This window comes from Anaerolineales bacterium (assembly GCA_015075725.1).
In the GTDB taxonomy this organism is placed as follows: domain Bacteria; phylum Chloroflexota; class Anaerolineae; order Anaerolineales; family Villigracilaceae; genus Villigracilis.
In genome coordinates this window covers 4,320,278-4,377,948 of sequence record JABTTV010000001.1, presented here as the reverse complement: position 1 = coordinate 4,377,948, position 57,671 = coordinate 4,320,278, and the positions used below count along the sequence as shown (strand labels likewise).

The window sequence follows — 57,671 nt, the reverse complement described above, 5'->3', positions numbered from 1 at the left end:
GCAAAATAATCTGTAAGAGAGCGTTTGGAAATTGTAATTTCGAGTGGCACTTTGCGCCACGAGAAATCTTATTTGCGCAAATCCAAGATTTCTCCTCGCTATCGCTCGTCGAAATGACAAAAATAACGTGTTATAAGGCACAAAACAGGATTTATAAAACACTCTCTAAGGATACGCTGGCGAAATTTTTACTTCGCGGCGCTCTGCCTGTTGACAATACCCTGCTGCCAGGCATAGACCGCGGCTTGCGTTCGGTCGGCGAGATGCAGTTTGCTCAATATGTTACTGACATGCCCTTTGACCGTATTCTCGCTTATGACGAGTTTTTCAGCGATCTGGCTGTTCGTGAGTCCGTTTGCGATCAATTTCAACACATCGGTCTCACGGTCGGTCAACTCGGTAAAAAGCGGCTGCTCCTCGCCGTTTTCGCCGCGGATATTCTGGAGCACGCGCGAAGCCACAACCGGATGCAAGGTCACTTCACCCTGCACAGCTCTATGGAGGACTTCCACGAGTTTGTCCATTTTCATGTCTTTGAGAATATAGGAGATCGCGCCCGCCTTTAATGCGGGGAAGATATGCACATCCTCATGATAGGATGTCAAGACCACCACCTTGGTGCGCGGGCTGATCTGCCGGATGCGCCGGGTGGTCTCGATCCCGTCCATGCCGGGCATGATCAGGTCGAGAAGGACGATATCAGGGATCAATTCCGAGACCATGCTCAACGTTTCCTCACCGGAAGACGCTTCGCCGACCACTTGAAAATCGGATATCTTTTCCAGGTACGAACGAATCCCGCTTCGCACCACTTCGTGGTCGTCTGCGATCAATATACTCACACGATGATGTTTCATTTCAAAACTCCTGTCGGTGTGGCTTTTAGTGAAATCTGAATGAAGATTCGGGTTCCCTGCCCCGGCGCGCTTTGTACCTGGAATGTGCCGCGTATGCTGCTGATCCGCTCGCGCATGGACCGGAAGCCGAGCCCGGTTGCCTTCTTGTTGACGTCGAAACCGCACCCGTCGTCTGCCATGATGACCTGAAGCAGGTCGTTATTATAAACCAGTGAAAGATCCACCCGTTTCGCGCGGCTGTGACGCGAGACATTCGCAAGCGCTTCCTGGATGACGCGGTATACTGCCTGCTCCAACTCGAGCGGAAGTTCGCGTTCGTTCTGAATCGTCAGGTTGATCACGGCATCGTTTCTGTTTTCCCACTCGAAGACATATTCCCGCAAGACAGCAGGCAGGCCCTTTTCCTGCAGGGCGATCGGATAGATTTCCTGAATAAGGAAGTTCAATTCCTGGATCACCTCATAAACGAGGTTTTCCGCCTCGTTCAAGTGAGGAGAGGTGCCAAGTGGGGTGGCTTTTGCCATGACATTGATCGTACCCAACTGCGCAAGAGCGGCAAAGGCTTTCTGTTTGGCGCTATCATGTAGGTCACGGGCGAGGCGATTCCGTTCCTCCATGACGGCCAATTCGCGGGTCTGGTCGAATAGCTCCATGTTGGCGATTGCCATCGAAGCCCGGTTCACCAGCGCTGTGAACAGGCGGATGGAGTCTTTGGTCAGGGCGTTGGGGCGGGTGTAGGCCACATTGAAAATGGCAACGACCCGCTCGTCCACAATGATCGGGAAATGCGCAAAAGATTGGATCCCTTCCCGCTCGACAACCGCACGAATATCCTCCCGAAGGTTTGCGGGATCGATATCCGCGATGACCACTGCATCGCCCGTGTTCATTGCCTGTCCTATCATGCCTTCGTTCCGATCGAAGACCAACGCATCGAGAGATTCCGGTTGAAAACCCTGACTGACGCGCGGCACGACCTTGTGCCTGGCTTCATTCCATGTAAAGACCACGCTTCGGTCCGCCTGAAGCATGGAGACGGAAACGTTCACCAGAGTTTGAAAGATGTGGTTCAGCGTCACGCTGCGGATGATTTTTTCATCGGCAAGATAAAGCGCTTCGATCTCGCTGTTGCGTTTTTCAAGGTCGGCGGTGCGGAGTCTTACCAGGCGCTCCAATTCCCGGTTGCGGCTCTCCACCCGCTTCACCCGCCAGCGAAGTCCGCCCGCCACCATTGCTCCGAATGCCATGATTAACAATCCGCCGAACCACCACGTCTCCCAGAACGGCGGCACAACGACCACCTCGATGGGCTTTTCTATCTCGCTCCAGGTGCCGTCGCTGTTCGTTCCGCGCAGTCTCAGGGTGTATGTTCCGCCGGGAAGGTTTGTATACCGGCCGTTGCGTTGACCGCCGATCTCGATCCAGTTGGGGTCGAACCCTTCGAGCATGTAGGAGTATTTATTCTTACCCGGTTGTTCGAATGCGAAAGCGGCAAACTCGAATTCGAAGGAGTCGCGCGGCCATTGCAGGACGATGCGCTCCATGTATTCTGGCGTTTGCTCTCCGGCAAACGGTTCGCCGTCGACTGTGACGGCGGTGAGAGCGACGTTCGGCTGGTAGGGATTGTCCTTGATCTCACGCGGCTGGAAAACGTTCAACCCATTGATCCCGCCGAAATACATCTTTCCCTCGCTGTCCCTTGCAAACGCGTCCTGGTTGAACTCGTTGCTTTGCAAACCGTCGGACGCGGTGAAGTTGCGGAAGGTCAGTGAGCGCGAGTCGAATCTCGATAGCCCGAAATTGGTGCTGAGCCAGAGGTTTCCTGAATCGTCCTCCAGAATGCCGTAGATCACATTGTTGGGCAGCCCTTCGTTCTCTGTGAAATGCGTAAATGTCTCACTGGCGATGTCCAGACGGTTAAGCCCTCCGCCATGAGTGCCGATCCATAATGCGCCGCCTGCATCCTTGTAAAGACAAAGGATGGCGTTATTGCTCAGGGAGTTCCGATTGTTGGGATCGCTTCGGAAGTGAGTGACGATCCCCTCGTCCAGGTCGATGCGTTTTAATCCGTCGTCGAAGGTTCCCACCCAGAGATTTCGGTTCCCATCCTCGATGAGGTATGTAATGTTAAATGGGGCGGTGTTTTCGGATCCGCCCTCGCCGAGGATGAATTCCGTAAAGGTATGTGTATTGCGGTTGAAGAGCATCAAGCCCAGGTTCGTTCCCACCCAAAGTTGTTTGCTCGAGTCTTCAAAAATTGCGGAGACGGAGATGTTTGCGCTTTCAGACTCGCTGGTCGGTTCGGGCTGATAATGGGTAAATCTGCTTGTGACCGGGTCGAACTGGTCTAGCGCAACGCCTGTCCCGACCCAAAGGGTCCCGCTTGAATCCATGTAGAGTGCATTGATCGAATTATCGCTTAACGACGCGGGGATACCCGGGTTGCTGACGAAGTGGGTGAATTTTTCCGTGGCAGGCTCGAAGCGATTCAAGCCATTATCCAACGTGCCGATCCAGACCCTGTCCTTTTCTTCTGCGAGAATGGCAAGGATAAAGTTGCTGTTAAGGCTGTTATCGTCGTTGGGATTGTGTCGAAAATATGCAAACCGGTCCTGTTGGCGGTTGTATTTGTTCAATCCGCCGCCAAAGGTCCCGATCCATAACACTCCGCTCCTATCCTCGTAGATCGATAAAACCTGATTATTGCTCAGGCTGTTCGAAATCCCGGGCTGGCTTTGGTGATGAATGAATTTGCTGCCATTCTGGTCGAAACGGTCGAGTCCCTTGTTTGTGCCGATCCATAAACCACCTGTTTGGTCAATGTGCAGGGAGTAGACGATATTCCCTGCCAGACTGAATTCCTTGTACCGCGAGTTCTCGAAACGCCTGAACGCGTTTCGAGATGGATTGAATTGATTCAAACCGTTCGCTGTGCCGATCCAAATGCTGCCATCGCGCCCCTCGGTTATGCTCAGAATCCTGTTACTGCTGATGGTCTGGGAATCGTTCCTGTTGTGACTATATACTTTGAAGGTGCCGTTTTGCGGGTCATACACGTTCAAGCCGCTTGTGCCGGTGCCGATCCAGAGCAAGCCCTTCGAGTCTTTGTAGAGCACACGGATGTTGTTGCTGCTCAGACTGCGGTCATCTGGCGGAGTGTCTTCGGAGACATGGAAATGGGTTAACTCCCCGGTTTCGAATTCCAGAAAATCTAGGCCGTTATCCGTGCCGATCCACAAACCGGTCTCATCGAGACACAGGCTATGAATGGAATCACTGGCGATGGTTCCGTCATCGGAGTCTTCATGGAGATAGTACTCGAACTTCCCGCTGACGGGATCGTAGCGATTTAATCCGCCCTGGCGCGTTCCGATCCATAAATATCCCCGTTGATCCTCCACCAGGGCAGAGATGGAACGGTCGTTCAGGCTGGCTGGATTGTTCGTATCAGGTTTGAAAACGGTAAACGAATAACCGTCGTAGCGGTTCAATCCGTCATCGGTGCCGATCCATAGGAACCCCTTGCGGTCTTGCATGATCACATTGACCACACTTTGAGAGAGTCCCTCCTCGAGGCTGATCTGATCGAAGCGGATATTCTTCCCGTAAGGAATGAACGTATCCTCTGGATCAGGATCAGGAACCGGGTCCGGAATAGAGGCGGTGGCTTCAGCCTCCTGCGTTGGCGCAGGGATGACCGTCCCGCAGGCCTGCAACACAAGCAGAAGGGGAATAACAAACCAGAGAATCCGGAACTTTTTCATATCACCATTATTATAAGCAATTTATTTGCGGCCAATCGTTGTCGGCTCCCACTCCGGGAGGTCTGATGCCCCCTTCCCCGGGGTGGTTTTTCGCTGATGATTTGGTTGGATTTGATTCCCCGCGAGGTTGAAACAGACCCATCCGAATTCAGGGGCGAATACGATTGCATAGATGCATGACATTTCCATCATCGTTCTGTAAGATGGATGCATGCGGAAGGTTTTCCTCCAAGAAGAAAAAACCGCAGTCGAGAAGGAGGCGGAACGCGGGTCGATGACCGGCTTCCGCCTCCTGTCCAACCGAAGCAAGGAGGTGCGTGCTGACCTATCGAAACATTCCGAACGACCGTTTTCAAAATCCAATAAGGAGTATAAGAGAATGAAAGTAAAAAACGCTTTTAAAGCCCTCAGCCTGCTCGTCATCCTCGGCTTGTTGCTGGCTGCCTGTGCACCCGCAACGGAGATGCCGCAGGAACCTGCCACTACAGGCGAACCCGCAGCAACCGATGCACCCGCGGCGGAACCCACGGAAGAAGTTCCTACCACCGAACGCCAGGGTGGCTGGCTGGATGAGATCGTATTTTCGGTCGTTTCATCTGATTCGGCCGTCTCACAATTGCAGGCTGGCGCGATCGATTTTTATTCCTTTAACTTGTCGTCGAATTCCCTTCAAGAGATCAAGGATGCCGGATTGAATTACACCCAGTCCTACGGCGGGAATTACGGCATGAGTCTCAATCCGGCCGTCTTCGACGATGCCACCCGCCTGAATCCCTTCTCGAACAGCAAGATCCGCGAAGCGATGAACTGGTTGATCGACCGCAATTACGTCAACCAGGAAATTTATGGAGGCGGCTCACTTCCCAAACTCCTGCCGATCACTACGCAGTTGGTGGAATACACCAACCTGGTGGAGACGGCTCGCGCCCTCGAGACAAAGTATGCGTATGATCTCGAAAAAGCCCGCACGCAGATCGCGGCAGAAATGGAAGCCATGGGCGCTGCCCTCGGCGATGATGGCAAGTGGCAGTTCAACGGAGAGCCCGTAACCTTGATCTTCCTCATCCGTTCCGACGGCGACGGTACACGTCAACCGATGGGTGATTATGTGTCGAACCAATTGGAGGAAGTCGGTTTTACGGTAGACCGCCAGTACAAGACATCCTCTGAGGCTTTCCCGATCTGGCTTGGCTCTGTCGCTTCAGAGGGTCAATGGAATTTGTACACCGCCGGTTATCTTCCTTCCGGTTTGACCCGCGATGAGCGCGGCAACATCCAGCAGTATTACCTGCCCACCAGCGTGCAAGCGAGCGAGCCTTTTATCTCCAATGTGGCTGACCCGGAACTCCAGGATCTCGGCGACGACCTTGCCCAGGGTAATTTCAACACCAAGGAAGAACGGGATGAGATGATGGCGCGCGCGCTCGAACTCGCGCTGGAAGATTCCCTGTTCGTATGGGTGGTGGATCAGCTCGTATATGCTCCGTACAACACGAATGTCTCGGTAACCTATGATCTGGGCGCGGGATACGAAGCGGCATTCCTCGGCAACTACAACCTTCGATTTGTGGATCAAGAGGGCGGCACGATGAATGTTGGCACGAATGACCTCTTCACCCAACCCTGGAACACAATCGCCGGTAGCAACTGGGTCTGGGACTCCAATATCATGCGCGCCACCAGCATGGGCACAACGAGCGGCGGGAGTTATTCCTCCGGCGCAATGGGCGACCCGTATACGGGGCTTGCCTGGCCTCATCGCTTCGAGAGTGCGTCATTGGAATATCAAACCGGTTTACCCATTACCGACAACAATCTTGGCTGGATGGACGTTCAGGAAGTGGATGAGATCCCGGTTCCTGAAGACGCCTGGGTGGATTGGGATGCGACTTCCCAGACCTTTATAACCGCCGGTGAAAAATTCCCGGATGGCGTCACTGCCAAGACCAAAAGCACGGTCGTTTACCCGGCTGACCTGTATGAGACGGTCAAATGGCACGACGGAAGTCCGATCTCTGTTGCCGATTTTGTGATGACATTTGCCATCTTCCTCGACCGCGGCAAGCCTGAGAGCGCTGTTTACGATGAATCTGCGGCTCTCTCCGTGGATGCTTACCTTCCTTCCTTCAAAGGATGGCGCATTACCTCAACGGATCCGCTGACCATCGAATACTATTCGGACGCCTACGCCGCAGACGCGGAGTTGAATGTTGCGCCGCTCTGGCCCAGTTCTCCAACCGGACTCTCCGGCGAAAACAACTGGCAGACCTTGGCTGTTTCCAATCTTGCAGAAGCCGCTGGCGAATTGACCTACTCATCCGATAAAGCCGACGCGTTGAAGGTCGAGCAGATGAGTTGGGTGGGCGGTCCGAGCCTGGAGGTTATGAAGAAGTATCTCGACCAGGCGCAGTCGGAAGGATTCGTTCCCTATGAAGCGACCCTAAGCCAGTTTTTGACCCCGGAAGAAGTCGCTTTGCGGTATGAGAACATGTCGAAGTGGTACGACGATCACGGTCATTTCTGGGTCGGAACAGGTCCGTATTATCTCGACCAGGTCTTTACCACCGAGAAATCGCTTGTGCTCAAGAACAACACGGAGTTCCCGGACTTTGCCGACCGCTGGTCTTCGTTCAAAGATCCAAAGCGCGCAACAGTCGTCCTTGACGGACCAGGTCAGGTGACAGCCGGGCAGGAAGCGTCATTTGATGTGACCATCAACTTCAAGGACGATGCCTATGCCAACCAGGATATCAAACAGGTCAAGTACATCCTGTACGGCAGTGCGGGTGACGTGCTTGCTGTCGGCGACGCGGAAGCTGTGGGTGAGGGGCTGTTCCAGGTCGCGCTGGATGCGGATGCCACATCCAAACTCGAGACGGGCTCTGCCAAGCTCGAAGTGGCGGTCGTCCCGATCCCGGTTGCGATTCCCGCTTTCACTTCCTTCGAGTTCGTGGTCGTGAAATAAGTTCCTTTGCAATTCAATCAGGGCGGGGCGCGAGTCCCGCCCTGAAACTCAAGCGAGGTTGTATGTCGGCTGTTTCACCGATTCCAATTGAAAAGTCCACAAGCTGGGGAGGCGCCGCCCTGAAAACATTCACGCGCATGGCGCGATATGTTGTCGTTCGCCTGATGACCCTGTTCATTACCGTCGTGATCGGCGTGTATTTGACGATCTTGATCGCCAACATGGGCGGTTATGTGGATAACATCATCAAGGGTCAGATTCGAGATGCGGTCACGCAATCGGTTGCGAACAACCCCGCCTATCGGAACATGGACCCTGACGCGCGCAGGAAATTGATCGATGACCAGGTGGCGCTTGAAGAAAAACGGCGCGGATTGGATACGCCCATTGCGATACGCAACGCCCGTCATCTTGTCAACGCATTAAAACTCGATCTTGGGCGGGCGATCAACATCACAAGCGACAGCGGCTCGAAACAGGTGCGCCTCATTCTGCTCGAGCGCCTGCCTGCCACGCTTCTATTGATGGGCACATCGCAATTATTTTTATTCTTTTCGAGCATATTCTTCGCTCTCAACCTTTCCCGCAACTACGGAAGTTTTTGGGACAAACTTGTCATTGCTTTCTCGCCCACATCGGCTGTTCCCCCCTGGTTTTATGGAATCTTTTTGATACTGATCTTTGCGGCAGGTTTTAAGGTTCTCCCATTTGGCGGAATGGTCGATTCTCCACCCCCTGCCAACACCTTCGATTACGCTATGAGCGTCTTGAAACATCTTCTTCTGCCGGGCGGGGCGCTCGTCATCAGTTCATTCTTCTTGAGCGTGTACAACTATCGCACCTTCTTCCTCATCTATTCCAGCGAAGATTATGTGGACATGGCGCGCGCCAAGGGTTTGCAGGCAAGGGATATAGAGCGTCGTTATATCCTGCGGCCTACCCTGCCGAATATCATCACCAATTTTTCCCTTCTCATCATCAGTTTGTGGACGGGTGCATTGTTTACAGAAACCGTCTTCTTGTGGCCCGGTCTCGGACGAACCCTGTTCCAGGCGATAGGCTTGTACGACACACCCATTATCGTGGGTTCGACGATCATCTATGCTTACATGCTCGCCCTCACGGTTTTTCTGCTCGATTTTGTTTACGCGGCGGTCGATCCGCGCGTGAGGATCGGTAATTGATGATGAACATGATCGGTTCCTCTTTCAGGAAATTGCTTCAATACCCTTCCGCCATGGCTGGCATCTTCGTGATCGCCCTTTTAGTGGTCGTCTCGATCTACACGGTGATCGCCATTCCGTACGCTGAAGCGATCCGCTTGTGGCGTGGAGGCGAGGAGGTCTGGTATCGCAATCCGAAATTCGCGCCTCCAACCTGGTTCAACCTGTTTTCCAGCCGGAAATTTTCCGAATCATTTGCCGTGAGCACTGTGGACGGTGGTATTGAAAAAACTGCGACGCCGGGCGGCGACGACATCACAACTTACACAATGACGCACACGTTCGATTTCGCGTATGACGTTTATCCGCAGGAAATGCTCTTGTACGTTGATTCGGCATACGCCAAAAAGCAGCCATTTCTCTCCATTGAGTGGATCACACCGGATGGAAGGACGATGCGTATTTCGAATTTCGCTGTGGGAGAGAAATTCACATATCGCTTCTCCCAGGATGAGAAACTGGCTCTCAAACTTCGGGCAGAGGAGACCATCCCTGCCTTGTTCTCCGACCCGGAAACCGGCAAAGTCATGAAAGGGCAGTATCAACTGGTCATCACTGGAACAACATTCGAACCCGACTCGAACCTCGATGTGGAGTTTGTCGTGCATGGACAGGTGTTTGGTCTGGCTGGTACAGATCATGCCCGCCGCGATCTGACACTTCCACTTCTTTGGGGCGCGCCCGTCGCTCTGGCATTTGGACTTATGGCTGCGATCGGAACTTCTGTCCTAACCATGACCATAGCCGCCATCGGCACCTGGTATGGAACGTGGATCGACCAGTTGATCCAGCGCATCACTGAGGTGAATCTTGTGCTTCCCTTTTTCGCCCTGATGATCATGATCGGCACTTTCTATTCCCGAAGCATCTGGGTCATCCTGGGCGCGACGATTATTTTGAGCATCTTTACCGGAGCCATCCTTGCCTACCGTGCCGTGTTCTTGCAGGTCAAGGAGTCCATGTACATCGAGGCGGCGAAGGCGTATGGCGCAGGGAATGGAAGGATCATTTTCACATATCTCATCCCGCGCATGATTCCCCTGCTAATTCCCAGTCTCGTCCAGGCAGTGCCCGCTTTTGTGTTTCTCGAAGCTTCGCTTGCAGTCATAGGTCTCGGCGACCCTGTCCTGCCGACCTGGGGCAAGATCATCCAGGATGCGCAGGCGAACGGGGCATTGTACAAGGGGTATTACTACTGGGTGTTGGAGCCCGCAGTTTTACTCGTCATTACCGGCCTTGCCTTTGCATTTCTCGGCTTTGTGCTCGACCGCATTTTCAACCCGCGACTACGGGATGCCTGATCCCTGGATGATTCGAATGAATGGTGCGTCACAACTTCTTGAAGTAAAAAATCTCAAACTACACTTCCGTACCCAGACCGGGATCGTGCAGGCGGTGGACGGCGTGGACCTGGAACTTGACTTTCACCGCGCAGTGGTCATCCTTGGCGAATCGGGCTGCGGAAAGACCTCGCTTTCCAAAGCGATGCTGCGACTTCTCCCGCGCAATGTCGCGTCCTACGATGGAAAACTCTTTTTGAAGGGAAAGGACATCATGGCCTTCACCGATGAAGAGTACCGACAGAGCGTGCGATGGGTGGGAATGTCGCTTGTGCCGCAAGCCGCGATGAATTCCCTCAATCCTGTTTTGACTGTCGGGGATCAGGTCTCGGAACCCGCTATGCTTCATCTCGGGGTGGGGAAGGCTGAGGCGTTGGGCATCGTAAAGAAGATGTTCCAGCACGTCGGTGTGCCCGCCGACTTCATCAATCGTTACCCGTTCGAACTCAGCGGCGGGATGCGTCAGCGCGTGGCATTGGCAATGGCGCTGGTCACTTCGCCGAATCTCATCATCCTCGATGAGCCGACCTCGGCTTTGGACCTGCTCACCCAGGCGAACATCATGAACGTGCTCAAGCGCATCAAGCATGAACTTGGCACGTCGTTCATCCTTATTACGCATGACATTGCCACTTCAAGCGAACTTGCCGATGAGGTCGCAATCATGTACGCCGGTCAGGTTGTGGAAACGGGAGAGGCAAGGGAATTTTTTCCAGCGCCGCTTCACCCGTATTCCCAGATGCTCATGGCAAGCGTTCCGCGTCTGCGCAGTGAATCTGACCCGATGTTCATCACCGGGCAGCCGCCGAGTCTCATCAACCCGCCGAAGGGATGCCGCTTTGCGGCGCGCTGTCCGTTCCGTTTCGAGAAGTGCGATGAAGAGCCGCCTATCATTCAAATGGGAAAGCGTAAAGTTAAATGCTGGCTTCGTCAATGAAAACCCCGATGGGATTGCTGGCGGGTTTCGGTTGCGCTCCCGGGCAGCGACGATTCCCTGATACACAGACGGATTCGGAGCAAGGATCATGATTACTGAGCTACAAGAGGCAAAACGAATGGCGATGAAAATTCAAGACCCCGTGGAAACCCTGCTTTCGATCCAAGACTTGCATGTGTGGTATGAATTGCGCCGCTTTGGGTTCAGTGTGGTGGGGCACGTCAAGGCCGTGGATAACGTCAGCTTTGACTTGGCGGAAGGGGAAACAGTGGCAGTTGTCGGTGAGTCGGGCTGCGGAAAATCGTCACTGATGAAGACCATACTCGGCTTGAACATTCCCACGAGCGGCCGGGTCATTTTCGACGGCGATGATCTCACCGAGTTGAAAGGGGATGGATTGAGAGATTATCGGTTCAAGATCGGGTATGTTCAGCAGGATCCGTACGGCGCCCTGCCCCCGTTCATGAACGTGCAAAAGATATTGGAGGAACCTTTGATCATCAGCGGGATGACGGATAAGACGGAACGTCTCTCTCGAATCCGAAAAGTGATGACAGAGGTGAAACTGCATCCGATCGAGGATTTCCTGCACAAGTTCCCGCACATGTTGAGCGGCGGGCAGCAGCAACGCATCGTGATCGCGCGTGCCATGCTGCGTGAACCGAAGTTGATCGTCGCTGACGAGCCGGTCTCCATGCTCGACGCCTCGGTCCGCGTGGAAATCCTCAAGCTCATGCGCGCCCTGCAAGAGTCCCATGGTCTTTCTGTGATCTACATCACGCACGATCTCTCGACCGTGAAATATTTTTCCCAACGGATCTTCGTAATGTATGCGGGCAACCTGATCGAAAAGGCTGACACGCGTCGTCTGCTTCAAAATCCGCTTCATCCGTATACGCATGCCTTGCTCGCAGCCACTTCCGACCCTGATGCCGCGAACGCTGAATCGTTCAAAGAGGTCCCGCCCGGTGAGCCGCCGAGTTTGGTCAACCCGCCGAAAGGCTGCCGCTTTCATCCAAGGTGCTCCCGGGCGATGGTCGGTTTGTGCGACGAAAAGGAGCCGATTGACTTTGAACCAGAACCCGGGCATCTCGTTGCATGTTGGTTGTATCAGCCATGAAGACGAATTCCCGCTTCCAGCTTGGATTGGGCGTGATCCTGTTATTCTCGGGCGTGATCCTCCCCTTTATGATGGTCATAAAAATGCTCGAGCCGACCTTTCCATTGATCTTCATTTCGTCGGCTTCTTCCACGCTTGGACTTGCGCTCGGCACGGTCGGGCTTGCGCAATGGACGAAAAAAAGACCCTGAGGGATTCAAATCCATCAGGGTCCTCTTACATTTCACTTGGTTGTCATTGCCTCATCCAAGGTGCGGAAGCGATGGATGAAGTATATCGCCAGACCAAAGAGAAGGATTGCATTGGCTTGGTGAAGCAATGCGATCACGATATTAACATAGGAAAGTATGGTCAACACGCCCAATGTGATCTGCAAAGCCACCACGCCGATCAGCCAAAGGAGTCCTTTTTGAATATCGGCGGGGAAATTTTGTTTCTTCACCAGATAGTAGGCGTATGGCACGAGAAGCAATCCCAGCCACGCAAACCAGCGATGGATGAAGACGATGGTCTGTGGCGTCTCGAGAAGATCTATCCATGAATTGAAAAGGTTGGGAGGGATCCATTTCCCGAACATAAGAGGCCAGGTGTCTGAAACGTGACCTGCTTTGAGACCTGCCGTCATACCGCCGTAGGCGATCTGAATCAGTAATACTACCGTTGAGAATAGCGCAAACTTGGAGGCGAACGACCATTTCGCTTTCTTTGAGGGATCGAGGAACCCGTATTTATGACCAAGTGCCGTCCATAAGGCGAGGCTGAACAAAGCCAGCGCGAAGAGCAGGTGGGTGGTCAAACGAAAATGGCTGACAGAGGGCCGGTCGACCAGCCCGCTGGCGACCATGTACCAGCCCATGAATGCCTGCCCAATGAAAAGCAGGCCCATCACGAAGTAAACGCCGAATTCCTTGAACGGGATGGTCTTCTTAAAGAGGAAGTAAAAGACAGGGATCGCATAGAACAGACCTGCAAGACGGGCAACGATGCGATGGATCCATTCCATGTAGAAGATGAATTGATATTCTCCCAGTGTCATGCCTTTGTTGATCTTGATGTATTCGGGCGTCGATTGATATTTGGCGAACTCCTGCTCCCAGGCCTGCTGACCGATGGGCGGGATCACCCCGCTGATGGGGTTCCATTCCACGATGGATAACCCGGACCGGGTGAGGCGGACGAGCCCCCCGAAAACAACAAGGAACGCCACGACAATAGTGAAGATGAACAACCATTTCATCACAGCGGGATTTTGGGTTTTTGGCATATGAGTTCTCCGAAATTAAGTTGTTGGGATTATACATCTTCGGTATTACCGCCTGCCGGAACATTTGTCACAATTGTTATGACAGGATGTCACGAGAATAAAAAAACCGCATAGCCGATGTTGCCTTGCGGGTTCATCGACCCTGCGGTATGCGTTCGCTGACGACGCATCCACATTGTTTTTTATGCGTCGGTCTTATCCGTTTCTTAACTGGTTCAGAAGCGCGCGGTAATCTTCCACGTTCGGTGGATTCATCAACACGATCTGGCTGATCACATCCATGGCACCCGGCTTGTCTCCCTTTTCGATCAGGACATCGCCCAATTGGTCGAGGATGGGAACCGCTTCATTCGTGCGTCCCATGCGATGCAGTAATGCCGCCAATGTGCGTTTATACACACTCTGGTCGTCATGTTCGCGGACAAGTTCCTCCATGAAGGAAAGCGCAAGGTCCTTCTTGTTCTGGTTTTCAAGATGGGTTATGTATCCCTCGAGCTCGCTCAAAGCGCGCTCTTGCTGACCCATGCGGGTGTTCAACTCGATCAATTGCCTGCGGACCGCATCATCATCGGGGGTCAATGTACGGATCTGCTCGAAAACACGCAAAGCCTGCTTCCAGTCCAGTCTCTGCATATCGATGTCCGCCATGCGTTGAAGGATGTGGATATTCCAATCACGGCTGGCGCTGCCCTGCTGAACGAGGCGTAATGCGTTCGTATATGTCTTGCGCGCCATATCGAGTTCAGCGAGGCGGTAGTAAATGGCGGCGAGTTCAAGATGTTCCTGAATGGCATCGTCCACCTGGCCGCGCGCCACAAGTTGTTCGATCAGTCTGCTGCGCGCACCCATATCCATTGGCGAGATCTGGATGATGCGGCGGAACAGTTTTGTGGCTTGCAGGACCTCGCCGCGAACGCTGTAGGCATGCGCCACCACGCTGAACTTGTTGATCGCATCGGTTGTTTGTCCCTGCTGGACAAGCAGGTCGCCCATGAGGATATGAAGAGGCAGGTAGGTGGGAGCGCTCTGGAGCGCATCATAAGCTTCGCCCATGGCGGAACGCAGACTGCCCATGCGCGCCAGCTGGTTGATCCGGTTCATCGATTCAAGCACCGAACTGGATTGCGCCTGGAGGATCATATCCGCCAGCGGTGCCGGGAGGCTGCCATCCGGTTTGGGCATTTGTTCGCGGACCTTATACAGCTGTTCGCGCCAGTCGTCCCGTAGCAGAAGGTCCTTGACATTTGTGCAGACTTTGCGGAGCGTGGCTTCGTCTGTCTGACTTTGGTAGGACTCGATCAGCGGTTCGTATTGCTGGCGGATGTCGTCGGCCTGTTCCGGGGGAGCGGTCATGGCATCGGCAAATTTCAAGGCTTCGAGGTATTCGGTCGCTGCCTCGCGGAATGCGCCTTTTCTTGAAATAATATCCCCGATCAACAGCCGGGATGCAAGGCCATAATCCTCGTGTTTGACGGAGTTTTGAAGGACGCGCTGGGCGCTTTCGAACCGCTCCACTTTGAAGCGTAAATAACCGAGATTGAAGTACAGCGCGGAACTGCTGAACCCGGCGTTGAGCGCGGCTTCCATTTCCTCCGCCGCAAGCGAGTCGTTGCCCTTCGATTGAGCATCAATGGCTTGACCAAGATGAAGGACCACTTTGATCTGTTCAGACTGAGCCGAGAGGGAGCCGGTCCCGCGCATGATGGCGGAGATCCCCTTGCGATCCTGGGCGGCGGGACTGCTTTCATCGGAGAAATCGAAGAGTAACTCTGCCAGTTGGGTCAAAGCCTTTTGGCGCGCCTCCATGACCGGGTCCAGGCCGGAGGCGGCTTTGCTGCGGGGAACTGTCTCCAATTGCTTGACCTGAGCCATGCGGATCGGTCCCGTCCCGCCTTTGGCGCGAATCGGTTTGGGCAATAATTGTCCGGTTCTGAGCAGGGTTTGCGCCTGTTTGACTTCGGCGCTGTTCGGCACGAGGGATTGCGCCTTGTTCACCATTTCCTGCGTTTTTTCCGCGTTGCCCGCGCGCTGGAGGACGCTGGCAATGGCAAGATACTCCATCGCCGCCTGCTGGTTGTGACCGAGTTTCTCATGTACCTGCGCCAGGCGCGAATGCGCGATGGCGTGTTCGGGGTTGATGCTTGTCACATGCACCCAGTTTTGCAGCGCTTTTTCCGGATCGCGTTGTTTTAGAAATAGATCGCCCGCACGGATGGCGGCTTCCATGGCGGTCTTCAGATCGCCGACGCGTTCTGAAAGTTGCGCCACTTTTTCCATCGGCACAGGATCGTCGGGTGAAACCTTTACTGCGCGCAAATAGATCTGCAGCGCCTCATCCACCTGGTTGAGTTGATGCAATGCCTGCCCGAGGCTGTTCAACGCCTTGGGATTGTCGGGAAATTCTTCGAGGGCGCGTCGATACGCCGCCGCGGCTTTAGGCCACTCCTGATCCCACGCAGCGGAGTGTCCCTCGTTCATGGATTTCTGAAAAATATCGTCTCGTCCGGGCATGGGGATATTTTACTTCACCGGGTTGAATGTCTCATTACGGTTATGCAATTATAACCTTGACTTTATATCAGCCGAACAACATTAATCGAGAACGGTCATCTCGCCCCAATTCAAGCCGGCGCGCGCCTCGGTCTCCAATGGGATGCTCATTGGGTAGGCGTTCGCCATCGTCTCGCGGACGACATCGGCTGTTTCGGAGATCTCGTTTTTCGGGACTTCCAACACCAATTCATCATGCACCTGAAGGAGCATTTTCGCGCTCAAGCCGGATTGCTTCAATGCGGGCGGGATCTTTATCATTGCGATCTTCATGATATCCGCCGCTGTGCCTTGAATCGGCGCATTGATCGCCTCCCTTTCCTCGCGGTTCTTAATCTGGACGTTTGTCCTGGTCTGCAAGACCGGGAAGTATCGCCTGCGGCCAAGCAGGGTTTCCACGTAGCCGATCTCCGTAGCTTGCCGCCGGATTCCATCCAGATATTTTTTAATGCCGGGGAATTTCCTGAAATAGGCTTTGACGAACTCCTCCGCCTCGGCGAGGGTCAGGTCCGTGGAGCGGGTCAATCCGAACGCAGACATACCGTAGATCAAGCCGAAATTGATCGCCTTGGCATGGCGCCGCATATCCTTGCCGACGTTCTCCAGCGGAATGTCATAGACCGCCGCCGCTGTTGTGGCGTGAATGTCTTCTCCTGCGCGGAAGGCTGCGAGCATGGCTTCATCCTGCGCCATATGCGCAACGATCCGCAGTTCGATCTGCGAATAATCCACGGAGAGAAGCAGGTTGCCTTTATCGGCTATAAACCCGTTGCGCACCCGCCTTCCTGTTTCAGTGCGGATGGGGATGTTCTGCAGATTTGGGTTGTTGGACGAGAGCCGCCCGGTCACCGCGCCGATCTGGCTGTACGAGGTATGGACTCGCCCTGTGTTCGGGTTGATCGCTGCGGGCAGTGCGTCCACATAAGTTGATTTGAGTTTCGAGAGTTCGCGGTGTTCGAGGATGAAATCCATCACCTGGTGCTGGCCGCGCATGGAGTCGAGTACATCGGCTGAGGTGGAAAAGAAGCCTGTGGAGGTCTTGCGTCCCTTATCGGGCGGTTCGAGGCGCAAATGGTTGAAAAGCACATCCGACAATTGCTGCGGTGAATTGATGTTGAAGGTTTTTCCGGCGTGAGCGTAGATTTCCTTTTCGATCTCTCCGAGGCGATTTGCCAGTTCATTCGACATCTGCCCGAAGAACTTTGTGTCGATCAAAGCGCCGGTCATTTCCATTTTGGCAAGGACGGGCGTGAGCGGCATGTCGATCTCGTCGAGGATCTTTTGCCCGTTCACACGCTTGAGCTCTTTTTCTTCGATGGGCATGAGACGCAAGGTGGTCTCTGCATCGGCGGCGGCGTAATTGGCAACAGGCTCGACCGCGATCTCCGCCATGCTGACCTGTTTCTTTCCCTTGCCGATCAATTCTTCGATGTGGGTCATTTGGTTGCCCAGCCTGAACTCGGAGAGATTCTTCAAGCCCAGATTGCGCGATGATGGATCGACGATGAATTCCGCAAGCATGGTGTCGAAAGTCAACGGTGTAACGGTCAACCCGTGACGTGCCAGTACGATGTAATCGTATTTGGCGTTGTGTGCAAGTTTGCCTGTATTTTGCCTGGTCATCGCAGGCGTGAGGGCGTCGATGACCTTATCGAGCGGAAGGTTATTTCCCGCCGTGTGACCGACGGGAATGTAATATCCCTGGCCTTCCCTGACTGCGAGAGAAATGCCGACCAGGTCCGCTTTCATTTCATCGGTATCGGTTGTCTCCGTATCGAATGAAATGACCTTGGCGTTATTCAGTTCCTGAGCAAGTTTTTTCAGCTTGTCTGTGGTGTCGACGATGATGACTTCGATGTTCGACGGCCTGATCTCGACCGCGATCGGCGCGGCTTCCTCCGCGAACATGGACATCTGCCCGGCTTTGGTCTTGCCCGTTTTCGCTGATGGGGCGGAGTCGGCAGAAGGCGCTGTGCCGCTGATGACCGGGACCTTGCTCAACAGCGATTTGAATTCCATCTCCTTGAAAAAATCCTCCAGTTTCGTCCCGTCGAAAGGCTGGACCTTGGCATGTTCGAAATCGAACTTGATCCTCAAGTCCGTTTTGATCTGCGCCAGGTCGCGGCTCATGTAGGCAGTGTCCTTGCTTGATTCGAATTTTCCCTGCCAGCGTTTTTCAACTTGAGCGAGATTCGCATAGATGGCATCGAGCGTGCCAAACTTCTCGAGCAGGGTGACCGCCGTCTTTTCGCCCACACCTTTCACGCCGGGGATGTTATCGGAGGTATCGCCGACGATGGCTTTGTAATCCACGACCTGATTCGGGCGAACGCCGAGTTTCTTGACCACATCCGCATCGGTGACGTAGGTTTGGTCGTCGCCCGCGAGATAGACAGACGTCCTTTCATTGACCAGTTGCAATAAATCCCGGTCGCCGGTGATGATCTTGACGCCCAAACCTTTCTCCGCAGCGATTCTTGCGACGCTGCCTAATACATCGTCAGCTTCGAAGCCGTCCATCTCGAGGCGCGGGATATTGAACAGATCCACCATCTCACGGATGCGTGTGATCTGCGAGCGCAGGTCATCGGGCATCTTCTCCCGCGTGGCTTTGTATTCAGGGTAGATCTCATCACGGAAAGTTTTTCCCACATCGAATGCAACAGCAAGATACTCCGGTCTTTCCTGCTCCAGCACTCGCACCAGCTCGCGCGCAAAGCCGTAAATTCCGGCTGTCGGCTCGCCCTTGGAGGTCAGCCAGCGTGAGACATTCCCGCCGCCAGCGGTTAAGGCGAAATACATTCGATAGGCAAGAGCGTGACCGTCGATAAGGTAAAGGGTGGGAGGCATGTCAGTTTCCAATTAATCAATGATCGGTGAAAAAATGGATTGAGAGATAAAACAAAACGCAGAGCAATTATACTCTGCGTTTCCTAATTTAGAACTTATGTTTTAGAAAATTACCGCGCAGGCGGCATATCGTCGAGTCCCTGACGCTGGCGGGTGGTGCGGATGTAATCGCGGACGAGCTGCGGCGGGTGGGGTTGCGATCCGCCCATGATGAGATAACCGGGCGCCCAGAAATCGCCGGAGGGATTTTCCTTTTTGACGCGCGGGAACTGGCTGAAAATTTTCTCCGAGGTCTGCTGGCGCATGATGCGCATCAGGTGACCGGGGGAAGTGTTCGGCTGCACGTTCACGACCCATTGCAAATATTCGGGGCGCACGGCAAGATATTCCAGCCGCCAGCCGAAGGCGATGCAGATATTCGGAAGCCATTCACTCAGGTTATCCGAGAGGTCGCCGGTAAGGTAATGTGACGAGAAGCGCGGAATGAGCAAACAGGCATATGTCAGGTGATACAACCCGGCAGTGATCGGTTCGGCGGTCAGTTTTCGCGCCGCTTCGGTCGTCGGGCTTTCGCGGGTCAGATCCGTTTCGCCGGGCAGCGACCGCGCGATGGGGGTCGCAGGCCTCGGTTTGGATCGGGACGGCGCGGTGACTTCCACATCATCGAATGCGGTCTGAGCCTTGTTCACCGGCTCGGCCTGTTTCTGTATTTTCGCGCTCGATTTTCGCGTGACGGCGGGTGAAGGTTCGCGGCTGAAAACTGCCGCATCGGAAAGCGGATCGGAGACGCGGGTCTCGTTGGGATCGAAGTTTTCATTTCTGCGCGGCAGGTTGAATTCCCGGGTTGTTATCGGCTCGGGATTCGGAGCCGGGACATCCGCAAGGATATTCGAAATGGGCGGTATTTCGATCTCTTCTTCACCCAAATAATCGTCGCCTCCGCCTTGAGGGCTCCGTGCCTCGGATGGGTCGGTTCCGAAATCGCTTAGCAGTTTGCCCGCCTGTTTGCGGATCGTGCTGAAGGGAGTCTCGGCATCGAAGACCAGAGCCAGTATCGAGTCTGAGGTGAGGCGGGTGGCGTAGAGCATGTGCTCCGCTTTGGTGCTTTCGAGTCGGATGAAGCGCAGGAGGTCCGATCCCTTTTGTCCGTCCCAGTTGCGGGTGACGGTCTGCGCCACTTCCTTTGCGGCGTTTTGCGAAAGACCGCCCGCGTACGCCCATAGGTCGCTCCGCTGGGTTATCAACGCGGCTTGCGCCGAGGATTCCAATGTGAGGCGGGTGAGGTGCTGGGCGGCTTTGTTCTGGTCGCTGAGCCAAGGCAGATATTGCATCGTGGTCGAGGACATCGAAGCCGATGGGGAGGGGGAAGGCTGGGGCTGGCTGAGCGCGTTCATAAAGTCGGAGATCTGAAAAGGTTTGCGGACCATGATCCATGGGCGCAACGAATCGAGAGCCGGGGGCGAGCCGGATTCTTCACAGAGCAGGATCAGGTTGATGCTTCCGCTTACGGTCCGCAGAGCGATCCCGATCTCCTGCACCCAGTCTTCGCCGAGCGCGAGATCGAGCATGGCAATGGGCGCGCCGATCTGATTCGCCTTTACGATGGCGGAAGCTTTATTATTGACGACATGCACCCTGTAGAAGTTCGTATCCTCCAACGAACGGCGGATCGATTCGCCGAGGCTGGCAGACGGGGTGACGATCATTAAATCAGCTGGCATCGATTAAAGTGTAACACTTCTACCACCCGCGGGCAAGGACGCCCCCGGGCGGTTTCCTGACATTTTGGAAATGCCGCCCGGGACGTTTTATCCGTATTCCCCCGTCAGATCCTTGATCCCGAGCAGCGCCGCCAGCACTTCCGGCGGGATGTCGGCTTCGGGCAGTTCGGTCTTGTATAACTGCCCGTTTTCAGCGCGTTCCCGCAGGCTCTTCCATAACAGGATTCGCTCCTCTCCCTCCACGACCAGATCGTTCAGCGTTTTGGCGTTGAGCAAATATTCGCCGGTCGAGTAGAGAAAGGTCAGCCGCTTCCATTTATCTGTCTTGATGGGCTCTTTAAGTTTTTCAAGCGCCCCCAACTGGATCTTGAAATATTCTTCCTTCGCCCTTGGATGATCCGACTCATCCTTGAGCAACTCGCCTCTCGTGGTTAACTCGTGTCCCTTAGCCTGGGCAATATATTCGATCTGCCCGCCTCTTTCCCCGAAGGAACCTGGTTGGTAGAACGCGAGATAATCCACGCTGACGACTTTGGGCGCGCTGCGCAATGGAATGCGATACCAGCCAAGCAGGCGGGCGATTTCCAGATCGCGCGGAGTGGGGAGCAGGCAGACGAGGACGAGGGAGGAAGGGGAGAGGGACATGGATTAGGATAGACCTCCTAGGTTTTACAAACTTCGGAGGTCTTGTTTTTATATTAACCCAACATCCTTGTTGAACGCGACGATCAACTCATCGATCTCATCCGCCTGTTTTTGGACGTTCGTCCAGTAATCGGGCTGATACCACTGGGCTTGAATCTCGTCGTAGGTCTTTCCCTGCTGTTCGACCCAGGTGTAATACTTGAGGTTATGCACGCGGCGGCGGTCGTTGTAGCGAAGCTCGAGCATGTTATCCGTGGACTGCCCGTGCAGGTAGCGGGCGAAGTCGGCGGCGGCATCCTTCTCGCTGTATTCGCCGAACTCCTGGTGCATCTCGTGCAGGCGGGAGCGGTACAGTTCCATCGAGTCGGTCAGGACGGTGATCATGATATCGTTCTCGTCCATCTCGTAGTATTTGGCGGCTTTCATGCAGGAGAGCACGTTCGAGATGCCGGAGAAGCCCAAAAGGTCGAGATTGGAGATGAGAGATTCAGGGACTCCTTTGCCGACGAGATAGGCGCGTCCGTTCTCCTCGTTGAAGAGGCGTGAAATATTCACGACAGCGTTATCGTCGATCGCGACAACCACGTCTGTGTTCTTGGTGTTATGGATCCAGGGGACGTGCTTGTCGCCGATGCCTTCGATGCGATGCGCGCCGAATCCATTTTCCAGGAGGGTCGGGCATTGCAGGGCTTCGCTGGCGACGATCTTGCTGTCTGGATAAAGATGTTTCATGTAATCGCCGCTGGCAATCGTCCCTGCCGAGCCTGTGGCGGACGCCATGCCGCGATAGCGATCCTTCGGTCCCATCACTTTTTTAAGCACTTCCTCCATGGCGTGACCGGTGACTTCGTAATGCCAGAGGTAGTTGCCGAATTCGTCGAACTGGTTGAAGATCATCAGATCCTGACCGGACTTGCGCAGTTCCCAGCATTTGTCGAAAATTTCCTTGACGTTCGATTCGGAACCGGGGGTTTTGATGGTCTCGCCTGCAACCTTTGAAAGCCATTCGAAGCGTTCCTTCGACATGCCTTCGGGCAGGATCGCGATCGATTCGCAGGCAAGCAATGCGGAATCATATGCGCCGCCGCGGCAGTAATTGCCGGTGGAGGGCCAGACGGCTTTTTGCGTGGTCGGGTCGAATTGACCGGTGACCAGGCGCGGCACCAGGCAAGAGAACGCGGCGCCGACCTTATGCGCGCCGGTGGGGAACCATTTGCCGACGATGACGATGATGCGGGCTTTGACCCCCGTCAGCGAAGAGGGAAGTTCGAGAAAGTTGACTCCGCCATAGGTCCCGCCGGAAGCGGTGGGTTGGTTGTGCCAGTTGATGCGGAAGAGATTCCTCGGGTGGATGTCCCAGAGTCCGATTCCCTTCAATTCATCCTTGATCTTTGCGGGGATCTTCGAAGGGTCTTTCATCTGGGCGTAGGTGGGAATGATGATATTGCGCTCTTTTGCGCGTTGAACGGCGCGGGCGCGGCGGTCTTTGTGGATTGTGAGGTCGATGGTTGTCATGGGAGAGCCTCCTGAAATTTGTCAGACAACTTGATTATAGTACACATCGGGAGAAATGGGTTATTGTTTTTGTGAGCAGCGGGGGTATAGTTTGGAGAAAACCGAAAGCGGAGAATTTGGAAATGAACAACAAAACCACAACGGCTGTTTCAGGATGTTTGATCTGGTTCCTGTTGATCACGATCATCGGCAGCTGCATCATGCCGGTGGCGTTCGCAGTGGGAGGGGTCACCTCGTCCACCGATTTTGTGATCGTCAATGTGGGCGCCTTCCTTTGCCCCGAAGGGACCGCTCCCCGAAGTTATTCGTATCAAACCACCACGACCGATGAATACGGCAATACCCGCCCCTCCACGGCATATGAACTGCACTGCGAAGACTCGAACGGGGAGGTGGTGGAAAAGGATCCCATCGCCTATGCGTTTATCTGGATCGGGATCTGCGCCGTGATCGGTTTGATCATCTCTGCGGTCTTGACTTTCATCCTTGCCGTCCCCGGCGGGATGCTGGTGACGAAGGTGTTGAATTCGCTTCGCGGGAGAGCCCCCTCCGTCACTCCGTGACACCTCCCCCAAATACGACAATAAAAACTCTCCCTAATTCGGTGATATATAAATGTCGTATTTGGGGGACCTTCGGCGGGTGGGGGTTACTTTCCTTCCGCTGCCTTCCTCACATCTTTTAAAACACCCTCTTTATCGCACTTGACCAATTCATCGAACAACCGCAACACGGATTTCACAATCCCCGCATGTGGCGCAATCTTCCGCGCTTTTCGGAATGTCTCAATCGCTTGTTGACGATATATTGTTGGCGGTTGATTGTTGACGGTTGTCAGTCCTTCACCGTCTGCCGTCAACCGTCCACCGACAACTGCCAACCCACATAACGCCAACCCCTTCGCATCCAGCGCGGAGTAATACTCCGCCGTCTTGGACAGGATCTCATCCGCCTGCCCTATCGCGCGGACGAAGGCTCCCCGTGCCGTGACCTCATCTCCCTGCCGCAAGACGATGATTCCGTGCAGGGCGCTGGCATTGTGATTGTTTTTTGGCACATCATATCCCAGCGCGGCTTCGATGGTGGCGTACAGATGTGTGCTATTGCTATTCAGGAAATTGTCCATTAGTAAACATCTGCATTAATTTCTCAGTTTGTTGTTCATCAAATACATTCATCCCCAATTCGGCAAAAGTTTCTTTGGCTTCGCTCATTAAATGCAAGGCTTCTTCTTTTCCGAGCATAACACCATCAAGGGGCGAACAAAGAAACTTTATTGTCGCGAGCAAGGATTTTGCTCCTATATTCATTGCTATTTCTTGTGCTTGTTGATAAAAATCTTTTGCATCATTATCACGATTTTGAACATACGCAAGCATTCCTAAAAACAAAAAACTTTGTGCTTTGCCTCGCATGTATTCTATTTGCTCGAATATAGCAAGTGATTGTTGGAATAATTGTAATGTTCTTGTGTCATCTATTCCCTCTGCTAAATAAACCAGCCCGATACTCAACAAGCCCGTTGCTTCTGCTTTTTTATCCCCGATTTCACGGGCGATGACCAAAGATTGTTCGTAAAAGTCAATCGCTTTACGCGCATCTTCTAAAGCCAAATACGCACTCCCCAGCCTGTTGAGATCTACGCCTTCGCCCTGTTTATCTTGAATTTCTCTGTCTATTTCAAGTGCCTGTTCAATATACTTAATCGCTTCGCGGGAATTTCCAATACTTATCGAAGCATTTCCAAGACTTGTCAAGTTATACCCTTTTAGGTACTTGTCAGAAATGTTTCCTTTCACCATTTCGTGAAGACTTATCATCAAGCGATAATGCCCCCAAAGTAGCAGACAATCAAAATCGAAATCTTTTAGCACACTTGCCGCTGTATCATAATCACCAGCGGCGCAGCGCAGGTCAAATTCCGCCAGTTGCGCGGAAAGGTCTTCCAGTTTTTTCCATTCCGCGCGGGGCTTGCGGGCTTGGGCAAAGTAGTCGGCGGCGCGGGTGGTCAAATCGTGTTGGGTAAAAGCATTGAACCGCGAAGTGCGCGAAGAAAGCAAAGATTCAAAAATAAGTTCAAAATCTTCCTTCGCGGGCTTTGCGGTCTTAGCGGTTGATTTCTTTGTTTTTTCCTTTGTGACCTTCGTGTCCTTCGTGGTTAAATCTTCCACAGGAATCAACCCAAACGCAAACTCCCTATCAACAGGATGTAAATAAAACCGTCCGCTTTCCTTGCGAGCGAAGTGCATATTCGCCAGCCGCTGCAAAATCGGCGCGCTGTCCATGGCGGGGATGTGCGGCGCGAGCAGGTAGTCCACGGCGGCGGGAGTCACGGGACGGTTATAGACCGCCAACGCCTGCATCACCTTTTGCGCGTTCGTGTCCAAACGGTTGAAGGCTTCGCCCACCAGCGCATCCACTACGTTCTCGGGCAGCGGCATGGCGAGCAGTTCATCGAGCATCGTATAACGGTCGGAGGAAAGGATTTGAAATAACGCTTCCAAGGCTTTTGGAAACCCGCGCGTGTGGTCGTGGGCACGCATAAGCAGATCTTTGTCCGCATTCTTCAAGCCAAGAATGCCGTCCTTGTCCATTTTCCTCAGCATTTCGACTGCATCTTCCGGTTCCAATCCCTTTTCCAAATGATGGACACGCTGGCGCCCGGGTTGGATCGAATTCAAGGCTTCCGGAGGCATGCGTGTTGTGATGATGGCTTTGACTTCTGTATGCGGTCCGTTCAACAAGGCGCGTAGAGCTTCGTCCAATTCACCATCCCGAATAGGGAGATTCTTTAACTCTTCATTGACAAGCGGCTCGAAATTATCAAGCAATAGTATGACAGGCTTGCCCTGGAAATGATCGAGCAGGGCGAGCATCTTGCTTTCCGTGCTGCCCTGAGGATTTTTGTAAATTGAATCAAGTTTATTGAAATCATCTGCGGGGAGTAGCTTGCACAGATCGTAAAAAATGTTTGCAAAACTGACTTTGTGACTGCCTACCTCGCTCAAATATACAATCCCGTCCACCTGCATTTCGCCAAGATCGTCGGGAAGCACGCCCCTTTCCAAATCCTTCAATAAACGGCAAATCGTGGCGGTCTTTCCGATCCCTGCGCGACCGATGATGGTCATCAAACGCTTGGACGCGTCTTTGAGGAAATTCGCGACCAGTTCTGTTTCAAAGTAACGATCTTGAAAATATGGAGGCGCAACACCCGGAGGGGGATTGATGAATTTTGTGGAAGTTGCTTTAGCCGCTGGTTTTTCGGGCTGGCGTTCACGCTCAAGACCCGTGTCAATATTCTTTTGTGTTTGCGCCTGCGCGGCTTCGGGATTATCGACGATCTTCTGTTGCGTTTCGATTTGCTTTTTCAAATCGTCGATATCCGCTTGAATACGCGCTTTGTCCGCTTCGCTGGCGCGTCTCAAATCGCGGTTGGCGTCGGCAAGGCGGTCTTTCAAGGATTGGAGTATTCCCTCCGGCGTGTCCAACCATGCGATCAAATTCCGTAGTTGCGACAACGCGATTTCAAAGTCACCGGTAAAGTCGATGAATTTTCGGCGGCTCAACCGGAAGGGAATGTCAACATTTTCATAAGCAATCAGGGGAATGACCGTCTTTTTATATCGAAGCGCCCAATCGATTTCATCCGCGCAAATGGAGTTTGCGGTCACGCTGTCCGGCGACGCAATGAAGAGCATGCATTTACAGGATTTTATTGCTTCACTGACTTGTTCGTCCCAGTTTCCCACCTGAATTGAACGGTTATCGATCCAAATGTCAATGTGAGGCGGCTCGCCTTTCAACTTGTCTGCCAGTTTAATGGCAAGTTGAATGGCGTCCGCTTCTGTTTTGGCGTTTGTGTAACTGATAAAACAATGGCTCATGGGTTGACTCCCTGCGGGGTGGAGAGCCGTCCACGAATAACTCGCGAATAAACGAATGGCTATTCGTGGACGGTCGTTTTACAAGAAGAAATAGATCGCCAGCAAAATCACGATGATCGAGCCATAAAGCGTGAATATCGTCATCGAAGTGAAGACGTCCCACAAGGAATATTTCCCGCCTTGATATTGTCCGATGGGCATGGTGAAAGGAGCGACGGGCTTCGGTTCCTTGGAGTTTCCGATCACGTCGTCGTACACGCCGCGGAACTTGCGTTCCTGCTGCAGGAAGTAGGCATCGAGGAACCAAAAGATGACGGTGGGGAAGATCGCCAACAGTACGAAGTTCTTATTCTGCGTGTTGGCGAACGAGCCGAGCAGGGCGGTGGCGACCACCAACATCCAGCTTTTCATCTGGAAGGAATTCGATCCCATGCGGTCGATCACTTTCTGGATGAATTCCAAATGTTTGATCTCGTGGTCAGTGATTTTCTTTGCCATGACAGTTCCCTTTCTCTACCAGCGGATTTCCTTTTATTATACGTCAGCAACATTCAGTTTTGGTGTATCTCGTAAGAACTACTTTGAATTCACCTTCTGACCTGAAACCTGAAACCTGAAACCTGAAACCTGAAACCTGAAACCTACCACTTCTCCCAATGCACTACATCTTCGAACGAAATCCGTCCGCCCTTTTTCGGCGGCGCGGATAATTTCCCTTCATCGAGCGGATACCCGAACGACAGCGCGATCCGCAAATGCCATTCAGCAGGAAAGCCTAAAATGCCCCGCGCTTTTTCGGGCTCGTAGATCGAAGCCGGGACCGAGCCGACTCCCAACTCCCATGCCGCGAGCTGCATGAACGCCGCCGCCTGCCCGGCATCGAACATGATCTGAAACTTACCTCCGGGGTCGGGAGTCAAAATTGCAACCCCCAATGCTGCGCCTGCGAGATGCCCCGCCCATTCGCCGCAGGTCGATAATTCCTTCAAGATCGATTTATTTCGAATCGCAATGAACCGCCAGGCCTGATTATTCTTCGACGACTGCGACCTGCGCCCCGCGTTCAAGATCGCATGCGCCACATCATCAGGCAAAGGCTTATCCTGGAACTTTCGCACTGCCCGCTTCAATCGAATCGCATCAGCCACATTCATTTTCGCCTCACTTTCTGATCACTGTTCACTGATAACTGGCCACTGTCAACCCGCCAAAGTATACATTCCCCCGCCCATTCGTGCATGCTTTCACCTGTAAGAACCTCCTTAATCCTCTCATCTTTATCTAAAATAAACAACTTATAGTAATTCATGGCAAGTGACCAACTCTCACCCTCTTTCCTTTACAACATCAGGAACATTGTATGAGCGAATCGCCTGATTCCAAATTCGAGCGATTTAAGGGATGGATAACGCACGTCGCTTCGCGCTTGCGCCGGGGCATGCCTTTCGCCTCTGGAGTTTTTGCCGCCCTGTTGGCTTTTCTTCTCTATCATCTTGTCGTCGTCGCGCCGGATCAACTCAGCGCAGAGGATGTCGAAGAATCCGTTGCGATCGCGATGGCGTCCGCGACGCCTCCGCCTGCATATTCCGCGCAGGTCTATCAGATCATCCAGCCGTCGCTGGTGTTGATCGAGATCGAAGAAGCGCATCAGGATTCAGAATCAGATTTCGGCTTGGGGAGCGGCGTGGTCGTTGATTCGTTCGGCGATATCCTCACCAGCCTGCACGTCATCGAAGGCGCGACCCGCATCAACGTTACCTTTGCAGACGGGACCAAGTCCGAGGCGCAGGTCGTCGCTGAAATGCCCGAGCTCGATCTTGCCGTCATCCAGGCATTGGATACTCCGTTGACTGTGGTTCCTGCCGTGTTGGGGAACCCTGGGGCGATGCGGGTGGGGGATGAAGCCTTTGTCGTTGGGAATCCCTTTGGCTTGTACAGCTCGATGACATCGGGGGTCATTTCCGGTTTTAATCGCACGTTTCGCGTGCCGGATAGCAATCTTGAGATCCCCGGTATGATCCAGTTCGACGCAGCGGCAAACCCCGGCAATTCGGGCGGACCGCTGTTGAACCGGCAGGGTCACGTGATCGGCATCGTTACCGGGCTGATCAACCCCACGGAAGAAAACTTTTTTGTCGGCATCGGTTTCGCAGTACCCATCAACACCGCCCTCGGCGGGATGGGCTCGCCGCCGTACTGATTTGTCATGTCATTGCGAGAGCTGCTGGTCGAGTAGCGCGAAGCGCGTATCGAGACCCAGCCCGGGGCAATCTCACTGATTAAATAAAGATTGCTTCACTCGCTTGGTCTCGATACACTGCCTTCGGCAGCACTCGACCGGCGCTCGTTCGCAATGACGTTAATACACAAGGAGACTCTCGCATGGAACAAACAAACCGTGAAAATAAACTTCCCATGGAACGTGTATTGTATGAAGTGAAGAAGATCATCGTCGGGCAGGACCATTTGCTCGAACGGCTGATCGTGGCATTGCTTGCGCGCGGACACATCCTCGTGGAAGGCGTGCCCGGCTTGGCGAAAACGATGGCGATCAAAACGCTCGCGGATTCCATCGGCGGCGATTTCAAACGCATCCAATTCACGCCCGACCTTGTCCCCGCGGACCTGGTCGGCACGCGCATCTACAACCAGAAGACGGGCGAATTCAATACATCGCTTGGTCCTGTGTTCACGAATTTATTGCTTGCAGACGAGATCAACCGCGCGCCTGCCAAGGTGCAAAGCGCCCTGCTCGAGGTGATGCAGGAACGTCAGGTGACCATCGGACGTGAGACTTTCAAAGTGCCGAGTCCGTTTTTGGTGCTGGCGACCCAAAATCCCATCGAAACCGAAGGGACGTACGCCCTGCCCGAAGCGCAAGTGGACCGCTTCATGCTCAAAGTGTTGATCGGCTATCCAACCACGACCGAGGAATTCGTCATCGTCGAGCGCATGACCGGCGCTTTGCAGGGCGTGCAAAAAGTATTGAATACCGATGAGTTGCTGGAATTGCAAAAGAAAGCCGACCAGGTCTATGTCGACCCGTCGCTCATCGAATATGCCGTGAAAGTCGTGACCGCAACGCGCAGTCCGAAAATCGTGAGTCTGCCCGACATGGAACGATATATAACATTTGGAGCCAGCCCGCGCGCATCCATCAATCTCATCCTTACCGCAAAAGCGCTTGCCTTTGTGCGCGGACGGAATTACGTCCTGCCGCAGGATGTGGTGGACATGGCTCTCGATGTCATCCGTCACAGGTTGGTACTTTCGTACGAAGCGCTGTCAGATGAAGTGACGAGCGACGAAATCCTTTCCCAGATCCTCGACCGTGTTCCGATCCCCGTGGTGCCATTGAATGAACACTTCAACGTCCGCGCGAACTCCTGAGCGCATCCTGCACCGGCTCGACTGGCAGGTCATCCGCCGCCTCGACGGATATTTGCAGGGCGATTATCGCAGTCTGTTCCGCGGGTACGGCGTGGACTTTGCCGACTTGCGCGAGTACCAGCCGCAGGACGACATCCGCTACATCGACTGGAACGTCAGCGCGCGCATGGATGTGCCCTACGTCCGCGAATACATGGAAGACCGCGAGATCATCGCCTGGTTTTTGCTCGACCTGAGCCCCTCCGTTGATTTCGGCGCGCTCGATAACCAGAAGCGCAACGTCTTGATCGATTTCGTGGCTGTATTGTCGCGCCTGCTCACGCGGCACGGGAATCGCGTCGGGGCGATCATGTTCGGGAACGGCATCCAGCATCGGCTCCCGGCAAGAAGCGGGCGTTTGCACGTCCTGCGCCTCATCAACGATCTGCTCAAACAGCCGCATCTCAAGCGCGCGCCCATGACCGACCTGTCGGTTCTGATAAACGGCGGATTGCACGCCATCAAGAAACGTTCGCTCATCTTCGTCGTATCGGATTTCATCAGCGAGCCGGGCTGGGAACGTTCGCTGAGCCTGCTCAGCCGCCGCCATGAAGTGATCGCGATTCGGTTGTGGGATCCGCGCGAGACTCATCTGCCCGATGTCGGTCACGTGATTTTGGAGGACGCCGAAACCGGGGAGCAGATCTATGTCGACACGCAGGATAAGAAATTTCGCATGCGGTTCATGGAGGCGGCCCGCAAACGGGAGGCGGAGTTGGATGCCTCATTCAAACGCGCTGGCGTGGACGTGCTTCCGCTTTCGACCGAAGCGGATTTGATCCATGCGATCGCAAGTTTTGTGATGCTGCGGCGGCAGCGACGGAGATAACGAAGCCGTGTCTTTCATTTGGATCTCCATGCTCTGGTCGTTGATTCTGATTCCGCTGCTGGTCTTGCTGTACCTGCGGATGCAAAGGCGGCGGGCGCAGATCGCGCTTCGTTATGGAAGCCTGGGCTTGGTCCAACAGGCATCGGGCCGCGGCGTGGGTGTGAGGCGGCACATCCCCGCCATTTTGTTTTTGCTCGGTCTGACGGTTTTATTCATCGCCCTTGCGCGCCCGCAGATGGTGGTCGGTCTTCCAAAAGTTGAGGGGATCGTCGTTCTTGCCTTCGATATTTCCGGCAGCATGGCGGCGGAGGATTTCAAGCCAAACCGCCTCGAAGCGGCAAAAGCGGTTGCCATTGATTTCGTCTCGCGTCAGCCTTCCACGGTGCGGGTCGGTGTGGTGGCGTTCAGTGAGAGCGGATTATCGGTTCTCATCCCATCCGCAGACCAGAAGGCCATCGTCGAAGCGATAGAACGGTTAAGACCCCAGCGCGGCACATCGCTTGCAAACGGGATCGTTGCTTCTTTGAACACGATCGCGAATCTGACGGGTCAGGAACCCATAACGGGTTTCGAAGGCGCGGACGTTCCTGCTCCTCTCAACGCCAGCCCTGAAATGGTCGTGGATCAATCTGCGGCGATCGTGCTGCTCACCGACGGCGAGAATAACATGAACCCGAATCCGCTCCAAGCGGCATTGCTTGCCGCGGAACGGGGTGTGCGCATTCACACGATCGCAGTGGGAAGTCCTGAAGGCACCATGTTGACCGTCAACGGATTTACGGTCTTTACCCAGGTGGACGAAGAAGCCTTGAAGCAGATTTCCGAGATCACACAAGGAGCGTATTACAACGCACAGAACGAGGAAGATCTGCGCGAAGTGTATGAAAGCATCGAGCCGAAACTTAATGTCGAGCAGGAGGAAACGGAAGTCACGGCTGTGTTCGCGGGCGTGAGCGTTTTTGTTTTGCTGGTCGGCGGTCTGTTGTCGTTGTTGTGGTTTAGCCGTGTGCCGTGACGCCCTCATCCCCGGCCCTTCCCCCGCAGGAAAAGGGTTGGGGTGAGGGTTTGGCACTGGAGGTCCTGATGGAACTGCTCTGGTCACCAGTCTTATATCTTTTCGCGCTGATACCCATTTCGGTTCTCGCCTACGTCGTGATCCTGAGGCGGCGTAAACCGTTTTCAGTGCGGTATTCGAGCCTGTCGTTGATTCGCGCCGCTGCCCCCAGGCAATCCCAATGGAAGCGGCATCTGCCATTTGTCTTGTTCCTGCTGGCAATGTCAAGCCTGATCATGTCAATGGCGAGACCGGTCTCTGTTGTTACGCTTCCCGCATCGAACGCCACCATCATCCTCTCCATCGATGTTTCGCGAAGTATGTGTTCCACAGACATTTACCCGAACCGGCTGGAATCCGCGAAGGCTGCGGCATTGGAGTTCATCAAATCGCAGGATTCGGATACCCAGATCGGCATCGTTGTCTTTGCGGGTTTTGCCGTCATTGCCCAACCGCCCACAACCGACCGGAATTTGCTCGAAGCCACCATTCAAAACATCACCACAGCCCGGCGCACGGCGATCGGTGAAGGCATTCTCATGTCGCTTGAAGCGATCTCGGAATTCGATGATGACGTCCCTAGCCCCTATTCCGGCATGGAGATCATTCCATTACCCGAAGGTCAATACGTGCGAGCCATCGTCGTTTTGCTGACCGACGGCGTGGCGACCACCGGCATCGATCCGCTTCAAGCCGCGCAAATGGCTGCGGATCGCGGTGTGCGCGTCTATACCATCGGCTTCGGCACTGTCAATAACACTGCGCCGATGAATTGCAACCCCTTCGCTTCCTACTCCGACCCGTTCGATCCCTTCTTCGGCGGGGGAGGCGGTCAATTCCGCAGGGAGATCGATGAAGAGACTCTCAGACGCATCGCCTCCATGACGGGAGGTTCTTACCACCTCGCTGAAAGTTCTGCTGAATTGCAGCAGGTCTTCGACAGCCTGCCCACCCAGCTGTTTACCATTACCGAAACAACGGAGATAAGCGTCATCTTTGCGGCGATTGCGGCGATCCTAATCGTTCTCGCCGTATTGCTCTCGATGATCTGGAACCCCTTGCTGTAATTCTTATCAAGACCTGTCAGGCTTTTAACTGAAATCTGATGCGGGTATAATTCCAACGATGAATGAACATCTTGAGTTCAAACCTTTCGGTGTTACCGCATTTGCGCTTGCCGCAATCGGATGGGGCGGTTTGTATCTCGTTATTACGATGACCCTGCCTTTCGTATGGTCCCGTTGGGGGTTCTTCGCTCTTCTGCTCATGGCGCTTACGGGCACTGCGCTTCCTGTTGTTTATTATCTCCATCAGCGTTTTCCAACCGAACCGCCCGCTGAATCCAATGTCATCATCCGTCAGGCGACCTGGGTCGGGGTTTATGGTGCGACGCTTGCCTGGCTTCAACTCGGCCGGCTCGTCACACTTTACATCATCCTCGGCCTTGCAGGCGGATTGATCGCCGCCGAATATTTCATCCGCATCCGCGAGAAAGCCAGCCGCCGCCCGCCCGTGATCCACGATGACGACTCTTCGTAACCTGCCCTCCATCGAATCGTTGTTGCAAACCGAAATAACCGCGCATTTGATAACGCGATTCGGCCGTCCTTTGACTTTGGATGCGCTTCGCCAGACATTGGACGACATCCGCGCGCGCTTCAAACTGGACCCGGAAACCGCTCTGCCATCGAACGAATGGATTCTCACCCAAGCCGAATCGACCCTTGCCGGGTGGACGGCACAGACTCTTTTACCGGTCATCAACGCCACAGGCGTTATCCTCCATACCAATCTTGGTCGCGCGCCAATGAGCGAAGCGACCATCCGCGCGATGGATGCGGTCTCGCGCGGATATTCCAACCTGGAATTCGATCTGGAAACCGGCAAGCGCGGATCGCGTTTAACCCATGCCGAATCATTGTTGCGCAAACTCACCGGCGCCGAGTCTGCGCTGGTGGTCAATAATTGCGCCTCCGCTGTTTTATTGACCCTTTCCGCTCTGGCGAACAAAAAGCGCGTTGTCATCGCCCGCTCACAGCTCGTCGAAATCGGCGGCGGCTTTCGAGTGCCCGATGTGATGAAACAATCCGGCGCGAAACTCGTGGAAGTGGGGGCGACCAACAAGGTCCGGTTATCTGATTATCAAACCGAGTTGGAAGAGCCTGCCGCGCTCGTCCTGCGGGCACATCGTTCCAATTTCAGGATCGTCGGCTTTACAGACGAACCGGAGTTCGAAAAGATCGTCGAAGTTGCGCATAAAGCGGGGGTTCCCGTCGCTGACGATTTGGGTTCCGGGGCGTTATACGATACGGCGAAATATGGTTTTTCCCACGAACCGACCGTGCAAGAGTCTCTTCAAGCAGGCGCGGACCTGGTCATGTTTTCCGGTGATAAATTGCTGGGCGGCCCGCAATCGGGAATCATTCTTGGCAATAAGGATCTGCTCGAAAGGATCAAAAAACATCCGCTGGCGCGCGCTGTCCGGGCGGATAAATCCTGCCTTGCCGGTTTGTCTGCGACGTTGACGCATTATCTCAAGGACGAGGCGGAGCGGGAAATCCCCATCCTGAAGATGATGTCTTTGACGTTGAAACAGGTTCGAGGTCGGGCTGAGGCGTGGCGGGATGAGTTGGGTCAGGGTAATGTAATTGAAGGTCAATCCACAGTAGGCGGTGGTTCGCTACCGGATGAATCCATCCCGACCAATTTGCTTGAGTTGCAGGTCAATTCAGCTGATAAATTTTTACTTGCACTGAGAAAGAATAATCCGCCCATTGTTGCCCGCACGGAAAACGATAAAGTGCTTCTCGACCCCCGAACTGTTCTGCCGGAGCAGGAAGGCGCATTGTTGGTCGGGCTGAAGAATTTATTAAGAGCATGACGCGGGTTTCCTGATTTATCTGATACAACGATGCTCATCCAAATTCCCATTCGCGATCCGAAGAATCCACCGCCGCTAACATTTCCGAAACAATGCATCAATTGCGGCAGAACCGGTGAGGAAATGTTCGGATTGACTTTAAGTATGGGAGTTCAAAAAAGAAATCAGCCTGTGGAGATGAGTTTGAAGATTCCGATGTGCAAAACGTGTGCGGATAAGGAACGAAGCATCGCAAAGGTAACTTTGATCCCGTTTTTGATCGGCGGTTTTGTGATCGGCGTGTTCATTTTTGTGCCGGTGACGCTGATCGCTCCCGAAGGGACCACTCCGCAGACATTGAACTTACCCTTCGTGTTGGGCGGTTCTGCCGGATTGATCGCTGGCATGATTGGCGGGAGCGTGGTGGAGATGGTAGTCAAATCGTTGGCGGTGCCTTTTTATGGAAGGTTGGTCACCCGCCGCCCGCTGACGGCACTGGCGTTTTTCAGCAATTCCGACCAATTGATCGGCATCGCCGCTAAATATTTACGCGGGAAGAATCTTGTACAATTGGAGATCGAGAACGAAGAACTGGCGCGAGAATTTGTGCAAATCAACTCATTGGAGATGACATGAAATCAGATCTTGATACATTGATGCAGGCTAGAAACTTTGATGCCATGATCGTGCTTGGGAACGCCGAGCACAATCCGCCCATGTATTACCTGACCGGCGGAGGGCATATCAACAAGGCCGTCCTGATTAAGAAACAGGGCGAGGATCCCGTGTTTTTTTGCAACGCAATGGAGCGCGAAGAAGCCGAGAAGAGTGGATTAAATGTCATCCCTGTCCGCACAGGCGCGATGGAAGAACTCGCAAAACGCCCGAGGGAACTTCTGACCGAATACGGTTTAACCTCCGGACGTGTGGGGATGTTTGGTCATACCGATCTGGCAATGGCGCTTCATATCATCGAAAAAATCAAGGCGGCGGTGCCGGAGCTGGAATTGGTTGGCGAGAATCAGGATGATTCGATCTTCATGTATGCGATGGAATCGAAGGATGCGAAGGAAGTCGACCGAATTCGCAAGGTTGGCGACTTGACAGTGGAGGTGGTGGGCAGGGTGCGCGATTATCTTGTTAATTGCGCGGTGCGGGATGACGAAACATTGTTGAAGGAGGACGGTTCTCCGCTCTCTGTGGGAGATGTTCATTCCTTGATCCGCTTGTGGGTATCCGAGTTGGGTGGTGAATTGCCATCCGGCTTTATTTTCGCCATCGGACACGATGCCGGTGTGCCTCATTCTGCAGGCAATCCGGCCGATTTGATGCGCCTCGGTCAAACCATCGTGTTCGATATTTATCCGGCTGAGGCGGGAGGGGGCTACTACTATGACTTCACCCGCACATGGAGCCTTGGTTATGCCACGCCTGAGTCTCAAAAATTATTCGATGAAGTGCAGGAAGTCTACGAGAAGGTCGTCGAGAATATCGACTTGAACGCCGCATTCAAGGAGTATCAAAAACTCACCTGTGATGAATTTGGGAAGAACGGCCATAAGCACCAGATGAACACCGAAGGCGTTTTGACCGAGGGCTACGTCCATTCGCTTGGGCATGGCATCGGACTGAACATCCATGAACGGCCGTGGAGCAGGCACAATATGTCTGATGATAACCGCCTCAAACCGGGAACGGTTTTTACCATCGAACCCGGCCTGTATTATCCCGAGAAGGGGATGGGTGTGCGCATCGAGGACTCGTATTGGATGCGGCCCGATGGGTCGGTGGAGAAATTGGCTGAGTTTCCCTACGATTTCGTCCTGCCGATGAAGAAGTGGAATAAGAAATAAAAACCATGGCGATGGACGATAGACCGTCGAATATTGTCCACCGGCCATCTTCCGCAAATGATCCACCTCCTATCCCTCGCTCCGCGTCCATATCTTGAAAGCGACGCGGGCGACTTCCCCTTTATGGTTCCGGTGATTCGTTCGCTTTCGGAGATTCGTTTTAAATCGCCGGTTACCTTCTTTGTGGGAGAGAACGGCTCGGGCAAATCCACAGTATTGGAGGCGCTGGCATGCGCGATTGAATCTATCACGGTCGGGAGTGTGAGTGTAAAAACGGATAAGTCTCTTGCGCCCATCCGCAGGCTGGCGAATTACTTCAAACTGGCATGGACGAAGCGCACTCGAAAAGGCTTCTTCATGCGCGCTGAGGATTTTTTCGGCTATGCCCGATCCATGCGTGAGACGCGCGAAGAATTGGAAGAAGAATATAACAACGTGGAGCACGAGTACAAAGGCCGCTCCAAATATGCGGCAGATCTGGCGCGCTTGCCGTATGCAGGTCAACTGGTGGCGATGAAAAATCGTTATGGTAAGGATTTAGATAACTTTTCACACGGTGAAGCCTTCCTCGCCTTGTTTCAAGCACGTTTCGTTCCCGGTGGTTTGTACCTGCTGGATGAACCAGAGGCGGCGCTTTCGCCGTCACGGCAACTCAGTTTCCTGTCGGCGCTCAAACAGATGATCGAGGAGGAGGAGGCGCAGTTCATCATTGCCACGCATTCGCCGATCATCCTCGCCTTCCCTGGCGCGCAGATCCTTCTATTCCATGAAGGCGTGATCCGCGAAGTGAAATATGATCAACTGGAACATGTCAATTTGACGCGGGATTTCCTTGCGAATCCCGATGTGTTTTTAAGGTATTTGTAGGGATTTCATTGCGCAGCGCACATAAACCACTGAGAAAAAAGTAAGAATCTTTTGGTTGTTTGCGATATTTGTGGTAAAAAGAAAACAACGATGACCGAGTTCAAACCTGCCCGTATCCTTGCCATCGAAACCTCTTGTGATGAAACCGCCTGCGCCGTCATCGAGAACGGACGCGCATTACTCTCATCGGTTGTCGCTTCACAGATGGACATCCACGCGCGTTATGGCGGCGTATTCCCCGAGGTCGCGTCGCGCCAGCATGTCTTGAGCATCGTGCCTGTCGTGAACGACGCCCTGGCAAAGGCGCATCTCACACTTAACGATATAGATGCGGTCTCTGTCACGCAGGGACCCGGTCTCGCCGGTTCGCTTGTCGTCGGTGTCAACACTGCGAAGGGAATCTCACTTGCGCTCGATAAACCGCTTGTTGGTGTGAATCATCTCGAAGGGCATATCTACTCGGCGTGGGTCTACAAAGCAGACGATGAAATTCCGCCGGAACCGAAATTTCCGCTCATGGCATTGCTTGTTTCAGGCGGTCACACCGAACTTAATCTCATGACCGATCATTTGACTTATCAACGCCTCGGTTCGACACTGGATGACGCGGCGGGCGAAGCTTTCGATAAGGTCGCCCGTTTGTTGGATTTACCCTACCCGGGCGGACCATCCCTCCAGAAAGCGGCGGAGGAGGGCGACCCAAACCGCTTCAAGTTCCCCCGTGCCTGGCTCGATGGGACCTGGAACTTTTCCTTCAGCGGAGTGAAGACCTCAGTGTTGTATGAAGTGAAAGGCTTGAAGAGAGCCGGAAACGAATTGCCCGTTAACGATCTTGCGGCTTCGTTCCAAAAGGCCGTTGTGGATGTGCTGTTTAAAAAGACGATGGATGCGGCGCGTGAATTTGGCGCGAAGGAAATCCTTGTTGCGGGCGGAGTCTCCGCAAACCGTGCCCTGCGTGAAGCATTCAAAAGCCAGAGTGAGTTTCCCGTCCATATCCCGCCACTTTCGCTTTGCACCGACAACGCCGCAATGATCGGCGCGGCGGGCTATTTCAGATATTCGTTGGGGCATGTTTCGGAAATGGATATTGATGTTTATCCCACCTGGCCGCTGTCGACAATTGCTGCATCTTGACAGATGAATTGTTCCGCATATAATCGCCTTAATATTCAACCGGCAATGAAGAGGACGAGTAAGCTTTGTACGACGAATACAGAGAGAAGGCAGAAAGCGGTGAAAGCCTGTCCGAAACGACAAAGCTGAATGGATCTCCGAGCCGCGGGATGGAACGGGTAACCACCCAAGTATGTCCCGCCGGGATACTCCCGTTATAGAGCTAGGGCATAACCGGTTTGCTGGCGTGCCCGAATGAGTGAGGCTGGTTTTTTCCTGTTGCTTCATGACAGGTAATTTGTTTAATCTTCGCTTACCAGCCTAAGTTGGGTGGCACCACGGATTAACGTCCGTCCCATATATGGGACGGACGTTTTTGATTCCACCCCACCGTGCATGCAAACCGAGAAAGGAGATTCATGAAGTTAATAATTGAACCTGTCTTCTAGGAGAAATGTTAAACAAATGTCGTGAGAGATTGTCCTGGTCCATTGTGACACAAGATGATATCTCGCCTCAATGATTATTCACAAGGAGATATCCCATGTCCGATCAGACTCGTTTTATTCTGAACGAATCCGACCTTCCGAAATATTATTACAACATCCAGGCAGATTCCCCGATCCCCCCCAACCCGGTCCTGCATCCCGGTACGCTTCAACCTGTAACTCCCGATTTTCTCTCGGTCCTTTTCCCCATGGAATTGATCATGCAGGAGATTTCCACCGAGCGCCATATCGAAATCCCGGAAGAGGTGCGCGAAATCTATAAGCTCTATCGTCCTACCCCCTTGTTGCGTGCCCGACGTTTGGAAAAAGCCCTTGGCACACCTGCGCATATCTATTACAAGAATGAAGGCGTGTCCCCTGCAGGAAGTCATAAGCCCAATACTGCCATCCCGCAAGCATATTACAACAAAGCAGCCGGGACAAAGGCATTAACGACGGAAACCGGAGCGGGACAGTGGGGTTCCGCACTCTCAATGGCATGTAAATTCTTCAACCTCGACCTTGAGGTTTATATGGTCAAGGTTTCTTACAAACAAAAACCCTACCGTCGCAATCTCATGGAATCCTTCGGGGCAAAAGTCTTTGCAAGCCCCACCGACCAGACGAATTACGGACGTTCGATCCTTGCCGAAGATTCAGAGAATCCCGGCTCGCTGGGGATTGCGATTTCCGAGGCGGTGGAAGCCGCGGCAACATCAAACGGGCAAAAGAAATACAGCCTTGGCTCGGTTTTGAATCATGTTTTAATTCACCAAAGCATCATAGGTGAAGAGGCGCTGAAGCAGATGGATATGGCGGATGAATATCCGGATGTTGTGATTGGTTGTGTAGGCGGCGGCTCGAATTTTGCGGGCATTGCTTATCCCTTCCTGCGCGAGAACCTGAAGAATGGACGAAAGACCCGCCTCTTGGCCGTTGAACCGACAGCTGCTCCTTCCTTGACACGCGGCGAATTTACCTTTGATTACGGAGATACCGCGAAGATGGCGCCCATCGTAAAAATGCATACGTTGGGACACGATTTTGTTCCGCCCGGCATCCACGCGGGAGGGCTGCGCTATCATGGCATAGCGCCGAGCATCAGCGCATTCTACGATGCAGGCTATATCGAAGCGGTAGCGGTCAAACAGCGCGCCACTTTCGAAGCCGCAATCCAATTCGCGCAAACAGAAGGAATCGTCCCTGCTCCTGAATCGGCTCACGCGATTCGTGCGACGATTGACGAAGCCCTTGATGCCAAAGCCAAAGGTGAAAAGCGCGTCATCCTTTTCAACCTCTCTGGTCATGGGAACTTCGATATGGCTGCGTACGAATCCTATCTGGTCGGTAAGTTAGAGGATTATGAATATCCCGCCGAGGCGGTGGCGAAATCCATGGAAAAACTGCCGCAGGTGACTCTTCCCGCTTGAGATTCGGCGTGTCGCTTAATCGAACGATGCGCGATCATCGTTCTCCCCTTCTTTTTGGGTTCCGCTTTTCCAATCAAGCCTGGAATCCCACGTTTTAAAAGCTCAAACCCCCATCCGCTTGCCCGAGCGTTTGGGGGTTTGACATCAGGAGAATGCAACTTTGATTATATTCCGCGAGTTAAACGCTTCCTGAACTTGAAATAAGCATTGGATAAGAGGATTATCTCAGGGTCGAGATTAAATTTTCCAAAGTTATCGGACCCTCACGGAGGATGACAGGTTTTTCTCCGGTGCAATCCACCAGCGTGGAAGGGATTCCGCCGGGGGTTTTGCCGCCATCAAGGATTATGGGAATTCGCCCCTGGAGTTGCTCGTAAACGTCCTGTGCAGTCAATGGGTTTTGCGCTCCAGAGATGTTGGCTGATGTGACTGCCATCGGTCCAGCCGCGCGGAGCAGAGCAAGGGCATCCGGGTGGTTCGGGATGCGCACAGCAACGGTGGAAGTGGCAGATACGGCTGGGGGGAGAGTTGACTTTTTGGGTATGACACAGGTTAACGGTCCGGGCCAGAAGCGCTCGGCAAAACGGAGAGCCATTTCGGGGATGTCCGATCCAATCCTGTCGAGATCGCTCAAGTCACCGATCAAAATGGGAATCGCTTTTTCGAGTGGGCGGTCTTTTGCGGTGTAGATGCTTTCGATGGCGGCGTTGTCGAAGGCTAGTGCGCCGAGTCCGTAAACAGTGTCGGTGGGGAAGGCACCGATGCCGCCTTTGCGCAGGATTTCGAGGGCGCGTGAAATTTCGGAAGCAGGGACGATTTCAGTGTTCATGGAACGAGATTTCCAATAACCTGTTGTGACCGGCGAGGTCTTGTTGCAAGGAGATGATGGATTCTGAAAACATATCGGCAGCGAGATTGAAGGCTTTGATTCCCTGAGTCGCCTCGATCTCAAGCAGGATCATACCCTGCGGTGCGAGCCAGGCGGGAGCAATTTTCAGCAGGCGGCGATAGGGATTCAGCCCGTCTTCGCCTCCATCCAGGGCGACGGTTGGCTCACGGCCGAAAATTTGAAGCCCGCTGAGAGTCGCGGTCGGGATGTAGGGCAGGTTGGCGCAAATGAGATCGAAGTGGCTTTCGGTGGGGAGCGGGTTGATATGTTCGGGCAAGAGATCGCATTGTAAAAAATCGATACGGTGATGAACGTGAAATTTTTCGGCGTTGTGCCTGGCGATTTTAAGCGCTTCGAGGGAAATGTCAGTGGCGAGGATGCGCGCATCGGGTACATTCATCGCGATGGCGGTGGCTATGATTCCGGAGCCGGTGCCGACATCCGCGACAGTTCTTCTTTCTGGTGTTTGCTTCAACCAGTGGATGGCTTTTTCCACCAGCAGTTCCGTCTCAGGCCTCGGAACCAAGACATCAGGCGTGATATCGAAATCGAGGCCGAAGAATTCCCAGTGACCGAGGATGTAAGGGAGCGGTTCGCCCGCTTCCAGCCGGGAAAATGCCTGGTTTATTGATGTGAGTTGCGTTGAGGCAAGAGGCGAATCGAGATGTGCTGTCAGCCAGGTGCGGGGTTTTCCAATCGCATGCGCAAGGAGAAGTTCGGCGTCGAATTGGGTCAGGTCACCCGGCAGTTTCGGTATTTTGTGAATTAGGTAATCACCCAGGGTTCGGGTCATGAGGTCTCTTGAAAGAGCAGACGTTCCATCAGGGTTTGCTGGAAAAGAATGAATATGATGATGACCGGAATGGACATGACGATGGCGAGGGAGCCAAGGTAACTCCACGGCTGCGCGCCGGAAAATTGTCCGTAGACCAGGGCGTAGGTTGCCATCGAAAGTGTGACATTGTCGGCTTTGTCCACGAAGAGCCAGCCGATTGCGAATTCGGTGTAACCCATCAGGAAGGCGATCAGGGTGGTGACAGCGATGGACGGTAATGAAATAGGGAGGCTGATGTGGAGAAAAGTCTGGAAATGATTTGCGCCGTCGAGGTGGGCGGCTTCCTCCACCTCTCTTGGGATTGCCCCGAAGGCGGCGCGCATGTTCCAAACGCAGAACGGCATGGCGAAAGCAGCATAGACGATGGTCAATCCTATCAAGGTCGTGCGAATATTGAGGAGGCTCAGGATGATGTAAAGAGGGGTGGCAAAAGCGATTGGCGGGAGCAACGCAGCAAGCAGGAGCATAAAGAGACCCGTATTGCGTGCCGGAAAACGGAAGCGCGCGAAACCATAGGCGAGCGATATCCCAAGCAAAGTGGCGATGATCGCGGCGCCGATCGAAACGATCATGCTGTTTCGGAGGAGAACCTTGAACTCGACAGATTGGTAGGGGCGGTCCAATACGGCGACGAAGGGTTCGAGCGAAGTCTCTTTTGGGAGGAAGGTGAACTCGGTGGGGCGTCCGTGCAGGGAACCGTCAAAGGCAAGGCGCACGGTGCTCCAGAGGGGGATAAGAATGAACAGACCGACCAACAGAAGAATGAGTTGGGTGATTAACTGGCGGGCGGGTGAAATTTTACGCATGGATGAATTCCTCCCGGCTTTGCATGCGGCGATTGAAAAGACTTACAAGGCCGATCAGGATCAAGACGGTCAGGATATTTATGATGGCTGATACTGCGAACTGTCCGCCTCCAAATCCGCTGGAAGGGTTGAATAAGTTGTACGAGAGTGTCGCAAACGTGCTTTCGGTAAATAAAAACGCCTGGAAAAGATAGAACTGGTTGAAGGCGTAGATGCCGCGGATGATGATCGCAGGTAGCAGTATCGGCATCAATAGGGGAAGGGTCATGTGGTGCAGCATTTGCCAGCTGTTTGCGCCGTCGATGGAGGCGGCTTCGTAAATATCCCTGGGGATCGTTTTCAGCCCTGCATTGACCGCCAGCAGGATGAGGGGAAATCCGTACCAAACGGCTGGGACGAGAAAAATGAAGAACCAAAAGGTGGGTGTTCTTTCCCAGCCGATCAAAAATTGTAGGGGAAAGGCGTCCCCGTATTTTTTTGCCGCAAGGCTCAGCCAGCCGATCTCAGGAACGAAAATGTTCAACCACATGAGCGCTCCGATGAATTCTGGAATCGCCCATGGAAGGATGAAGAACGCCTGCCAGAATTTTTTCAATCCCACACCGCGTTGGTTGAGAAGAATCGAAAGACCGCCACCCAGAAGCACCTGCAGGCTGGTGGAGGCAACCATCCAGAGAATGTTGAAGACGAAGATACCCTGCCCGGTTACAAAGTAAAAAATCGGCAGATAGCCGGAAAAGCCGGTGTATTGGACTTTGTTCGAACGGAAGGGAAATTCGGAGTTTGAAGGCTCGATCTGCCCGGACAACCCACCGAGGATCTCGCGCCAGATGCCGCCCTGGAAACCATCTCGGATGGAGGCGCTGTTGAAATCCGTGAGCGAAACAGCGACCTGGAACAAAAAGGGGAGAAGGGTCAATAAGGCAAAGGCGATCAAACCGGGCACAAGCCAGGGAATTGCCTGCCGTGATTCCTCGAAGTTATAAAAAACCCTTTTCGATCCTCGGTTGCGGAGACTTACCAGAAGCGATTCCCACGCCTTCGCAATTCCCTCCGCGGCGGCGAGGGACAGTGGGGCTGTAAGGATGAGAATATATTGCGGCCATTTCGTTTTCCACAAGAGCAGGGTGAGCAGAGAGAGTCCCAGCCAGAGGGCAAAGACCCTTTCCTTTTGCCAGAGGCGGGTAAAGCCGACGATGGCGAAGAGCCCGATCAGAAAATCAGGCGCGAACAAAAACACGTTTTCATGCCAGAGGATGGGCGACATGCTGATCCAGACCAAGGGTTGCCAGAGCGGAAAATTCGCGTTTTGCACATTCGGATTTGTAACCGTATATGTCACTGATGTGAAGGATTCTTGCAGACGCCCGATGGGATCCGGCCATAAATATGGATTTGCGCCAAAAAAGACAAGGAGCGATAACAATCCCCAACCAAGGATCGGCAGGAGAGTTTTAAAATTACGGCCGATGATATTTTTCCGATTCTCGAATATCTGGTCGACAAGAATGGCAAACCCCACGGTGCCGTGCAAATATTTCGAATCCGCGGCGAGGCCCAGCAGGACCGATGACATGACCAGCCAAACGGCGCGGTTTCTCCTTTTGTATTGCACATATGCCAGGATGGTGCTTAAACTCAAGAGTGAAGACAGCCCATCCAGCATGATCTGGCTTGTGTATTTGATAGTGAATGAATGGGTGGCAAGCAGAATCCCGGCGAGCGGATTCACAAGTGCCAGTAAAAAAGCTGTGAGCGTTCCAAACCCTGCGGCTTCTTTGCGCCCAGCCCGAAGCAGTTCCCCGGGCAGGATTTTGGCAGGACCGGCGGTTATGGCAACATCTTCGACAAGCGGTTGCTCTGGCAGGAAGGAAAACACGATGCCGTAGGCGATCTTTGCAAGCGGTGGGTGCTCTGTCCGGTAGTTGGTTTCCAAAAAACCGGACCAGTTCGAGGTCCGGATAAGATGCGCGTATTCCTGACCTGCGCGCAAGTAATCGTCTTCGTCAAAATCGATGGGAAGTTTATCCGCCGCGCGTACCCGCAATCCCCATGCAATGGCAAGGACGGCCACGATCGATAGAATTCGCAAAGCCGTTTTTATGTTCATGATCATTCGGGTCGCGGCAGGGCGTCCGTGCCTTTCATTTTATTCATCGTCTTCGACGCCGGTGGCGGCCAGTTTCCCGGCTTCGTCGCGGGTGGTGAGTTCGTCGATGAACTCATCGATATCGCCGTCCATCACGGCGGGGAGGTTGTAGTTGGAAAGCCCGATGCGGTGATCGGTGACGCGGTTCTGCGGGTAATTATACGTGCGGATCTTTTCGGATCGTTCTCCGGAGCCGACTTGCGAACGGCGATCCGCTTCGAGTTCAGCGCGGCGTTTGTTCTCTTCGATCTCGTACAATCGCGCGCGTAAAATGGACATGGCGCGCAGCTTGTTCTGCAATTGCGAACGTTCATCCTGGCACGTCACGACCATGCCGGTGGGTTTGTGGTACAAACGGACGGCGGTGGAGTTCTTCTGTACGTTCTGCCCGCCAGCGCCGGACGAACGATAGACTTCGATCTCGATATCGGTTTCGGGTATATCTATCTCAACATCGTCCACTTCCGCGAGGACAGCGACGGTGGCGGTGGATGTGTGGATGCGCCCCTGCGCCTCGGTGGCTGGAACGCGCTGGACGCGATGCACGCCTGATTCATATTTCATCTTCGAAAATGCGCCCTTGCCTTTCACTTCGAAGATAACTTCTTTGTATCCACCCACGCCAATGGAATTTTCCGACATGATCTCGGTCTTCCAGCGTTTATCTTCGGCAAATCGTGTGTACATGCGGAACAGGTCTGCGGCAAAGATGGCGGCCTCATCGCCGCCAGCTCCGGCGCGGATTTCCACGATGACGTTCTTGTCGTCGCGCGGGTCCTTGGGTACGAGCAATCCCTTGATCTCTTTTTCGAGCACTTCGATCTTCGGGGTTAATTCATCAATATCAGTTTTGGCGAGGGCGAGCAGGTCCGCATCGTTCTCAGACACGAGGATCGTTTTGGCTTCTTCCAGGCTTTTCATCGCCTGACGGTATTCCCTCGCCTTGGCGATCAACGGCTCGAGCCCTGTCCTTTCCTTGCCGATCTCTGCGGCGCGTTTATAGTCGCTTCCGACTTCGAGAAGTTCGTTTCCAAGTTGTTCGTATTTTTCTTCGATGGCTTTCAGTTTATCGAGCATGTTTCCTCATGATTGCATGGTTGGCGTACTCTTACGCCGATGGGCTTACATCAAAAGACGCGTTGACCTGTCCTGGACAGACGGTCCCGGGCGAACGCGCCCTACGCGGAAAATATTTGCACAAGAAAGCGCGGCACCGGGAAAGGCGCCGCGCGGCAGGGCGAATCGAAAGACTGCGCTAGTAAGTGGCTACTGCAGAAAGCACCATTGAAATGATGAGGATGATGGCGAACGCGGCGAAGAGAAGCTGCGCCGTTTTTTGCCGTCTGGCGGCGTTTTCTTCCATCGCCGATTTCTGTCTTTGATTTTTTGAATTTCTTCCAGCCATTCCAGCTTACCTTTCGATATGTTTATAAAAAGCCTGAGCCATTGCCTTCTCAAGTTCCTCGATTGTAACAGGTTTCATGACGTACCCGTCCGCGCCAAGCTTCAGGGCTTTGTCCACCATCACATCCGCGGCTTCGGACGAGAGCATGATGACCGGCAGTCGCTTCCATTCCGGTCTGCGGCGCATGAATTCGAGCATGTCAAGCCCGGTCACTTCGGGCATGTTGATGTCAAGGATCATCAGGTCGGGGCGTTTTCCCGATAGGAGCAATTGAGCTGCCGGGCGGGGATGGTTGAAATGCTTTGATTGATAATCGAGCACTTTTAGCATCAGGCTGATCGCCTGCGCCATTTCGTCGTCGTCGTCGATGATCCAGATTTCCTTCATTCCAATTGCGCCTTCACGCTCTTTGCAGAAGTTTCGTTCATGCCTTTTACCATCAGAAGTTCCTCGATGCTTGCCTCTTTAATCTTATCCATGGAACCGAAATGTTTCAAGAGCGCTTTCCGTCTCGCAGGACCAATTCCGGGGATGGAATCCAGCTGGGAGGCGAGTCCCAGCTTCGAGCGTTTTTTGCGATGCGCCGTGATCCCGAAGCGATGGGCTTCGTCGCGGATTCTCTGAACGAGGTAAAGTCCCTGTGAATGCCGCGGGAGCAGCAGCGGCTCGCTCTTGTGGGGGAAGAAGATTTCCTCTTCCTGCTTCGCAAGACCGACGACCGGGACTTTATCGAACAGCCCGACCCCTTCCAAAACTTTGACGACCCTTCCGAGCTGGCCTTTACCGCCGTCGATGATGATGAGGTCGGGAAGAAAGGAAAACGCCTCATCTTTTTTGGACCCGACATCCGATTCTTTCTCCTGCGAACCTTTCCATCGCCGGAAGCGGCGCGTGAGCATCTCTTCCATCGAGGCGAAGTCATCGGGCGCGCCGATACTGGTGCTTTCGATATTGAACTTGCGGTATAGCCGCTTAGCAGGGACGCCCTGTTCGAACACGACCATTGCACCGACAGTTGCCACGCCTTGTGTGTGGCTGACATCGTAACATTCTATTCGATTGGGCGGCGAAGGTAAATTCAAGTAGGTTTGCAGGTCAGAAAGCGCCTGTTCCTGCCGGTGAGCATCCGCCTGCCATTGCGCGCGCAGGGATTGCAGCGTTTCAGTGGCGTTTTCCGAAGCCATCTGGACGAGGTCTTTCGGCTGACCTTCCTTTGGAACCATCAGTTCCACTTTCTGCCCGCCGCGCCTTGACCTGAGCCATTGAGAGATGATGATGCGTTCTTCGATCTCCTGCGGGAGCATGACCTGTTCGGGGATGTTTGCCGCCTCGGTGTAGAACTGTTTGACGAACTCCGCCATCACCTCGTTGTCGGTCGTATCCTCGGTCCCTTCGAGGATGAAGTATTCGCGGCCGATCAACTTCCCGCCGCGGATGAAGAAGATCTGCACGCAGGCTTCCCCGTCTGCGCGCGCCATGGCAATGACGTCCGAGTCGGCGTAATCCGAGCCGAAAACGATCTTTTGCCGTTCGATGATGGTCTGCATGGCTTTGAGCTGATCGCGCAGGGCGGCGGCTTTCTCGAAGCGCATATCATTCGAGGCCTTCTGCATATCATCCTGCAAACGTTGGACGATGGCTTCGCTGTGTCCGCTGAGAAATTCCATCAGATCCGAGATCATCTGGCGATAGCCGTCTTTCGAGATCGCTCCAATGCAGGGCGCTGTGCATAATTTGATGTCGTAATACAAACACGCGCGCGGATCGTTCCCTGTGATCTCCCGGTCGCATGTCAGATAAGGGAAGATCTTTCTTAATACCTCAAGTGTTTGGTACACAGCCCAGGCCGAGGTGTACGGACCAAAATACCGCGACCCGTCTTCTTCCATCTGGCGGGTGACGGTCACTTTCGGGTACGGTTCGTTCCAATGGATTTTGATATACGGGTAGCGCTTGTCGTCTTTCAGCCGGACGTTGTACTTCGGGCGGTGCTTCTTGATCAGGTTCATCTCGAGGATGAGCGCTTCGAGTTCCGAACCGACCACGATCCATTCGATATCCGCGATCTCACGCACCAGCCGGCGGGTCTTATTGTCGTGGCTCGAATCCGCGTGGAAGTAACTGCGCACACGGTTCTTCAGGTTCACCGCCTTGCCGACATAGATGACCGCCCCCTCGGCATTGTGATACAGATAACAGCCCGGTTTGACGGGTAATGTGGCGAGGATGCCTAGCAATTTCTCCGAGATTTCCATCGGCGGTTATTCTAACATGGGCTTTTTGAAACCTTTTATGCCCGGTCGGTCATAAATACAATGCTTCTGTTACAATTTACCCGAAGCGGGATGAATACAATCGAATAAGATATCACCCAGTGATAACCAAATTCATGTTTATACAAGGAGAATGAAAATGGATCAAATGCCCTCGAACGCCCCCATTATGGAATCCAAGCCAGGGGTTGCAGGCTGGTTCCAGGTCTGGACGAAGGTCTTTACGAAACCGTCTGAACAAACCTTTGTCGAAATCACCGAAGGTCCCGAGGCTGTAGCGCGGACCGCTTATATCTGGGTTTTCATTGCGGGTACGATTTCCGGGATCATCCAGGCGATCCTGCGAGCCATCTATGCGGCAATGGGAATGACCCCCCAGCTCCCGATTCCCGGCTTGGAGGAATACATCCCACAAACCACCACAGGCGATCCGGGGACAACCGTTACCGCGTTGGTCAGCGGCATCTGCGGCGCTCCGTTAGCGGGTCTTGTATCCGTTTTGTTTTTCGCCATTGGCGTCGCCATCGTGCAATGGGTGGCGAAGTTATTCGGCGGCACAGGTTCCTATGAGAAACTTGCTTACGCCGTCGGCGCAATCTCGCTTCCGTTGACCATTGTCACTTCGATCCTGTCGCTCTTCAGCGCGATCCCGTTCGTCGGCATCTGCACCGGCGTGATCTCCTTTGGTTTTGCCATCTTTGCGATCTACCTGCAGATCGCTGCCGTAAAGGCGGTTAACCGATTTGGTTGGGGTCAGGCGGCCGGCTCGGTCCTGATCCCCTGGCTCGTGATCGTCTTCGTTTGCGGATGCCTTGTTTTCGGCGGTTTGCTGCTGTTGGGACCCGTGATCGGGAACGTGTTCGGCGAGATCAATCAGGGGCTGGCTCCATAAGAAAGAAATCGAGAACTCCTCCTGAAAGGGAGGAGTTCTTATTCATAGCTCGATCGTAAAACTCGTGCCGTTTCCCGTCTCGCTTTCCACCTCGATCGAACCTTTGTGAGCGTGGATGAGTTGTTTCGAGATGGCTAACCCCAGTCCGCTGTGCGTCCGCCCGGTGCGTGATTTATCCCCGCGCCAGAAGCGGTCGAAGATAAAAGGCAGGTCGTCGGCGGGGATTCCCGACCCTGTATCCATGACACGAATCCGCGCGCTTCTTTCCCCGCCTGAAATTGGTTCCGTTTCGATGGAGATCGTTCCGCCTCGGGCTGTGTGACGAAGGGCGTTGGATATAAGATTGGACAAGACCTGATTCAACCTGTCGTAATCGGCGGTGATTTCCTGGTCTGGATCGGCATGGATTGTGGTCAGCTCGACGCCCTGGGATGAGGCTTGGGCGGAAAAACTCGAAGTGAGGTCCGCCGTCAGATCGGCAAGCAGGAATCGGGTGGGATGAAGCGGAAGCTGTCCCGTTTCAGCGAGGGAGAGAGTCTGCAAATCCTCAACAAGGCGGGCGAGCAGTTTGGTCTCATCCAATGTGTTGTTGATATGATCGGATGTGGGTTGATATACGCCGTCGAGCACGCCTTCGAGATTGCCTTGGATGATATGCAGGGGGGTGCGCAGTTCGTGTGCGATGTCGGCGGTGAGGTTCCTGCGTTGTTTGTCCGAGCGTTCGAGGTCGGCAACCATTTTGTTGAATCGCTTGAACAACTCACTGAACATATCCGAGTTGTTCTCCGGCACGCGCGCTGCGAGGTTGCCCTCTGCAACCGCATCGATGGCGTTGAACATCGACTGCAGGGGTTTGCCGAAGCGCGTGTACATGTTGAAAACGACGAAAAAGAGGAAGATGACCACCACAACTGGGGCGCCGCAAAGCAACAGCCAGCTTTGTTGGGCTTCGGAGTTATGGGTAAAAAGTTCGTATAAACTTGCAGATGCGCCCCCGACAAAACAAAGAAATACCGCAAAGAACATGACGGAAATTAAGCCAAATCGGCGTCCGCTGCGGCGGCGGGGCGGAGGGGGATGGTTCATCATGGGAAGAGATTATATTTGAGAGAAGGGTAGTGCATTGTCATTTTTTATCCACATCGATAAATCGATACCCGATTCCATACACGGTCTCGATCATGGGATTGCCCGACGCGTTCTCGAGCTTTTTGCGGATGTTTTTGATGTGCGAGTCCACGCTGCGATCCATGCTGGAGGCTGCGCCGTGTAAATCCTCCAGCAACTGTTCGCGCGTAAAGGTTTGGCCAGCGCGGCTGGCGAGCACATAGAGCAGTTTGAACTCGTTTGGCGTGAGTTTGATCGGATTGCCGTCGAAGACCGCCGCATATTTATCCGGGTCGATTTCCAGTCCGCCCGCACGGACAATGCCGGGCGATTTGACATCACCGCGCGTCCTGCGAAGGAGGGCGCGCACGCGCGCCACCAGCGCGCGGACGGAGAACGGCTTGGTGATGTAATCGTCAGCGCCGATCTCGAGCCCTGTCACCTGATCGATCTCTTCGGATAGGGCGGTCAGCATGATGATGGGTACGTCGCTTTCGCGGCGCAGGATGCGGCAGACTTCGCGGCCGTCGATGTAGGGAAGCATAAGGTCGAGGATGATAAGGTCGGGCTTTTCGCGGCGCGCCATTGCCAGCGCGGCTTGACCGTCGGCGGCCGTGAGGACGCGGAATCCGTTTTTCTCCAGGTAATCCCGCGCGAGGCGGGCGACTTTTGGTTCGTCATCTACGACCAGGATGAGTTCAGGCATAAGGAAAGTATAAAGGGAATGGGGAATAGTGAATAGTCAAAGAATGGGGAAAGAAGAAAGAGATTTCGCTCCTCTTTCTTCTTTCAATTGCTTATTCTTTTTTACCTTCGGTGTCCTCAGCAGGTTTTTCACCGTGGGCGCGTTTGTGCCATTCTTCAACGAACGACGGGACGTTGCCCTCCCAGCCTTTGCCCCAGTGACCGCGATGTCCCCAGCCCATGCGCCATGGTCGGAAGAAGATCATCCTCAATGCGCCGAAGAAAAAGAAGAGAAAGAGGATGGAACCGCAGACCGCTAAGAATGGGTTGAAGAAATGCGGATGTCCAAAGCCATATGGGTGCGGGTAGCCGTAACCGTACATTGGGATGATTGGTGCGGCTTGTCCATTCTCGGCAGCTTTTTCAGTCGCGGCTGCGACATCGGGCGATTGCATGATTCCTTGCGCGATGCCTGCCTTGTAGGTCGTATATCCGCCCGCAACGACCAAACCCAGCAAAAGCAGGACTCCGATCAGCCGAAAGATTAAACCGTTACGAAACATATTTACCTCCAGTGGTAAGTGATTTTGTTTACGCATCCACTTTATCAATCGACTGTGTAGGAATCGTGGATGCTCGCGACAGGGATTGTGGAGGTTGCATATGAGGAGTGTTGGAATTTCAAAGGAGCGATGCGAGCTTTTTCGTGAGTTCTCGTCGGGACTTCGTTACTGATCGGTCATCGCCAACCGCAATCCGAGGCCGATAAGAATGCTCCCTGCAAGTCTTTGCAGGAACCGCGAATAATTTGGACCACGCACCAGCCATCCTGCGATCGCCCCGGCTGAATAACCAACCGCCGTCAGAAAACAAAGCCCAAAGCCTGCAAATGTCAACCCAAGGATTGTCATCTGCAATGACACCTGATTGCTTCCCTGATCCACAAATTGCGGCAGGAATGCCATGAAGAAAACGGCGATTTTGGGATTGAGGACATTCGACAATACGCCCTGCCAGAAGAGAGAGCGTGAACTTGCCCCTGCCGATGAGCCTTGAAGTCTGAAGATGCTGTTATCCTTCCAGGCTTTCACGCCAAGATATATCAAGTAGATTGCGCCAAGATATTTGACCATAAGAAAGGCGAGCACCGACGTCTGGAAAATTATCGTCAATCCGAATGCCGCGGCTGTCGTGTGGATCAGGATTCCACAAATAACGCCAATTGCCGACACGACCCCGGCTCTACGCCCGTGAGTCGCTCCGCGGGTAATGACATACAACATATCGGGATCCGGGGCTAGGATCAGTGCCCATGATACTCCGACAAACAAAGCAAATTTGACCGGGTCAATTATCATCAATTACCAATTCATAGAGATCAAAGTGGAGTCCCTACGGGGTTGTGGTCACTGAGATTGTAGGGACACAGGTCGGCGGTGGACTTGGGGTTGGTGCAAGAAATGATGACCTATTATTTTCTTCCTGGCTCTCGACAACCTGATTCGTTGCATCCGCGATTGCCTCATAACGCCCGCTCGGTATTGTACCTGCGAAATGCAGATCAATCGATTGACCCGCCAGCAGCCCATCATGGACCTCCTGGAGACTACCGTTCAACCCAACAAAGAAACTCCCGGTTGGAGCGGCGCCGGTATTATTAATGATCACCCGAATTCCATAAGGTCCATAATGTGTATCAGCGCTCAAACAGCTATTGCCCTGCCTCCCTTCCAGTTCGAGATACATGAACCTGATGATCAGATCAGGCAGTAGCACGCGAGTTGATTCGCCTGTCGCCTTTGCCGATGAAGGGGAAGGTAGAGGTAATACGGCTGTTGGATTCGAGGATGGATTGATGTTCGGTATGCACGCTGCGATTCCAAGAAGGGTCAATCCGAGGGCGACCAGGGTTTTTGGATTTCTCATGCTCTTCCTTATGCCTTTCATCTCTCGTTCAGGGAATACTTTGCGGGCTAACGAAATGAAGTGCAGGGGAGGGAGGGGCTTTGGAGAAAAATAGCCGAAGCCAAAAGATGCTTGAAAATGGAGGCGAATCTAGCCAATAGAGAGTGTCTAAAACAGTGGGCTAACGAAGTCCATCACATGAGAGACGTAGTTTGGAAAGCGTTGCTTGTGCAGTTGCCTGCTGTTGAAACAATAGACAAATAAGCGCAAAGCACACTCCAGCGCATATGGACAGCGTGAGAAACAACGGGATTTGCGAGCCAGACGAGCCAGATAGTGACGCAGCTCGGCATTGTCAGCTTCCACTGAATATGTGTCCGTCTTGCCTTGCGAAACTTCGTACCTGCCGAAATGATACCAAAGCCATTTGCAAGCATCAAACCCATCACTGTAGTACCACTTGGCTTTCGGCGCTTGATCCACGACTTGCTGGATGGCTTCCTGAGTGCGGATCCAGACCACCGCCCAGCCCAAAATGCAACGAGTCTTGCGATCTACCACAGTGATAATGTAGATTCTGTTTTTTTATCGCCGATAAAGGTGAAGATTTCATCCATTTCGGCTTCTTTGACCTCTTCGGGCACGGGTGCGTTCGGTAAAGCCTCAGCTACATCGGTCACCCAATACGCCACCGTTTGTGGCGCAACTTTCAAATGACGAGCTATCCGCCGCAGATTACCTCCATCCACGTACATTTCCATGGCTCGCTTGCGGAGACTGTCCGGATACCCCTGCTTTTTCGGTTCCGGCGTGTATTTGCGGTGGCAGTGCATACAGCGATACCTTTGCGACCCGGCGTTTGTTCTTCCTGCTTTGTTTTGGCGGGTTGTTTCTTGGCAGTATGGGCATCTTCTCATGTCTCTATTTTAGCCCATTCCTTTGGACACTCCCAGCCAATAATATACTGCACTGTTAGCTCGACGTTGTTATTTGAAAGATTCGTTATGGCATCACAGGCGGCAATGTGCTTTTGAGGGATTCCAGGTCTGAATCGGACAAAGCAGTTACAAGCACATTACCCGGTCGCATACCGTCTGATGTTTGTTGAATATCAAACGTGAGAGCGGCTCCGGACAATTGACCAGACTCTGTTTGCAATAAATAGATAAAGCGCAGCGAGGCGGGTTTGGGAAAATCATTTACAACCGTTGATGGAAGGTGAATACCTGTCAGTTGCCCTTGTGATATATATCCCTGACTTGCAGACGGTCCTTCACCAGTTTGCCAGCGAATATCCGGCTCGATTCCAAAGAACACATTGATTAACCCGCTTTCGTGCGAAGCGTCATACCGCCAATTATAGGATATTGCCAAGCCGCCAATATCACTTTGGAAATATGCTTCAGAGGCTCCGGGTTGAAAAACCGAATCGCAAAACAAGAATAACTCAATGGTAAATTCTTTGCTTTGAACCAACCCGCCACCGAGAGTATCTTTCACTGGGCGGATGACGGGTGATAGTTCAGGGCTGGACAATGAAGGCAATGAACCATTTGAAGCTGCGCAACTTTCAGAAGAGGCAACCAAAGGAATTTGTGCGGGAATTGATGTAGCAGTTTCAGTTGCGACAATGACGGGAACGCCGGTTACAGTGGGGAGTGAGACCGATGTAGCAATTTTTGATGGAGAAGTTGTCGCAGCGGATTGAGTTTGGCAACTTGTAACATAAATCACCATTATGCAAAATATCCTAAAAAATTTTGGTAACTTCATAGGTCATCCTTGTGCGGTATTCGATATAAGGTTTAGGCGCATAGCAATTAGATTGCACCGATGTCTGGATGATTAAAGTCATTCCGAATCCCGCGGTCGGGGTTTGAACTGGAATTCCGTATTCGACACCGATTGCCGAATCCTGATGCGCCATTGTGCCCGGATCTCAACGCAAACCGGTGACGAACTGTCGTTTTCAAAGTTGTTATCCCGTTCATGCGATTTTATCCAACGGTGATCACAACTTTTCCGCGGGCATGTTTGTCAATGACATGTCGCAAGGCTTGGACGGTTTCATCGAGTGGATAACTTCGGTCGATGACGGGAACGATCGTGCCATCTTTGAGGAGTTTTCCAAGATACGCCAGATCATCTTGATTGAATTTCGTAATACCCATACTGCCCAGTGTCTTGCCGCCTTTTTGCGAGAATAATTTTCCGAAAATGATGGCTTGCAGTAGCTGGAGCATTTCGCCGCCCGCGCAGACGTAGACGCCCCGCGGCTTGAGTGCCTGCCGGTATGAAAACAACGAGTGATAACCGTTTATCCCCAGGATCAAATCATATTGTCCGCCGCTTTTTGTGAAATCCTCAATGGTGTAATCTATCGCGTGGTCGGCGCCCCATGAACGGGCCAGGTCGAGATTGCGGGTGCTGCACACGGCGGTCACTTCCGCGCCGGAAGCTTTCGCAAGTTGAGTGGCAAACATCCCAATTCCCCCCGAAGCGCCCTGGATCAAAACCTGTTGACCGGCGCGAATCCCACTCGCATAGCGGATTGCCTGTAAGGCAGTTATAGCCGCGATAGGCAGACAAGCCGCTTCTTCAAATGAGCGATTCGCAGGTTTCAACGTCAGGTAGGCTTCGCGTGCCAGGGCATACTCGGCATAGGAGCCATAGGCGCCTCCGAACACTTCGTCGCCGGGTTTGAAGCGCGTGACATTTTCACCCACCGCCTCGACGACCCCGGCGACATCGGTGCCGATCGATGGATCTTTGGGCTTTGACCAGCCTCCGCCGAAGAAACGCACAAGCAGTGACGGCATGGTGAATCCGCGCCACTCCTTTGCGTTCACCGAGGCGGCTCGAACCTTTACCAGCACCTGGTGATTCACGGGGACAGGTTTGACGACTTCCGTCAGTTTTAGCGCAACTTCTGGCTGCCCATACTTTTCATAGAGAATGGCTTTCATCAGAATTCACTTTCTTGCGTAAATATTTTAAGGCTTAACTGCGTGCGCCCTTTTGTCATTGCTCTGGTTTGCCTTTCACCGCGCACCGAGGAGTTTAAAAGCGGGACCGTACCGAACCTCACCATGTTTGTGATAACGATTGATGTTCCACAAGATCTGAAAGAGATTGTAGGGATATAGGATTCCCATGGAAATCGCGTACCCATAGAAGATCTCCTGGCTGACTTTGCCCATGATAAGAATGAGCGCTAAACATGCCATGTATACCGAGAAGATAAGAATGCTCCAACTTGTTTGGAAATTAAGGATGGCCTGTCCGACGTCATCCACATCCCGCACGCGATTGCGGTTCGTGAGCCATATGATTAGTGGAATGATGATGCCGAGCAGTGGAAATGCGATGAAACCTAACTGGGTCAAATTCATGAGCACGACCAGATTCGCATCCTCTTCCAGTTCCGAGTCGATCAATTCTTCCATCGGGACTTTTAAAGCTCCCGCCAGGCGTTTGAGGGTGTCGCCGCGCGGGGAGGTTTGTCCGCTTTCGATCCTTTGAATGGTCCTCAAACTCAGTAGAGATGCGCCTGCAAGGTCTTCCTGAGACATTCCAAGCCTGACCCTTTCTTCCATCACTCGTTTGCCAATTTCACTTTGTGTCATGCCAATCTCCGTTTCTGTTTTGGAATGTATACTACCCGGACATTAATGGCGGTACAACGTCAGTTATCTGACATTTTTGCGTCAATTGTGTCGGGAGGTCCAATTCCGGTTGAAAAGGAGTTTATATTTCCTCGTGCTCACCCAGGTTAAGGGGGTGGTTGATCAAATGTTTCCTGAAATTTGGCAAATGTTATATATGGCTTAAATGATTCCCGGGATCAAATCACGCAGTTTCGAGTGCGCGTTTGTTCCATTCTTCAGCATTTACACCTTTGATGAGAAGCCAGAGCGTCAATACGCTTTCTCCGAGGATGCCGGGCGCGAAGTTGAATGGAGAAATAAGACTCGATAGTGCTGGGAAGAGAAAAGTCAACCAGCCCAACCCTCCGATCATCATCAGCACGCCCAAAAATCGCGGCAGGAATGTGGACTTGATGATGAGCCAGCCGATCAGCAGGCAATACATCCCGAAGAACACCAGTATATCGGGAAGGAAGGCTGGAATTGCAAGATATGGGCTAAACGCACTGATGATACAA

At 53.4% G+C, this 57,671-nt stretch carries 51 protein-coding genes and 1 other annotated feature (1 of these 52 cut by a window edge); of the genes, 20 read left to right on the top strand and 31 right to left on the bottom strand.

All coding sequences use genetic code 11. From position 1 onward, the window contains the following. Nucleotides 1-188: 188 nt before the first annotated feature. Both HS100_20990 and HS100_20985 read right to left on the bottom strand, forming a co-directional pair. On the bottom strand, nucleotides 189-857 hold the full coding sequence (locus HS100_20990) for a response regulator transcription factor (protein MBE7436405.1): 669 nt from the start codon (nucleotides 855-857) through the stop codon (nucleotides 189-191). Next, nucleotides 854-4,621, bottom strand: a complete 3,768-nt coding sequence (locus HS100_20985; GenBank protein MBE7436404.1) for a GAF domain-containing protein — start codon at nucleotides 4,619-4,621, stop codon at nucleotides 854-856. Before HS100_20985 ends, HS100_20990 begins: the two co-directional genes overlap by 4 nt. Before the next feature lie 379 nt (nucleotides 4,622-5,000). Between HS100_20985 and HS100_20980 the strand changes: the two genes are divergently transcribed. The 6 genes from HS100_20980 to HS100_20955 all read left to right on the top strand — a co-directional run bounded on the left by HS100_20980 (nucleotide 5,001) and on the right by HS100_20955 (nucleotide 12,397). Further along, on the top strand, nucleotides 5,001-7,586 hold the full coding sequence (locus tag HS100_20980; GenBank protein ID MBE7436403.1) for an ABC transporter substrate-binding protein: 2,586 nt from the start codon (nucleotides 5,001-5,003) through the stop codon (nucleotides 7,584-7,586). Nucleotides 7,587-7,648: 62 nt separating this feature from the next. Next, nucleotides 7,649-8,770, top strand: a complete 1,122-nt coding sequence (locus HS100_20975) for an ABC transporter permease (protein ID MBE7436402.1) — start codon at nucleotides 7,649-7,651, stop codon at nucleotides 8,768-8,770. 2 nt (nucleotides 8,771-8,772) lie between these two features. Then, the gene (locus tag HS100_20970; GenBank protein ID MBE7436401.1) at nucleotides 8,773-10,110 is read left to right on the top strand and encodes an ABC transporter permease; all 1,338 of its coding nucleotides are present in this window, start codon (nucleotides 8,773-8,775) and stop codon (nucleotides 10,108-10,110) included. A 16-nt stretch (nucleotides 10,111-10,126) separates the two neighbouring features. Beyond that, nucleotides 10,127-11,086, top strand: coding sequence for an ABC transporter ATP-binding protein (locus HS100_20965; GenBank protein ID MBE7436400.1), 960 nt, complete (start codon nucleotides 10,127-10,129; stop codon nucleotides 11,084-11,086). Between the two features lie 124 nt (nucleotides 11,087-11,210). Then, complete coding sequence (locus HS100_20960; protein ID MBE7436399.1) at nucleotides 11,211-12,206, top strand: ABC transporter ATP-binding protein; 996 nt, start codon at nucleotides 11,211-11,213, stop codon at nucleotides 12,204-12,206. Continuing rightward, the gene (locus HS100_20955; GenBank protein MBE7436398.1) at nucleotides 12,203-12,397 is read left to right on the top strand and encodes a hypothetical protein; all 195 of its coding nucleotides are present in this window, start codon (nucleotides 12,203-12,205) and stop codon (nucleotides 12,395-12,397) included. Before HS100_20960 ends, HS100_20955 begins: the two co-directional genes overlap by 4 nt. A 32-nt stretch (nucleotides 12,398-12,429) precedes the next feature. Here the strand turns inward: HS100_20955 and HS100_20950 are convergent, their stop codons facing one another. The 6 genes from HS100_20950 to HS100_20925 all read right to left on the bottom strand — a co-directional run bounded on the left by HS100_20950 (nucleotide 12,430) and on the right by HS100_20925 (nucleotide 22,751). Then, entirely contained in the window at nucleotides 12,430-13,470 is a 1,041-nt protein-coding gene (locus HS100_20950) for a COX15/CtaA family protein (GenBank protein ID MBE7436397.1), read from the bottom strand. Nucleotides 13,471-13,665: 195 nt separating this feature from the next. Then, nucleotides 13,666-15,981: a tetratricopeptide repeat protein gene (locus HS100_20945; protein MBE7436396.1), complete on the bottom strand. Its 2,316-nt coding sequence runs from the start codon at nucleotides 15,979-15,981 to the stop codon at nucleotides 13,666-13,668. Between the two features lie 81 nt (nucleotides 15,982-16,062). After that, nucleotides 16,063-18,870: a DNA polymerase I gene (polA, locus tag HS100_20940; protein ID MBE7436395.1), complete on the bottom strand. Its 2,808-nt coding sequence runs from the start codon at nucleotides 18,868-18,870 to the stop codon at nucleotides 16,063-16,065. A 110-nt stretch (nucleotides 18,871-18,980) separates the two neighbouring features. Continuing rightward, nucleotides 18,981-20,591: a transposase gene (locus tag HS100_20935; GenBank protein ID MBE7436394.1), complete on the bottom strand. Its 1,611-nt coding sequence runs from the start codon at nucleotides 20,589-20,591 to the stop codon at nucleotides 18,981-18,983. Nucleotides 20,592-20,678: 87 nt separating this feature from the next. Beyond that, nucleotides 20,679-21,236, bottom strand: a complete 558-nt coding sequence (locus HS100_20930) for a hypothetical protein (protein MBE7436393.1) — start codon at nucleotides 21,234-21,236, stop codon at nucleotides 20,679-20,681. Between the two features lie 48 nt (nucleotides 21,237-21,284). Then, nucleotides 21,285-22,751: a pyridoxal-phosphate dependent enzyme gene (locus HS100_20925; protein MBE7436392.1), complete on the bottom strand. Its 1,467-nt coding sequence runs from the start codon at nucleotides 22,749-22,751 to the stop codon at nucleotides 21,285-21,287. Nucleotides 22,752-22,873: 122 nt separating this feature from the next. Here HS100_20925 and HS100_20920 point away from each other — a divergent pair, with 122 nt between their 5' ends. Further along, nucleotides 22,874-23,314, top strand: a complete 441-nt coding sequence (locus HS100_20920) for a hypothetical protein (GenBank protein ID MBE7436391.1) — start codon at nucleotides 22,874-22,876, stop codon at nucleotides 23,312-23,314. Between the two features lie 86 nt (nucleotides 23,315-23,400). Here the strand turns inward: HS100_20920 and HS100_20915 are convergent, their stop codons facing one another. The 4 genes from HS100_20915 to HS100_20900 all read right to left on the bottom strand — a co-directional run bounded on the left by HS100_20915 (nucleotide 23,401) and on the right by HS100_20900 (nucleotide 27,792). Next, nucleotides 23,401-23,877, bottom strand: a complete 477-nt coding sequence (locus HS100_20915; protein ID MBE7436390.1) for a hypothetical protein — start codon at nucleotides 23,875-23,877, stop codon at nucleotides 23,401-23,403. Then, the gene (locus tag HS100_20910) at nucleotides 23,858-26,638 is read right to left on the bottom strand and encodes a TIR domain-containing protein (GenBank protein ID MBE7436389.1); all 2,781 of its coding nucleotides are present in this window, start codon (nucleotides 26,636-26,638) and stop codon (nucleotides 23,858-23,860) included. The genes HS100_20915 and HS100_20910 overlap by 20 nt, the downstream gene beginning before the upstream one ends. Before the next feature lie 78 nt (nucleotides 26,639-26,716). Further along, nucleotides 26,717-27,136 carry a hypothetical protein gene (locus HS100_20905; protein ID MBE7436388.1) on the bottom strand — a complete coding sequence of 140 codons (420 nt, stop codon included), beginning with the start codon at nucleotides 27,134-27,136 and terminating at the stop codon, nucleotides 26,717-26,719. Between the two features lie 143 nt (nucleotides 27,137-27,279). Further along, the gene (locus HS100_20900; protein ID MBE7436387.1) at nucleotides 27,280-27,792 is read right to left on the bottom strand and encodes a nitroreductase family protein; all 513 of its coding nucleotides are present in this window, start codon (nucleotides 27,790-27,792) and stop codon (nucleotides 27,280-27,282) included. A 206-nt stretch (nucleotides 27,793-27,998) separates the two neighbouring features. On the opposite strand from HS100_20900, the gene HS100_20895 reads away from it, so the two are divergent. The 12 genes from HS100_20895 to HS100_20840 all read left to right on the top strand — a co-directional run bounded on the left by HS100_20895 (nucleotide 27,999) and on the right by HS100_20840 (nucleotide 40,561). After that, entirely contained in the window at nucleotides 27,999-28,838 is an 840-nt protein-coding gene (locus tag HS100_20895) for a trypsin-like peptidase domain-containing protein (protein ID MBE7436386.1), read from the top strand. Nucleotides 28,839-29,053: 215 nt separating this feature from the next. After that, nucleotides 29,054-30,028: a MoxR family ATPase gene (locus HS100_20890; protein MBE7436385.1), complete on the top strand. Its 975-nt coding sequence runs from the start codon at nucleotides 29,054-29,056 to the stop codon at nucleotides 30,026-30,028. Beyond that, a complete protein-coding gene (locus HS100_20885; GenBank protein MBE7436384.1) occupies nucleotides 29,997-30,896 on the top strand; it encodes a DUF58 domain-containing protein in 900 nt (299 codons plus the stop codon). The genes HS100_20890 and HS100_20885 overlap by 32 nt, the downstream gene beginning before the upstream one ends. Nucleotides 30,897-30,903: 7 nt before the next feature. Continuing rightward, nucleotides 30,904-31,911 (top strand): VWA domain-containing protein, encoded by a 1,008-nt coding sequence (locus tag HS100_20880; GenBank protein MBE7436383.1) that lies wholly within the window; start codon nucleotides 30,904-30,906, stop codon nucleotides 31,909-31,911. A 68-nt stretch (nucleotides 31,912-31,979) separates the two neighbouring features. Then, nucleotides 31,980-33,017 carry a VWA domain-containing protein gene (locus HS100_20875; protein ID MBE7436382.1) on the top strand — a complete coding sequence of 346 codons (1,038 nt, stop codon included), beginning with the start codon at nucleotides 31,980-31,982 and terminating at the stop codon, nucleotides 33,015-33,017. 58 nt (nucleotides 33,018-33,075) lie between these two features. Next, nucleotides 33,076-33,489, top strand: a complete 414-nt coding sequence (locus tag HS100_20870; protein ID MBE7436381.1) for a hypothetical protein — start codon at nucleotides 33,076-33,078, stop codon at nucleotides 33,487-33,489. Further along, nucleotides 33,473-34,831 (top strand): L-seryl-tRNA(Sec) selenium transferase, encoded by a 1,359-nt coding sequence (locus HS100_20865; protein ID MBE7436380.1) that lies wholly within the window; start codon nucleotides 33,473-33,475, stop codon nucleotides 34,829-34,831. Before HS100_20870 ends, HS100_20865 begins: the two co-directional genes overlap by 17 nt. Before the next feature lie 195 nt (nucleotides 34,832-35,026). Further along, complete coding sequence (locus HS100_20860; protein ID MBE7436379.1) at nucleotides 35,027-35,446, top strand: hypothetical protein; 420 nt, start codon at nucleotides 35,027-35,029, stop codon at nucleotides 35,444-35,446. Beyond that, nucleotides 35,443-36,663 carry an aminopeptidase P family protein gene (locus HS100_20855; protein ID MBE7436378.1) on the top strand — a complete coding sequence of 407 codons (1,221 nt, stop codon included), beginning with the start codon at nucleotides 35,443-35,445 and terminating at the stop codon, nucleotides 36,661-36,663. Before HS100_20860 ends, HS100_20855 begins: the two co-directional genes overlap by 4 nt. Nucleotides 36,664-36,720: 57 nt before the next feature. After that, complete coding sequence (locus HS100_20850; GenBank protein MBE7436377.1) at nucleotides 36,721-37,530, top strand: AAA family ATPase; 810 nt, start codon at nucleotides 36,721-36,723, stop codon at nucleotides 37,528-37,530. Between the two features lie 90 nt (nucleotides 37,531-37,620). Continuing rightward, a complete protein-coding gene (gene tsaD / locus HS100_20845) occupies nucleotides 37,621-38,664 on the top strand; it encodes a tRNA (adenosine(37)-N6)-threonylcarbamoyltransferase complex transferase subunit TsaD (protein MBE7436376.1) in 1,044 nt (347 codons plus the stop codon). A 36-nt stretch (nucleotides 38,665-38,700) separates the two neighbouring features. Further along, nucleotides 38,701-39,004 (top strand) — a binding site (T-box leader). Between the two features lie 183 nt (nucleotides 39,005-39,187). Then, a complete protein-coding gene (locus HS100_20840) occupies nucleotides 39,188-40,561 on the top strand; it encodes a TrpB-like pyridoxal phosphate-dependent enzyme (GenBank protein MBE7436375.1) in 1,374 nt (457 codons plus the stop codon). Between the two features lie 220 nt (nucleotides 40,562-40,781). On the opposite strand, the gene HS100_20835 is transcribed toward HS100_20840, so the two are convergent. The 8 genes from HS100_20835 to uvrC form a co-directional block, all read right to left on the bottom strand. Continuing rightward, nucleotides 40,782-41,390, bottom strand: a complete 609-nt coding sequence (locus HS100_20835) for a threonylcarbamoyl-AMP synthase (protein ID MBE7436374.1) — start codon at nucleotides 41,388-41,390, stop codon at nucleotides 40,782-40,784. Beyond that, complete coding sequence (gene prmC, locus HS100_20830; protein ID MBE7436373.1) at nucleotides 41,380-42,243, bottom strand: peptide chain release factor N(5)-glutamine methyltransferase; 864 nt, start codon at nucleotides 42,241-42,243, stop codon at nucleotides 41,380-41,382. The genes HS100_20835 and prmC overlap by 11 nt, the downstream gene beginning before the upstream one ends. Continuing rightward, on the bottom strand, nucleotides 42,240-43,091 hold the full coding sequence (locus HS100_20825; GenBank protein MBE7436372.1) for a carbohydrate ABC transporter permease: 852 nt from the start codon (nucleotides 43,089-43,091) through the stop codon (nucleotides 42,240-42,242). Before HS100_20825 ends, prmC begins: the two co-directional genes overlap by 4 nt. Continuing rightward, complete coding sequence (locus tag HS100_20820) at nucleotides 43,084-45,201, bottom strand: sugar ABC transporter permease (GenBank protein ID MBE7436371.1); 2,118 nt, start codon at nucleotides 45,199-45,201, stop codon at nucleotides 43,084-43,086. Before HS100_20820 ends, HS100_20825 begins: the two co-directional genes overlap by 8 nt. A gap of 39 nt (nucleotides 45,202-45,240) precedes the next feature. Further along, nucleotides 45,241-46,317 (bottom strand): peptide chain release factor 1, encoded by a 1,077-nt coding sequence (gene prfA, locus HS100_20815; GenBank protein MBE7436370.1) that lies wholly within the window; start codon nucleotides 46,315-46,317, stop codon nucleotides 45,241-45,243. 178 nt (nucleotides 46,318-46,495) lie between these two features. After that, the gene (locus HS100_20810; protein MBE7436369.1) at nucleotides 46,496-46,645 is read right to left on the bottom strand and encodes a hypothetical protein; all 150 of its coding nucleotides are present in this window, start codon (nucleotides 46,643-46,645) and stop codon (nucleotides 46,496-46,498) included. Nucleotides 46,646-46,651: 6 nt separating this feature from the next. Beyond that, a complete protein-coding gene (locus tag HS100_20805) occupies nucleotides 46,652-47,032 on the bottom strand; it encodes a response regulator (GenBank protein ID MBE7436368.1) in 381 nt (126 codons plus the stop codon). Then, a complete protein-coding gene (uvrC, locus tag HS100_20800) occupies nucleotides 47,029-48,900 on the bottom strand; it encodes an excinuclease ABC subunit UvrC (GenBank protein ID MBE7436367.1) in 1,872 nt (623 codons plus the stop codon). Before uvrC ends, HS100_20805 begins: the two co-directional genes overlap by 4 nt. Nucleotides 48,901-49,057: 157 nt before the next feature. On the opposite strand from uvrC, the gene HS100_20795 reads away from it, so the two are divergent. Then, nucleotides 49,058-49,810: a YIP1 family protein gene (locus tag HS100_20795; protein ID MBE7436366.1), complete on the top strand. Its 753-nt coding sequence runs from the start codon at nucleotides 49,058-49,060 to the stop codon at nucleotides 49,808-49,810. A 42-nt stretch (nucleotides 49,811-49,852) separates the two neighbouring features. Here the strand turns inward: HS100_20795 and HS100_20790 are convergent, their stop codons facing one another. From HS100_20790 to HS100_20740, 11 genes are all read right to left on the bottom strand, one after another. Next, a complete protein-coding gene (locus HS100_20790) occupies nucleotides 49,853-50,899 on the bottom strand; it encodes a HAMP domain-containing histidine kinase (protein ID MBE7436365.1) in 1,047 nt (348 codons plus the stop codon). Between the two features lie 37 nt (nucleotides 50,900-50,936). Next, nucleotides 50,937-51,623 carry a response regulator transcription factor gene (locus tag HS100_20785; protein ID MBE7436364.1) on the bottom strand — a complete coding sequence of 229 codons (687 nt, stop codon included), beginning with the start codon at nucleotides 51,621-51,623 and terminating at the stop codon, nucleotides 50,937-50,939. A 91-nt stretch (nucleotides 51,624-51,714) separates the two neighbouring features. Then, complete coding sequence (locus HS100_20780; GenBank protein ID MBE7436363.1) at nucleotides 51,715-52,164, bottom strand: hypothetical protein; 450 nt, start codon at nucleotides 52,162-52,164, stop codon at nucleotides 51,715-51,717. 165 nt (nucleotides 52,165-52,329) lie between these two features. Continuing rightward, a complete protein-coding gene (locus HS100_20775; GenBank protein MBE7436362.1) occupies nucleotides 52,330-52,884 on the bottom strand; it encodes a LysE family translocator in 555 nt (184 codons plus the stop codon). A 109-nt stretch (nucleotides 52,885-52,993) separates the two neighbouring features. After that, nucleotides 52,994-53,527 carry a hypothetical protein gene (locus tag HS100_20770; protein ID MBE7436361.1) on the bottom strand — a complete coding sequence of 178 codons (534 nt, stop codon included), beginning with the start codon at nucleotides 53,525-53,527 and terminating at the stop codon, nucleotides 52,994-52,996. A gap of 147 nt (nucleotides 53,528-53,674) precedes the next feature. After that, the gene (locus HS100_20765; GenBank protein MBE7436360.1) at nucleotides 53,675-54,028 is read right to left on the bottom strand and encodes an IS1 family transposase; all 354 of its coding nucleotides are present in this window, start codon (nucleotides 54,026-54,028) and stop codon (nucleotides 53,675-53,677) included. Between the two features lie 32 nt (nucleotides 54,029-54,060). Beyond that, on the bottom strand, nucleotides 54,061-54,339 hold the full coding sequence (locus tag HS100_20760) for a helix-turn-helix domain-containing protein (GenBank protein MBE7436359.1): 279 nt from the start codon (nucleotides 54,337-54,339) through the stop codon (nucleotides 54,061-54,063). A gap of 169 nt (nucleotides 54,340-54,508) precedes the next feature. Beyond that, nucleotides 54,509-55,279, bottom strand: a complete 771-nt coding sequence (locus tag HS100_20755) for a hypothetical protein (protein MBE7436358.1) — start codon at nucleotides 55,277-55,279, stop codon at nucleotides 54,509-54,511. 224 nt (nucleotides 55,280-55,503) lie between these two features. Continuing rightward, nucleotides 55,504-56,472 carry an NAD(P)-dependent alcohol dehydrogenase gene (locus HS100_20750; GenBank protein MBE7436357.1) on the bottom strand — a complete coding sequence of 323 codons (969 nt, stop codon included), beginning with the start codon at nucleotides 56,470-56,472 and terminating at the stop codon, nucleotides 55,504-55,506. Nucleotides 56,473-56,547: 75 nt separating this feature from the next. Next, complete coding sequence (locus HS100_20745; protein MBE7436356.1) at nucleotides 56,548-57,132, bottom strand: helix-turn-helix domain-containing protein; 585 nt, start codon at nucleotides 57,130-57,132, stop codon at nucleotides 56,548-56,550. A gap of 223 nt (nucleotides 57,133-57,355) precedes the next feature. Next, nucleotides 57,356-57,671, bottom strand: partial view of a DUF4386 domain-containing protein gene (locus HS100_20740; protein MBE7436355.1) — the 3' portion only. Its footprint extends 221 nt past the window's final position; 316 of the gene's 537 nt are visible here — the last part of the coding sequence; its start codon lies beyond the right edge, outside the window — the gene reads right to left on this strand; it ends in the stop codon at nucleotides 57,356-57,358.

Coding starts and splice junctions, on each gene's coding strand:
- HS100_20990 (MBE7436405.1), bottom strand. CDS start 857: ATGAAACATCATCGTGTGAGTATATTGATCGCAGACGACCACGAAGTG.
- HS100_20985 (MBE7436404.1), bottom strand. CDS start 4,621: ATGAAAAAGTTCCGGATTCTCTGGTTTGTTATTCCCCTTCTGCTTGTG.
- HS100_20980 (MBE7436403.1), top strand. CDS start 5,001: ATGAAAGTAAAAAACGCTTTTAAAGCCCTCAGCCTGCTCGTCATCCTC.
- HS100_20975 (MBE7436402.1), top strand. CDS start 7,649: ATGTCGGCTGTTTCACCGATTCCAATTGAAAAGTCCACAAGCTGGGGA.
- HS100_20970 (MBE7436401.1), top strand. CDS start 8,773: ATGAACATGATCGGTTCCTCTTTCAGGAAATTGCTTCAATACCCTTCC.
- HS100_20965 (MBE7436400.1), top strand. CDS start 10,127: ATGAATGGTGCGTCACAACTTCTTGAAGTAAAAAATCTCAAACTACAC.
- HS100_20960 (MBE7436399.1), top strand. CDS start 11,211: ATGAAAATTCAAGACCCCGTGGAAACCCTGCTTTCGATCCAAGACTTG.
- HS100_20955 (MBE7436398.1), top strand. CDS start 12,203: ATGAAGACGAATTCCCGCTTCCAGCTTGGATTGGGCGTGATCCTGTTA.
- HS100_20950 (MBE7436397.1), bottom strand. CDS start 13,470: ATGCCAAAAACCCAAAATCCCGCTGTGATGAAATGGTTGTTCATCTTC.
- HS100_20945 (MBE7436396.1), bottom strand. CDS start 15,981: ATGCCCGGACGAGACGATATTTTTCAGAAATCCATGAACGAGGGACAC.
- polA (MBE7436395.1), bottom strand. CDS start 18,870: ATGCCTCCCACCCTTTACCTTATCGACGGTCACGCTCTTGCCTATCGA.
- HS100_20935 (MBE7436394.1), bottom strand. CDS start 20,591: ATGCCAGCTGATTTAATGATCGTCACCCCGTCTGCCAGCCTCGGCGAA.
- HS100_20930 (MBE7436393.1), bottom strand. CDS start 21,236: ATGTCCCTCTCCCCTTCCTCCCTCGTCCTCGTCTGCCTGCTCCCCACT.
- HS100_20925 (MBE7436392.1), bottom strand. CDS start 22,751: ATGACAACCATCGACCTCACAATCCACAAAGACCGCCGCGCCCGCGCC.
- HS100_20920 (MBE7436391.1), top strand. CDS start 22,874: ATGAACAACAAAACCACAACGGCTGTTTCAGGATGTTTGATCTGGTTC.
- HS100_20915 (MBE7436390.1), bottom strand. CDS start 23,877: ATGGACAATTTCCTGAATAGCAATAGCACACATCTGTACGCCACCATC.
- HS100_20910 (MBE7436389.1), bottom strand. CDS start 26,638: ATGAGCCATTGTTTTATCAGTTACACAAACGCCAAAACAGAAGCGGAC.
- HS100_20905 (MBE7436388.1), bottom strand. CDS start 27,136: ATGGCAAAGAAAATCACTGACCACGAGATCAAACATTTGGAATTCATC.
- HS100_20900 (MBE7436387.1), bottom strand. CDS start 27,792: ATGAATGTGGCTGATGCGATTCGATTGAAGCGGGCAGTGCGAAAGTTC.
- HS100_20895 (MBE7436386.1), top strand. CDS start 27,999: ATGAGCGAATCGCCTGATTCCAAATTCGAGCGATTTAAGGGATGGATA.
- HS100_20890 (MBE7436385.1), top strand. CDS start 29,054: ATGGAACGTGTATTGTATGAAGTGAAGAAGATCATCGTCGGGCAGGAC.
- HS100_20885 (MBE7436384.1), top strand. CDS start 29,997: ATGAACACTTCAACGTCCGCGCGAACTCCTGAGCGCATCCTGCACCGG.
- HS100_20875 (MBE7436382.1), top strand. CDS start 31,980: ATGGAACTGCTCTGGTCACCAGTCTTATATCTTTTCGCGCTGATACCC.
- HS100_20870 (MBE7436381.1), top strand. CDS start 33,076: ATGAATGAACATCTTGAGTTCAAACCTTTCGGTGTTACCGCATTTGCG.
- HS100_20865 (MBE7436380.1), top strand. CDS start 33,473: ATGACGACTCTTCGTAACCTGCCCTCCATCGAATCGTTGTTGCAAACC.
- HS100_20860 (MBE7436379.1), top strand. CDS start 35,027: ATGTGCAAAACGTGTGCGGATAAGGAACGAAGCATCGCAAAGGTAACT.
- HS100_20855 (MBE7436378.1), top strand. CDS start 35,443: ATGAAATCAGATCTTGATACATTGATGCAGGCTAGAAACTTTGATGCC.
- HS100_20850 (MBE7436377.1), top strand. CDS start 36,721: ATGATCCACCTCCTATCCCTCGCTCCGCGTCCATATCTTGAAAGCGAC.
- tsaD (MBE7436376.1), top strand. CDS start 37,621: ATGACCGAGTTCAAACCTGCCCGTATCCTTGCCATCGAAACCTCTTGT.
- HS100_20840 (MBE7436375.1), top strand. CDS start 39,188: ATGTCCGATCAGACTCGTTTTATTCTGAACGAATCCGACCTTCCGAAA.
- HS100_20835 (MBE7436374.1), bottom strand. CDS start 41,390: ATGAACACTGAAATCGTCCCTGCTTCCGAAATTTCACGCGCCCTCGAA.
- prmC (MBE7436373.1), bottom strand. CDS start 42,243: ATGACCCGAACCCTGGGTGATTACCTAATTCACAAAATACCGAAACTG.
- HS100_20825 (MBE7436372.1), bottom strand. CDS start 43,091: ATGCGTAAAATTTCACCCGCCCGCCAGTTAATCACCCAACTCATTCTT.
- HS100_20820 (MBE7436371.1), bottom strand. CDS start 45,201: ATGAACATAAAAACGGCTTTGCGAATTCTATCGATCGTGGCCGTCCTT.
- prfA (MBE7436370.1), bottom strand. CDS start 46,317: ATGCTCGATAAACTGAAAGCCATCGAAGAAAAATACGAACAACTTGGA.
- HS100_20810 (MBE7436369.1), bottom strand. CDS start 46,645: ATGGCTGGAAGAAATTCAAAAAATCAAAGACAGAAATCGGCGATGGAA.
- HS100_20805 (MBE7436368.1), bottom strand. CDS start 47,032: ATGAAGGAAATCTGGATCATCGACGACGACGACGAAATGGCGCAGGCG.
- uvrC (MBE7436367.1), bottom strand. CDS start 48,900: ATGGAAATCTCGGAGAAATTGCTAGGCATCCTCGCCACATTACCCGTC.
- HS100_20795 (MBE7436366.1), top strand. CDS start 49,058: ATGGATCAAATGCCCTCGAACGCCCCCATTATGGAATCCAAGCCAGGG.
- HS100_20790 (MBE7436365.1), bottom strand. CDS start 50,899: ATGATGAACCATCCCCCTCCGCCCCGCCGCCGCAGCGGACGCCGATTT.
- HS100_20785 (MBE7436364.1), bottom strand. CDS start 51,623: ATGCCTGAACTCATCCTGGTCGTAGATGACGAACCAAAAGTCGCCCGC.
- HS100_20780 (MBE7436363.1), bottom strand. CDS start 52,164: ATGTTTCGTAACGGTTTAATCTTTCGGCTGATCGGAGTCCTGCTTTTG.
- HS100_20775 (MBE7436362.1), bottom strand. CDS start 52,884: ATGTTGTATGTCATTACCCGCGGAGCGACTCACGGGCGTAGAGCCGGG.
- HS100_20770 (MBE7436361.1), bottom strand. CDS start 53,527: ATGAGAAATCCAAAAACCCTGGTCGCCCTCGGATTGACCCTTCTTGGA.
- HS100_20760 (MBE7436359.1), bottom strand. CDS start 54,339: ATGCACTGCCACCGCAAATACACGCCGGAACCGAAAAAGCAGGGGTAT.
- HS100_20755 (MBE7436358.1), bottom strand. CDS start 55,279: ATGAAGTTACCAAAATTTTTTAGGATATTTTGCATAATGGTGATTTAT.
- HS100_20750 (MBE7436357.1), bottom strand. CDS start 56,472: ATGAAAGCCATTCTCTATGAAAAGTATGGGCAGCCAGAAGTTGCGCTA.
- HS100_20745 (MBE7436356.1), bottom strand. CDS start 57,132: ATGACACAAAGTGAAATTGGCAAACGAGTGATGGAAGAAAGGGTCAGG.